This is a genomic window from Cytobacillus sp. FSL K6-0265 (assembly GCF_038003465.1).
Lineage (GTDB): Bacteria > Bacillota > Bacilli > Bacillales > Cytobacillaceae > Cytobacillus > Cytobacillus stercorigallinarum.
In genome coordinates, this window is sequence record NZ_JBBOPE010000001.1 from 922,168 (window position 1) to 979,838 (window position 57,671).

A 57,671-nucleotide genomic window follows, 5' to 3' on the forward strand; every position below is an offset into this window, starting at 1 on the left:
AAGAATCCTTGGGAAAGCCAAAGCGGTTATTTGGCCGATGGATCATATGGAAGTCGTTAAATAAGGGAAAAAAACCTAGTTTATTGATTTGCTAGGTTTTTTCGTGAAAAGATTTTTATTGTTAACGTCTTGTTAATGAAAAATGTTAAATGATTACATATCAAAATGAATAGAGATCGAAAGAACAGTGAAAAGGATAGTTTCGGCGATAGAAGTGGCTAGGTTGGCAAATGTTTCGCCATCACCTGAAGTAATTACTAAAGTTGCTAGATGTTTTGCAACAAAAAAGTCTATTCACTAGTTCACTACAAATAAAATAACAACCTATCTTCGTTTAGAAAGGTTGTTATTAAAGTTATTTAACGAATCAAAATATGTTTAGTTTTCTTTCGTAATGTTACTTGTTATGGAATAAAAACAAGTGTCAGTCAGCTTGCTACCATCTGCGGATAGATCATCATTTCTTAAAGTGCCTTCTAATTCAAACCCAAGTTTTTCTGGGATAGCACGACTCTTAAGGTTTGTTGATTCACATCTTATTTCAATTCTCCTAAATTTGATATGATGTAACCCAAAGTTTGCTAATCTCTTTACTGCTTCCGTCATATATCCATTACCGCTAAATTTTGTATTTATCCAGTACCCAATTTCACATTTAGGAATGTCCCAGTCAACCCCCTGAAGGCTTGTTGTTCCAATAAAGTCATTGTTTTCTTTATCAAAAATAAGAAAACGAAAACTGTCTCTCTTTAAAAAATTTATATGAGCATTTCTTATATTTATTTCTGTTTCTTCGACAGTTGGCAGTTCTTGAGCAAATGGCAACCACTCTTTTAATTCATCAAATGAGTCTCTAATAGCTTGGTTTACAATTTTCCCGTCTCCTGTTTGAAGTGGTGCTCGAAGAATTAGTCTGTCTGTTTCTAATTGTAAAGGAATATCTAACAACAAAGGATTCACTTGATTTCCCCTCTCTGTATGTAAAAACTCTTACCTTTAAGAAATAATTCTTGAGGAGTGATCATATTCCCTTTCTCTTTGTTCTATTTAACCTTATTTTTCTAACAATAAAGCGATAGTTTCACTTCCTCCGTTGCCAGTTTGACCAGAAACATCATCGTAAATTTCCTTTACAGTAAACCCTACAGCAGTTACCTCTTTGATTAATAATTCTTTTGTGAAGTATTGATGCCAGATGTTGTAAGTTTCCATTTTTTCTTTGGTAACCACAGTTGTTTGCTCTAATGTTACTCTATCAGGATATTTAAGATTTCTACCAATAGCGACATAGGAATCCTTTGACCAGAAACCACCATTTTCATTTAAACTCCAATATTGTTCTTCCTTAAACTGATCAAATTTATTTTGTGAGAAAACATCTAATAACAACTGTCCACCATTCTTCAAACTGTTCCAAATGTTGAAAAGTAATTTACTGCGATCAACAGGTGCAAGAGCTCCATAATCACAATATATCAATAGGGCAAGGTCGTAGTTATTTGAATCATTTAATTCCATATAATTCTCATAGCGATAGTCAATATCAAAATTGAGCTTTTTTGCTTGTTCTTTAGCATAACGAATGGAGTTTTCAGAGAAGTCTATCCCTGTTACCGTATAACTTTTTTTGGCTAATCTTTCACAATAAAGACCTGGACCGCAACCTAAATCTAGTACCTTTTGATAAGAATTTTGGGGAGCAATTTGTTGAATGAAATCAATAGACTTATCAATAAACGAAAAACTCCTACTAGCTCCTTCATTATCAGAGTTTAAATGGGCCTTTAATAATTGTTTGGCAATATAAGGATCTTGCCAAAAAGCATTATCTGCTTGTTCAAATCGTGATGGTACGCGCAACTGGTTTAAAAAGTTATTCATATAAACTTCCTCCTAAAAATTTTTAAAACACAAAAAACCGCAGAGTTTTACTCTGCGGTTAAAAAGAGAAAAAGTCCGTAGAGTAAAAAATCAAATGGGCATACCAAATAAACACATAAAATGCTTATTTAAGTTTGCGTCAAATTGATCTTTTTACTCTTTTCCAGTCATAACAAAGTCCTCGTAAATCCAACTTCTGCTATGCCGAACTTCTTCACCTATCCTTTTAGTGTTTTTATAAATATAACAGACAATAACTATGAGGTCTACTATAAGTTTGATCTTTTTACTTTCCATTTCAAACAATGAAAACCATTCTTTATTATGTGGGAAAAACTCAACTTATCGCATCAAATCACTTCAAATTCACTCGATACTATTAAATGTTTACCATAAACAATTTTAGTCTTTTTCAATTAACTTGCCTCTTTTGTCCCATAAAAAAAGAGCTTACTTAGTTTAAGAAAGCCCCGTTAGCTATATAAGAGAACGATTTTAATACGCAATGATATCTAGCCATTGGCCATCAGGCCCTATTGTTATATGAGGAACTTTGTTTGTTTCAAATATTTTATATATATCAATATTTTTCTTGTTAATATTATTTAAATGTTGAGATACATCTAACTCCGAAAAAATTAAAAATTCCATTGTTGTAGACCTTGAATAAAACTCATAAGTATATTGTTTTTTTCTGTCCTTCACAAATCCTAAAAACCCCATAGTTCTTGGAAAACTTCGCATGAGAGGAATTTTAACCTTTTTTATTAGAATGAAATCATCTGACAGTTGATTTAACAAATCTTCTTCCCAATCAGGAATCATTGCATATATATATAACAGTCTTGCTTATAAACGCTATTGATTATATCAATAAATTTCTCTTCATCTATTTCATCGTCAAGCAATATTCTAACTACCTTTGGAAGGACACCCATCCCAATCACCTCTTTGAATATTATACATATAGATTGGTGAGTTTTCTTCCCTATCTTCTACAAACCTGCACCTTTCGTTTTAATAGTTACTTTTAAACTAATATTTTTTTAAAGGACTATTTAACCCCCATTTTACCCATTAGCTAAAAGCGAAGGGATACTCCGTTTTATTTGCCTATACAAATGACTCATATATTTTATTTTCCAGTGCATGCTCGTCTTTTAGAGCTAAAGGAATAATTTAATTGGAAAAAGAATATGCGTATCTTTGTTCTTTTTTGTTTGAAGAGTAGCGAGGAAGTAGACAGCTAAAATGGAGAAAACAACGATGTAAACAACCGATGATATTCCCTGTTCTCACCACTGCCTTTACCGTCCATCCATAAAGTTTAATTCTATTTTACATTGTTATACGAGAATCTAATATTTCCTTCATATTCCAAAAGTATGATGAATATATAACAAGTGGATAGACTTGCCTTCTTTCAAAAAGCCGTATATTCGACGAGTAAAGGGTTTTTACTTCATCGGTATATGGCTTTCTTTAGGGGGCGGTAAAAGGGGTGAGAGAATATGCGTGCTTTGGAGTTAAAACAGATGAGAAAGTCTTACCAAGCGGATATAGAAGTGTTAAAAGGAATTGATATTGTAATTGAGCCTGGGGAATTTTTTGTGCTAGTCGGGCCATCTGGTTGTGGAAAAAGTACGTTGTTAAGGATGATTGCTGGATTAGAGGAAATTAGTAGTGGCGAGCTTTATATTGGCGGGGCTTATGCAAATAAGTTAAAGCCAAGTCAGAGAGAATTATCGATGGTGTTTCAAAATTATGCTTTGTTTCCTCATATGACAGTTGAACAAAACATTGCCTTTGGCCTACATGTGAAAAAACTGACGAAAGTTGAACAATCGCAGAGGTGTCAAGAAGCGGCAGAAATGCTTGGACTCACACCATATTTAAAAAGGAAACCAAGAGAATTATCGGGGGGGCAAAGGCAGCGTGTAGCACTCGCTAGAGCAATCGTCACACAAGATCCTATCTGTTTAATGGATGAACCACTCTCAAATCTTGATGCAAAATTGAGAACAAAAATGCGTTCAGAGATAAGGCAGTTACAAAGAAAATTGGGTATTACGATGATTTATGTCACACATGATCAAACAGAGGCGATGACGATGGCTGATCGCATGATGATTTTAAATCAAGGGGAAGTGCAACAAGTTGGGAAGCCGCTTGATATATATAATCATCCGGCGAATACGTTTGTGGCATCGTTTATTGGCGCACCGCCGATGAATATGGTTAATGGATATATTCAAAATGGAAATGTTCATCTTCCATGCGATACAACGCTCCCGAAAATTCATCAAGATTTAGCTGGTGAATTCACGATTGGAATTAGACCTGAACATCTAGTAAGAGCAACGAATACGGATGAAGCCACATTGCAAGCTACCGTTACGAATGTAGAAATGCTTGGGACAGAAACACTAATTAATTTTCAGTTAACGGATAAATTGCAGTGGACAGCAAGGTGGCAAGGTCAGCATGCGATTCCTTTAGGAGAGAAGGTTTCTTTTGCTATCAAAATAGAGGACTTAGTTTTTTTTGATGATCAAACGAAACAGAATACTTTTCTTGAAGGTGTGGAGGTGATTTAGTTTTATGCCATCACTTAATATGAACGTTGACCCAAAGCGGCCATCTCTAAGAAAAAATCGATTTTCCCTTGCATCTTTAGAGGGCTGGTTATATGTACTACCATCTTTTATTTTATTTATTATTTTTCTATTTTATCCGATGGTTAGGACGGTATATTTGAGCTTTTTCTATACTGATACACAAGGAAAACCGTTGTCTTTTGCGGGTTGGGAAAACTTTACCACATTGCTTTCTTCAACTAGTTTTTTAACAAGTGCTAAGGCCACTTTCTTATTTGTTTTATACACGGTACCAGTTGGCGTGATTCTCGCTCTTGCTTTGGCGTTACTAGCTAATCAGAAATTGAAAGGCATTGGTTTCTTTAGAACCATCTTTTCCTCAACGATGGGCATGAGTGTAGCTGCCTCATCAGTCATATGGATGTTTATTTATAACCCATCGATTGGTATAGCAAACAAAATACTAAACTTTTTTGGTTTTGCTGATATGCATTTCTTATTAGATCCGAATACTGCTTTGCTCTCAGTCGCAATCGCGACGATTTGGATGAATACAGGGTTTACGTTCCTCATTTTGCTAGGGGGGTTACAAAATATCGATTCCCAATTATATGAAAGCGCAAGAATTGCTGGGGTAAGTTCTTCTTATTCCTTTAGAAAAATCACACTCCCAATGCTATCACCAACACTTTTCTTTGTTCTTACAGTGACGATGATTAATTCATTTCAGTCATTTGGGCAAATCGATATTTTGACAAAGGGAGGACCAATCGATTCGACCAATGTGATTGTGTATTCCATTTATAAAGATGCCTTCATTAACTATAATATTGGCTCTGCCAGCGCACAGGCGGTTCTTCTCTTTCTATGTGTCTTCATCTTGACAGTGATCCAGTTCAAGCTCGGTGAGAGGAAGGTGCATTATCAATGACAATCGGGAAGAAGATCTTATTATATTTAGTCCTTATTCTCTCAGGTTTTATCATGTTTTTCCCCATTGTTTACGCTTTTATGATTAGTTTTATGCAAGGGGGAGAAGTTCTGCAAGGAAAGCTCATACCAGAAAACTTCACACTAACCAATTACCTTCATGCTTTCGAAAAGGTTCCATTACTGCGGTATTTGATTAACAGCTTGGTCGTATCCACAGTCATTATGTTGGGTCAATTACTACTCTGCAGTTTAGCGGCCTTCGCTTTTGTTTTTACAAAATTTAAAGGGAAAAACCTTTTGTTTATGCTTTTTATTTCTACGATGATGATTCCTTGGGAAGCGACGATGGTACCAAACTTTCAAACGATACAGTCATTAGGATGGTTAAATAGTTTTCCAGGATTAACGATTCCTTTCTTCGCTATGGCCTTTGGGACTTTTCTGCTTAGACAACAGTTTAAGACGATTCCAATTGAATTATATGAAGCTTCCCAGGTTTCGGGGGTGAGTCGCTTTAAGTTCTTCTTAACGGTTGTCTTGCCGATTTCGAAAACAAGTTTAATTACGCTTGGAATCTATTGCTTCTTGACGGCTTGGAATATGTACTTATGGCCATTGCTTGTCACGAATGATGAAAAGGTAAGGACCGTCCAAATTGGCTTAAAGCAGATGCAGACACAAGAAATTGCGTCTGAATGGGGGGTGGTAATGGCAGGGGTGATGCTCGTCATTTTGCCAACTTTACTATTAATCTTTGTTGGTCAAAAACGTTTACAGGAAGGGTTAACTAGAGGAGCAATAAAGTAGAAGTGGGGAGAGGATGAAAAGAATGAAGAAGCTTTGGGTGGTCAGTATCTTATGTATGCTCATATTCATGACGGCATGTTCAAATGATTCAGCAACTACAGAGGAAGCTAGTGGAGATGGAAAAACAGAAGTGATATTTTGGCATTCGATGAGTGGCGAGCTTGAGCGTGTTGTGCAAGAAGTAGCTGATGGTTTCAATGCGGAACAAGATGAGATTACAGTGACACCAGTTTTTCAAGGGACATATGAAGAAGCGATTACGAAGTTTAATACGGTAGCTGGAACAGAAGATGCACCAGCAATCATGCAAACTTTTGAAGTCGGGACGAAATATATGATTGATTCAGGGAAAATACAACCAGTGCAGAAATTTATTGATGATGAAGGATATGATATGAATCAATGGGAGAAGAATATCACTAATTATTATGCTGTAGATGACACGCAATATTCCATGCCATTTAACTCATCCACTCCGGTACTTATTTATAATAAAGACGCTTTTAAAGAAGCTGGATTAGATCCAGAGAAAGCGCCTGAGACGTATAGTGAATTAAAAGAGGCGGCTAAGAAATTAACGAACGATGACCAGGTGGGCTTTTCAATTTTAAATTACGGCTGGTTTATTGAGGAATTAATCGCGGTCCAAGGTGGATTATTTGTTGATAATGATAACGGACGCACTGGTAATGCGGAAAAGGCAGTATTTAACGGTGAAGAAGGACTAAAAGTCTTTGAATTAATTAGTGAGATGCATAAAGAAGGTACCTTCTATAATACTGGACAAAATTGGGATGATATCCGGGCTGCTTTCCAATCTGGCAAAATTGCTATGTATCTAGATTCATCAGCAGGTATTAGAGCTACAGTTGATAATGCACCGTTTGAGGTTGGCGCAGGATATTTACCTGTACCGGATGGAGTAGACAGACAAGGGGTAATTATTGGCGGCGCTTCTTTATGGATGGCGAAAGATATTGATGAGGAAAAACAGCGTGCTGCATGGGAGTTCATGAAGTATGTGACTACACCTGAAGTACAGGCACAATGGCATTTAAAGTCAGGTTATTTTTCTATTAACCCAGCAGCCTACGACTTACCGCTTGTACAAGAAGAGTGGGAGAAGTATCCACAGCTAAAAGTAACAGTTGATCAGTTGAAAAATACAATTCCATCTGAGGCGACTCAAGGGGCATTAATTTCAGTCTTCCCAGAAGCACGGCAAAAAGTTGTGAGCGCAATGGGAAGCCTCTATCAAGGTGTTGAACCGAAAGAAGCATTGGATCGTGCAGCAGCAGAAATAGATCAGTCATTAGAGGCAGCGAACAGAAAAAATGGGAGTCAGTGAGAGGGTGGAGGAAGTTTCTATTTATGCTCATCGTGGAATGAGTGGTACCTTTCCTGAAAATACAATGACTGCATTCCAAGCAGCCTTAGATGCTGGAGTTGAGGGAATCGAATTAGATGTGCAAATGAGTAAGGACGGCCACCTGGTCATTATTCACGATGAACAAATTAATCGTACTACGAATGGCAAGGGTTATGTTAAAGATTTAACTTTAGACGAACTCCTTGGCTTAGATGCAGGAGGATGGTTTTCTTCTAATTTTATCGGCGAGGGTTTACCATCACTTCAACTAGTATTAGAGTGGCTTTTAGAGGAGGGCAATGACCTTACATTAAATATAGAATTAAAGAACGATATCATTGCTTATGAGGGGATGGAAAGAAAAGTTTTAGATTTGATTGATCGGTACCAATTACAAGACCGAGTAATTATTTCTTCATTTAATGCACCTAGTTTAAAGAAAGTAAAAGCGATAAATCCGAATATCTCGGTTGGTTATTTAATTGCTGGTGTGAAACAGGATGCTATTAAAGTAGCAAGGGATATAGGTGCCGATGCCATTCATTGTCAACCAAGTTTCGCTCTTTCTACTTATGGAAGAGATGCGATAGAAAAAGGATTTCCTCTTCGTGTCTATACGGTAAACGAAAGAGCAGTAAAGGAACAATTAGTTGAAACAGGTGTCGAGGTCATTATGACAGACGTACCGGAACAACTTAAATAAAAAGTAAAGCAGGTGTAGTGTGATTGTATGCTCCCCTTTAGTAGTCAAATTTTTCAAGAAATCTGACTGTTAAAGGGGAATTTTTCGTGTCTAAAAGAACTATTACTCAGGAGTTTAAAATTGAAGTTTTACAAGCATAAATAAGGAAGCTTTAGTTAGTGTGATAATATAGGATTTAGGTGTAAATAGCAAACTGTTATTAAAGAGGAGGGCTGAAATTTGTCTGCGATATGGGATAGCGATGTTGAAGTTACTATAGACGAAGCACAACAAATAATTAGGGAACAGTTTCCGATACTTGAACCTGTCTCTATTAAAGAGAGCGGTGAAGGATGGGATAATAAAGTCTTCGTTGTAAATGAATCGGTCATTTTTAGATTCCCACGAAGAAAAATTGCTGTACCCTTAATAGAAAGAGAAAATAGATGGTTACCACAATTAAAGCAACACTTACACAGTAATATTCAAATTTCTACACCTATATATATTGGTCAACCAAGTAGTAAGTTTCCATACCCATTCACAGGTTATCCGTTGATTAAGGGTGTTTCTACCAATGAACGAGAGATAAGCGTGAAAGATCGTGGCGCTATCGTTGAGGACATTGCCTTATTTTTAAAAGCCCTTCATCAAATACCAAGTAGTCATTTTCTTGGAATCATAGGGGATGAAATTGGCAGGCTAGACGTTCATGCAAAAAAACTAGAAGTTATTCAACGATTAGAATGGATGGAGGCAAATGAAGTTATTGACTCCCGAAAACCTTTTTTAGCCATTATTCAACTAGCAATAAATACGAGTGTAACGGCAAGGAATACATTGGTTCATGGGGATTTTTATTTCCGCAACTTTCTGATTTGTAATAATTTAAGACTTGCAGGTGTAATTGATTTTGGGGATATGCATCTTGGCCATCGAGCGGTTGATTTAGCTGTTGCTTATACGTTCGTTCCATCATATATGAGGGAAAGCTTTTTTTCTATTTATGGTGAAATTGATAAAGAAACGGAATCGTTAGCTATGTTCAGAGGGCTGCATGTGATGTGCTATTTACTTTTTTATGGGATGGATAAACAGGATGAAGGCATTATAAGAGAAGCGAAAGTAGGGTTAGCGAATCTCATTTCCAATCATTAATAGCTAGCTTAAAGGTTGAAAATACGCTAAAATACAAGGGTTATCAATTTAGTTAGAACATTTGAATGCTACCATTAGTAACTCGCCAATGGGTGAGTTTTCTTTTTGTGTCATGAAATAAGAGAGGAAGGAGTTTTTTATAATGAAGAAGTTATTTTCGACCTATCGTACGACTATTTTGTTATTAGCTGCTATTCTTATTGGCGGTATAGCAGGGGTAGTGTTTGGGCCTGCGACATCAGTTGTGAAACCTTTTGGAGATTTATTTTTAAATTTAATGTTTATGATTATTGTTCCACTCGTCTTTTTTAGTATAGCATCGGCTATTGCGAATATTAGTGGGATGAAACGTTTAGGTAAAATTATGGGAAGTACATTCCTCGTTTTCTTTTTAACAGCAGTCGTTTCTGCTGTATTAGGATTCGCAGGTACCTCTCTATTCGATCCATTAAAAGATACGGATACTTCAAGTATTATTGCTATGATGGATGAGGCGGAAGTGGCAGAAGAGGAACCTGAGAATATTTCGTTACTTGCAAAACTAGTTGAGACGGTGACTGTTAATGATTTTCATCTTTTATTCTCTAAGAGCAATATGTTACAGCTTATTGTTTTCGCAATATTATTTGGCTTGGCTACCGCACTAGTAGGTGAGAAAGGCAGACCAATGGCTACCTTCTTACAATCAGGCACAGATATTATGATGAAAATTGTAAAGATTGTTATGTATTATGCGCCGATTGGTCTAGGGTGTTATTTTGCAACGATCATTGGTGAATTAGGACCGCAGATTTTAGGTGGGTATGTTCGTGCTTTTGTTTTATATCTAGGTATAACACTTGTCTATTATTTTGGCTTTTTCACATTGTATGCCTTTATTGCTGGTGGGAAAGAGGGAATCAGTGTATTTTGGAAAAATGCGATTTCACCCTCAGTGACTGCAATTGCAACATGTTCAAGTGCGGCAAGTATTCCAGTTAATCTTGACGCGACGAAGAAAATGGGCGTACCTAAAGATATAGCTGAAACAGTTATCCCATTAGGAGCAAACACCCATAAAGATGGCTCAGTTTTTGGTGGCGTGATTAAGATTGTTTTTATATTTAGCTTGTTTGGGCAAAGTATGACAGATCTGCCAACAATATTAAGTATCATTGCAGTCGCCTTTTTAGTAGGTGCGGTTATGGGAGCGATACCTAGTGGGGGATTAATTGGTGAAATGCTCATCTTGAGTGTATTTGGATTTCCGCCTGAAGTACTGCCGATTATAGCTGTGATCAGTACAATCATTGATGCGCCAGCCACACTTCTGAACTCAACAGGTAATACGGTGTGCGCGATGATGGTTAGTAGATTAGTAGAAGGAAAAGATTGGTTGAAAAAGGCGTTCCATGTAAAAACAGTTTAATTTAAAAAAATTTATAAAAATAGGTTTATAGTTTTAGGTGATTGGGTATAAGAATTCTGGTATCATATTTTGGGGAAAGTGATACTGACAATGTTGATGATTAGGAGAAAATGCGGATGAAATCATTTTACGAGTACTTTAAGGAGAAAACTTGGGATTTAACAGAGAATTGGTATGCGGAATTAGATAAGAGTAAAGATGGTGTCTATAGCACAACAGACGATTCTCAAATTACTATATTAAAGAAACAAAATCATGCATTCCATGAAATCTTTGCAGAGTTATTTAACACAGAATCTGAGGCACCAACAGAAGCATTTGATGAATGGGTTACTTCTATTGCAAAGGACCCTGCCCATTTAAGCACGCCCTTAGATGAAATCATTAGTGAATTTCTTAGTGTGCAAGAGCAATATTTCGATGTAGTTCAATATTATATTGAAGAATCAACGACGATGTTATCACATAAAGAGGTCAACACGCTTAATCGAGTGATTTCGCAATCATTTAGAAAAATTATGAGTGAATTTAGTAAAAGAAATATCGAAGAATCGAATCGTATGTTAAAAGCACAGCAAGAGATGATCGTTGAACTTAGTACACCAGTGATAAAAATTAAACAGGATGTAGCTATTCTCCCTTTAGTTGGAGATATTGATACTCATCGTGCTCAAGTTATTTTTGATAAAACACTCGAACAATGTAATAATATGCAAATTGAAGAGCTGGTTATTGATTTATCTGGCGTAGCAATCATTGATACAATGGTGGCTGCTCAAATTTTTCAGGTCATAGATGGCTTGAAATTAATTGGTACCATCGCTAGCCTTTCAGGTATTCGACCAGAAATTGCGCAAACAGCTGTTCAATTAGGTATTAATTTCCGTAATATTAAAATCTATTCTTCATTGGCACAAGCCATTCAACATACAAAGACATTATAAATAGTTAAATGAGAAATAGAACACGAGGATTTTTCGTGTTCTATTTAAGTGTCGTAGTGAGTGAAACTGGTTTCTGTCCTTTTACAAACTTAGTTACTCTCTATCATTTAGTTATTAATGTGCGATCATCTCGTGAACAATTTCTTCGCCGCTCATTTCTGATGGATAATAAGTTGGCCAATTTGTTAGTTCTTCTAAGAGATCTTCCTGACTTTCATTGCCTAGATAAATATGAAAATGAGCGCTAGGTGTTGGATATATATGATGGTCACTAAATTGCACAAATCTTGGTGCGGCTTGATCTCCATCTACTCGATTGAACAAATACCGAACACCTTGATTACCGGCTTCATAAGTGAGGATCTCTAATCCATCATATTCATATGTGCCAGAAAGTGTAGTGTCTTCATGATGAAATATCATTTTTTCATCGGCGATTTCTATTCTATCAATCTCTGTTTCGTAACCTACCGTATAATACTCTTTGTATTCATCAAAAGTTTTTTCTCCATTCTCTTTAGCTTTGTTCTCTAATACTTCATCCAGTGTTCCATTTGTTAAATAAGGATAAACAGACTGCCAGTCTCCTTCCCAATCAGAAAGGGAGCGGTCTTTTACTTGATCCTCATCGAAATATCCTTCGTAAATTTGCTGGTCACTGTCTTCATGGTGATGACTATGATCATGTCCGTGTTCATGTTCATGATTTTCATCGTGTTCATTGTCATGAGTATCTGTTTCAGCTACAGTCTGATCATTTGCCGATGAATCTGTGACTTCCTTCTCATCACAACCAACTAAAATAAATAGCAGGAAGCTCATAAAGAAAATAGGTTTGATTCTGGTCATTTTTTTTCCCTCTCCTTTTTTCGTAATGATTACGATTTATACTGCAGACTTTATATGTATAAAATGAAATAAAGGTTTATGATAGATAAATCGTAACCATTCTTTTTTGTACTTTTTGACTATACTGTGGGATTCAGTTTTTGTCAATATAAATCGTAATTATTATTATTTACGAGAGGGGAAAAATAAAATATTGCTACCAGATCAGAGAGGATTTACTATATACTGGAATTAAGATTTGGTAGATTAATTCGTTTTTGAATGGAGTGTAGACGAGCTTGAAAAAAATCGGTCTTAGTATGATGTTTATTGGTCTATTATTTATCGGATTTAGTGTTTGGACAATTGTTGCTGGTAATGTGAAGGAATCACAGTCATTACAAGTGGCCAAAGCAAAGGTAGCTGAAGGAGTGCAAAAGACAGAGGCTTATTTGCCGAAAAAGGGAGAAGCAGCAGGGATACTCTCGATACCAAAGCTTGATGCAGAATTACCCATTATTGAGGGAGTTGATGCAGATGATCTGGCTAAAGGAGTTGGTCATTATCTAGGAAGTTTATATCCGGATGAGGGAGGTCAAATTGTACTCTCAGGTCATAGGGACACCGTCTTTAGGGGGATGGGCAAGTTAAATTTAAATGATATTTTCACTATAAAGGTACCATATGGAGAATTTGATTATAAAATTACTAAAACAAAAATTGTAGATAAAGAAGATACAAGTGTGATTACATTGCAACAAACAGAAGAAGAATTAATTGTTACCACTTGCTATCCTTTTAGTTTTGTGGGAGATGCACCTGAGAGATACATTATTTATGCTGAGCGAGTTAAATAAGACGAAAATAGAGCAATAAATAGGTAAGAATTCCTTATTCATATAAAATTATTATACTAACGTTCTCTAGCCCCTTATTTTTTTAGAATTTTGTGATAAAATTTCAATAAAAGTATGAAAGGGTTAGATGAATGGGGATTCAATCAGTTTCTTTTATTGGATTGGGTGCGTTAGGTATTCTTTTTGGTAGCCAAATGAACCTTTCATTACCAAAAGGAGCACTTACATTTGTTGCTGATGAGACAAGAGTTAAAAAATATAAAGAGAAAGGAGTTTATGCAAACGAACAGTTTTGCGATTTTGATTATAGAACACCAGAAAGCATAGAAAAACCAGTTGATTTACTCATCTTTTCAGTTAAAGCAGATGGGTTGGATGCTGCCATTGAATTAGCTAAGCCAATTGTCAGTGAGCATACAATCATTCTTTCTTTATTAAACGGGATTTCAAGTGAACGCATATTAGGTAGTGTATTTGGAGAAGACAAGGTTTTATATAGCGTCGCCCAAGGGATGGATGCTGTTAAAGTAAACAATATACTAAGCTATCATCATATGGGGATGATTTGTTTTGGCGATCAGGGGGCTGGAACGATATCAATAATGACAAAGGAAGTAGCTGAATTTTTCGATCGCACAGGCATCCCTTATGAAGTAGATACTAATATGCTAAAGAGACAGTGGGGCAAATTCATGTTGAATGTGGGTGTGAATCAGACAGTTGCAGTCTATCGGGGGAATTATGGAACAATTCAAGTAGAGGGAGAACCGAGAGAAACAATGATTGCAGCAATGCGAGAAGTGATTCGTATTGCGCCATATGAAGGGATTACTTTAACAGAAGATGACTTATCTTATTGGTTAAATGTTCTCAATCAATTAAATGCAGAGGGAAAGCCATCTATGGCACAAGATGTCGAGGCTGGAAGGAAAAGTGAAGTGGAGCTTTTTGCAGGAACGGTATTAGCATTGTATAAAAAGCACAAGCTAGCACAACCAACCACAAATCAGATGTTATATGAAAACATCCAACGTATTGATAGTCATTCAGTTTAAGACCACTGAAAAGGAATAAAATTGTAGAATAAACTGGGTTAGAGGAAGTTTGGAGGTTTCTATGTCAAAGAATGATGCGCTTTTTCAAAATCATAGTAGCCTAAAGGTGGTTTACCCAAGAGAGGTTACTCACTTATTAATGAACCATACATCTGCAGCTATCGTTTTGACAAGCATAAATCATCGGATAAATAAAATTAATCAATCGTATACGGACCTATTGGGCTACCGTGAACAAGATGCACTTGGTACGAATTTATATACTCATTTGCGGTTGAAGAAAGACAATATATTAAAGCCTTTTCAAGATAAAGCGGAAGCAAAGGGTATTCATAAAGATGGTCATCTTATTAATTTGGAATTATCGCATTATCCCATTTATGATTCATTAGAGCAAATTGTCGGTGGTATTACATTTATTAAAGAATTGCCAGATACTGAATGTATAGAGGATATCGTCTCAAATAATTTAGGGATCAGTCGATTAATTACAGAGCACACGTCAGATTTAATTTTACTGTACGGTCTAGATAAGAAGGTCATTTATGTATCCCCATCCTTTGAGGAATTATTAGGGTTGGAAAAAGGCACCTATCTAGGCAAAGGTGTAATGGATCATATGAATAAAGAAGAAAGAGAATACAGTGAATTATTGTATAAAAAAATTAATGATACCGGAGAATCCCAAATCCTACAATCACGCATGAAAACGAGTAATGGGAATATCATATATATTGAGTCAAATATTTCTCCGATTTTTAATGAGTTTAATGAAATTCAATTGTATGTTTGTGTCGGTAGGGATGTCACCGATCGAGTAAAAAATGATGATGCTCTAAGAAATTTAGATCGTCTATCCATTATTGGCCAACTAGCAGCAAGTGTGGCACATGAAATCAGAAATCCACTGACATCGTTAAAGGGTTTTTCAAAACTATTACATTATATGGAGGAGAAAGATAAACAGAAAGAGTATTTGTCAATTATTTCTCATGAACTAGAACGTATAGATGGAATTGTCAATGAATTCATGTCTTTAGCTAAGCCACAAGTAGTTGATTATGATTATTTTGACCTTTATGAGATTTTAGAAGCTACATTTAAATTTCTTCACCCACAAGCTATGATGTGTAATGTCCAAATTCGTTTCATTAAGCCCAATCAATCAATTGAATTACTGTGCAATCAAAATCAATTAAAGCAAGTGTTTATTAATTTCTTAAAAAACTCTATAGAGTCAATGCCAAACGGTGGGGAAGTCATTATAGCTATAGAAGTATTAAGAAATAAAAGAGTAAGAATTAATTTTAAAGACGAGGGTATAGGTATAAGCTCAGATCGTTTGCATTATTTAGGGACTCCTTTTTATACAACAAAGGATAAAGGAATCGGTTTAGGGCTGACTGTGAGCAATAAAATTATTCAAGAGCATAACGGAACGATGAAGATAGATAGTAAACCAGGTGGCGGTACAGTAGTAACCGTTGAACTAGGTTATTCATAAAGGGAATCATCGTTTATGAATGATACATAAATGAATGCATTTATAATGGAAAATGCATTTTTTATATTTAATGATCATTTCAGCCTTTCTCGCTATTTAAGCGAGTTTTTTTGTAAACATCAGCTTTAAGACTTAAGGCTTAGTTGGAATTACAATCTTAGTCCATGGAAAAAGCTCCTTCAAATGTTGTATTCTTATACTGTAAGGGTAAATAAAAATAAGTTTACTTATTTTGAAACTTAAATAAGACGAATTACGTAAATAGTATAAGCGTAAAGTCAGGAGTCGATAATTTTGAACCCGTTCTATGTGTTTTTTTTACGGATACTGATCACTGTACCTGTGTCTGTGTTGACATGGTTAATTAGCTACTTTTTTATGAATAACGGTTTTTGGATGAGTGGATTAATTGGTGCCGGGGTGGGTGCTTTTACGTATTGGATAAGTGGAATAATTATTGTCCATCGTTGGATGAAAAGTAAGGGGCTCAAACGGAAAGAGTTTCGATTTATACAAGATAATTTAGAAGATGCCCGAATCAAGATGACTCGCTTACATCGTGCTTTAATGGCCATTCGCCATTGGCCATCTGGTCGTCAACGTAAAGATTTTATTAAAGTGACCAAAAGGATTTACCAACTTGTGCAAAAGGAGCCGAGACGTTTTTATCAAGCAGAATCATTCTTCTATTCGCATTTGGATTCAGCGGTAGAACTCGCTGAAAAATATGTTTTTCTTTCCTCTCAACCGAAGAAGGATTGGGAACTTGAGCGATCATTAACAGAGACCAGAAAAACGTTGCAAGAGCTAATGGTTCATGTAGATAAAGATTTACGTTCGGTACTAGCGAATGATATTGATGACCTTCATTATGAGATAGATGTAGCCAAACATAATATTAAGAAATTAAAGGATGAGAAAACGATTGATGAAAGTAGGCGATTAAAATGACAAAAGAAAAAAATACGTCAAATCAACCTACCCTTGGTGCAGATTTATTGGATGATCTTTTAGAGGACCCGTTTGGTAGTAAAGAGGCAGAGACAAAGGTTAAAAGTGAGGACTCATCGAATCGAGTAAAATTGATTGATGTCATTCCAGAGGAAAACCGACAAAAAGCTTACCAATTAGCTGACCAGATCGACCCGAGTAATCATCAAGCTATGATTTCATATGGTACACCTGCTCAATCAAAATTACTCAATTTTTCACATGCGATGCTTGATCATGTGCAAAGAAAAGATGTCGGTGAAGTAGGTTCAATATTAGGGGAACTGATGCAAAAATTTAATGAAGTGAACCCGGATGATTTAAAACAGGAAAAACCAGGCTTTTTCTCAAAAATATTCGGCAAGCTTTCAGGTTCTGTCCATGAAGTATTGTCGCAATATCAAAAGGTAGGCGCACAAATAGATCGCATTAGTGTGAAGTTAGAACGTAGTAAAAACTTGCTTCTTTCAGATATTGTGATGCTAGATAAGCTATATGAAAGCAATAAAGAATATTTTCATGCTTTAAATATTTATATCGCTGCTGGGGAACTGAAGCTGGAGGAAATGAGAGAACGATCTATTCCGGATTTAAAAAAGAAAGCTGAATCATCACAGGATCAAATGAAAGTACAGGAAGTGAATGACTTAGTCCAGTTTGCTGAGAGATTGGATAAACGATTATACGATCTAAAACTAAGTCGAGAGATTACTATCCAAAGTGCGCCTCAAATTCGATTGATTCAAAATACAAACCAAGCGCTAGTTGAAAAGATACAATCATCCATTATGACTGCCATTCCATTATGGAAGAATCAAGTCTCTATTGCTTTAACGTTGATTCGCCAACGCCATGCAGTCGAAGCACAAAAACAGGTGTCAAAGGCAACCAATGATTTACTATTGAAGAATGCAGAAATGCTGAAAATGAACACAATCGAAACAGCGAAAGAGAATGAACGTGGTTTAGTAGATATAGAAACATTAAAGAAAACTCAGCAAAACCTTGTCGAAACGATTGAAGAAACATTACGCATCCAAGAAGAAGGCAGACATAAAAGAAAACAAGCCGAAAGTGATCTAGCCCATATGGAAAACGACTTGAGGTTGAAATTATTAGAAGTAAAAGATAAATAAAGAGAGGTTTATATCATTAGGCACAAACAAATGCTCATTTAGTATTTGTTTGTGCCTTTTTAGGTGAAAGAATAATTAAACTGAAAGGGCATGTCTAGAAAGTTGAATAAGTAGGCGGAACAGAAAACTGAGAAAAACCAGACTTAGCAGAAGTGAGGGGGTAATAGAAAGATTTCGGCAAAAGTTCCGCATACAAAAATGCATATAAAAGAGAAACTGTATGAATAGAAGGAATGCAGCTTTCATTAGCCGAATTAAAGGTCTCTCAAGAATGGTAAAGGGTAGATTAAGAAGGAATCACAAAAATGAACATGGAAAATTCGCACACAAGTGGAGTGAAAGATCCGAGTTGTGTGGGCATATGGGAAAGAGAAGAAATCTAGCCCAAAAAGAGGCTCCATAGAACTAAGAACACAAAAGCAAGAAAAACTGGCTAGATGTGTTATCGAAACTTATGTTAAAGATTAGAGGAATAGCCAAGCCAAAATGCCAATGTTCGCCGAGAAATGGCATTTTGGCTTTTCCATTACCCAACTGGTACACGGGAAGCGATTTGTATCGGTAGCTTGACAGTTACTGTTGTTCCCTCATGTAAAACACTTGAGAAATCAATGGAACCATTGTGGCTTTGGACTATTTTATTGCTGACTGTTAAGCCAAGACCAGTACCTTTTTCTTTGGATGAATAAAAAGGTTCGCCGAGTTTTGTTAATAATTCCGGAGACATCCCATCCCCATTATCAGATATTTTAATGATGGCCTTATCCTCTTCTTTTTCTAATGAAATGATGATTTGACCGTCTCCGTCAGTTGAGGCTTCAATAGCATTCTTAATTAAATTGATAAATAATTGTTTAAGTTGATTAGGCTCACACAGTATAGAAATTTGCGTGCGTAAATATGTCTTTAATTGTATTTGGATATTATGGAGTGATGCTTCTGTTTTTAATAGTGAAATGACATTATGGAGTAATTCAAAGATGTCTGCTTGAATGAATTTAATCTCTTGTGGTTTGGCTAGTAGTAATAGTTCGCTAACAATATGATTGATGCGATCCAATTCTTCTTCCATAATGCGATAATAAAATTCATGTTTACTGTCTTCTGTCGTTAATACTTGGACAAATCCTTTTAATGAAGTGAGTGGGTTTCTTATTTCATGAGCCACACTCGCAGAAAGTTCACCAACTACAGATAACTTTTCCGTTTTTCTTAATTGTTCTTCAGCTAATCGTAGTTTTGTGACGTCTTTCCCATAAAAAATAATACCAGCTTGTTTATTATTGATAATCATAGGCACAGCTGTACATTCTAAGATGATCTGGGGACCATCTTTATGGTTCATAACCATCTCACATTGTATATGTTGATTTGTTTGTCGTATGTGTTCAAGACTATTAAATACTTCATCATGTAAGTCTTTAGGAAATAGGTGGGTGATAGGTTGTTGGAGTACTTCTTCTGGGTGATAACCGGTTATCTCCTTAAATTGAGGGTTTGCTTGAGTAATTCGTCCGGATAGATCCATCATTACGATCATATCCTGGCTATACAAAAACAGCGATTTATATTGCTGCTGACTTTCTTGCAATAATTCATCCAATTTCTTTCTTTCGGAAATATCTCTACCGATAATGACAAGTCCTTTTCTACTTCGGTCTTCATGAAAAAGAGGCACTTTAATCGTGTCAAATGTCCTCTTTGTTCCATCGGGCTGTAAAATATTTTCCTCGATTCTCGTAATTTTTCCACTATCCCATGTTTCCTCATCTGAAATCATACAATGAGCGAAGGAATTTTTGTAAAAACTTCTTGCCTGATCGCCGAGTTCAATATCTGTTTTTCCCCGATATTGGTCTTCTTCAAGGTTAAATAGTTCAAGGGCGACTTTATTCGCTTCGATCCATCTTCCTTTTTCATCTTTAAAATTTACGAAATCGACCATTGCATTTATAAGTGTGGATAATCTCTCTTTATCTTCTTTGGATGTATTTAATTCTTCAATTCTTTTTATAAAATAGTAGAAGAGACAAGTAGTAAAGGAGATATATATAATGTCTTTTATATGTATCATGGGGAATAGGTTAGATGGTGTATGAAATACACTAATGAGTAGGTTTGTTGAAATGACCCAAATGATACTACCTAGAAAAAAGAAGATTAAGAATTTTGTTTTCATATCTATGCTCCTGTTCTGTAAAACAAATAATCACTATTATATAGTAATCGATTCTGAATAATTTCGCCATTAAAGATTGAGTATTTTAATAATTAAGTATGATAGTAGGATAAATAAGCTTTTAAAAAAATAAGTTATAATAGTAGAAACTAGTTGGAGGAGATGAAGGAATCATGTATTTAACAATAGAAGAAACAGCTCAATATTTATCGGTGTCAGTCACTTATGTGGAAGAGTTGATCCTCCAAGGTAAAATCCGTGTCATTCATGATAGCGAGGGAGCAGTACTTATTTATAAAGACCAATTTAAGACCCATTTTCAACAATTAGAAAAATATAAGAAATTGGTGGAAGAATTATCGAAAGAACCAATTCCAGAAGATAGGGATATAAAGGATGAAGATTGATTAGTAAGGATGTGACATGTTGAAGTTAAAGCTAGTGAATAAAGATAAGAAAAGATATTTGGATCTGCTACTGCTTGCAGATGAACAAGAGAATATGATTGATCAGTATCTAGAACGGGGAGATCTTTATATTTTCGAGGATAAACAAAAGTTGATCGGTGTTTGTGTGGTAACAGAGGAGAAAGAAGATATATATGAAATAAAGAATCTAGCGGTGGTCCCGCATTTAAAACGAAAAGGATATGGCAAAAAGATGATTCAGCTTTTGGAAGATATCTATAAAGGGAGAGCCCGCATGCTTCAAGTAGGAACGGGAGATAGTCCCCTTACGATTCCTTTTTACCAAGCGTGTGGATTTCATATTTCACATCAGATTGATGATTTCTTTGTTAAATATTATGACCAACCTATTTATGAGGGTGGTAAACAACTCATTCACATGGTGATTCTACAAAAGCAGCTTTGAGTAGAATGTTTTACATTTCTAATTATTTTGTCTATTCTAGAAAAGTGAGAGTATTTCTAGAGGAGGAATGGAACATGTATGATATTCTAATCGTTGGAGCAGGACCTTCTGGTGCTAGTGCAGCTTTATTTGCTGCTAAAGCGGGGAAAAAAGTAATTGTTATTGATAATGACAAAGGTGTAACCAAAAGGGCGTGGGTTGAAAACCATTATGGTGTATTAGAGGTATCAGGTCCGGATTTGGTTAGCACAGGTAAAAAACAAGCAGAGAAATTTGGGGCAGAAATAGTAGAGGCAACAGTAGAATCTATTGAGAAAAAAGAAGAAGGTTTTGTTGTTACTGCTTCTGAAGGTAGTTATGAAGCGAAACATGTGATTTTAGCAACAGGGTTCTTAGCAGATTTAGCCGAAAGAGCAGGTGTACAAACGAAACCTGGAACAGAGCCAAGAGTAAAAACCATTATTGATGTCGATGCATCAGGTCAAACCAATATTCCTGGTATCTGGGCTGCAGGAACGACAGCAGGTGTAAGTGTACATACAATTATTACTGCTGGCGATGGCGCGAAGGTAGCTATTAATGTAATTAGCGAGATAAATGGTGAGCGTTATGTGGACCACGATGTATTGAAATAAATAGTAGTTGTTTAAGAAAGCTGACTGTTATGGTCAGCTTTTTTGGTTTTGTGTCAATAGTTGGGGGAACATGCCATTTCACTGAGAATGGGAGGCTGATTTTGCAGTCTCACTGTTTTGTATTGCCTAAATAGCTCGCCAGAAAATTTGTCTTCCCGTAAGACTCCTTTCACTTTATATGTAATTTTTAATAATCAACCTCTTCTATCCATCATTTATCATCCATCATTTGTAGTTAGAAGGTTCGTATATGAAAAACTAGCATTTTCTCCCTATTAAAAGATAGTGAATACTACACTTAATAACTTGGAGTTAATAGTCTAAACTTTTAGAAAATAAATTAACAGGAGGAAAAAATGAAGAAATCTATCTTAAAATGGAGTTTAGCTACTACTCTCGTATTTGGTGCATTAGGTGTTCAAGGTTATGTTGTGAAACCTGTTGAGGCAGCTGAAACACAGAATCATTCTAATCATTTCTATGACTATTTAATTACAAAATTAGTAAATGAGCACAAAATCTATCGCAATATTGCTCATCTTGCCAGAGAGCCGAGAGTTGCTGGGACAGAACAGGAAGATGAGGCTGTCGAATATATCAAAAGAGAGTTTAGGAATTACGGCTATCGTGCAGATATTCAACCGTTTACCTATGTTGGATATACTCCACCACATACGACTGAACTACAAGTAGATGGATATAATGAGCAATTAAACCCTGACTATTTTACATATTCTATTAGTGGGAATGTGAGTGGTGAGATCGTCTATGGCGGTCTTGGAAAACCAGAAGAATTAGGTGATGTTACGGGGAAAATTGTTTTAATCAAGCGCGGAGAGTTAAGTTTCAGTGAGAAAGTGTTGAATGCAGGAGAGGCAGGGGCAGCGGGAGTCATTATTTTTAATAATAGTGAGGGCTCTTTAAATGGAACATTGGGAGAACATAATAATCAATTTGTTCCAGCCATTTCTTTGTCAAAAGCGGAGGGAGATGCGTTGCTTGCTAGCCTAGAAGCCGGGGAAGTGACTGAGGCGACTATCAATATAGAAGGGGCAAGTACGGGAGAGAAAACGTCTCATAATGTCATAGCGACAAAAAAGCCGACCTCAAAATTAAGAGGTACGAATGATATTATTGTTATTGGTGCTCACCATGATTCCGTTGCTGGTGCGCCAGGTGCCAATGATGATGCTTCAGGAACAGCGATGACACTTGAATTGGCAAGGATACTTAAGTTATTCCCAACTGATACAGAAATTCGTTTTATTACATTTGGTGCTGAAGAAGTAGGATTACTTGGATCTACACATTATGTAAATAGTTTACCTGAAGATGAACGAGATAGAATTGTGGCGAATTTTAACTTAGATATGGTCGGGAGTAGAGATGCAGGTGATCTCGTTTTGGCCACACTTGATGGTGAGCCAAACCTTGTCACCGAGTTAGCTCAAGCGACTAGCACGAGGTTAAATGGAGAAGCAACACCGATTAGAAGTGGTGGCAGCAGTGATCATGTGCCATTTGCAGAGGTAGGTATTCCAGCAGCTTTATTTATTCACAGCCCATCAGAGCCTTGGTACCATACACCAGATGATACGATAGATAAAATTAGTAAGGAAAAACTAAAGGATGTAGCCAGTATTGTTGGAACGGCGGTATATCAACAAGCGCAAATCGATCGTATGTTCAAACCTAGAAAACAGCAAGCGAAAAAGGTCGAGCCACAGATGTTTCTTGAAGAGGATTTAAAATAGATAAGGGTTCAGTTTCTGTAAAGGTGGGGGCGTATGCTCCCATCTTTTCTTGCTCATTTCCGTATTTGGTTATCAATTGCACACTTTTTCTCCATATAAAGAAGATATATGATAAAATTTACTTCATTACAAAGACGGAAAGAAGGATGGGAATGAACAAGCTCGGTCTATTTATATTTATGACAATATTAATGATGATATGGGGATTTAATGTATCCGCGATTAAAATCCTTGTCTCTTCTTTCCCACCGATTACGATTACTGCAATCAGGATTCTAGTTGCGGGATTTTTTGTTTTTCTTATGCTTGGAGTTATAGGGAAAGTAAGAAGACCAAATCGGAAGGAATTACAATATATCATATATGGTGGCCTCTTTAATATTACAGCTCATCACTTTTTTCTTGCACATGGGTTATTGGAAACCTCGGGTGCAAACGGAGGATTAATATTAGGATCAGGGCCAGTCTTAACAGCTATTCTCTCAGCAATTATCATTAAAACCATACCTTCACGAATGCAGATGATAGGTTTTATCTTTGGCATTATTGGTGTTTCTTTTATCGTCGTAATCGGTAATGGAGGGTTATCTGGTTTTTCTTTTGGCGATATTTATATTTTCTTATCGATTCTATCTCAAGCGTTCAGCTTTATTCTTATTAGTAAGGCAGCGAAGACCATTGATAGTAGACTACTCACTGGCTATATGCTGATATTTGGGGGGATCATCCTCGCCGGCATAGGTTTGATGTCAGAGCCTATGGCATTTTCAAATTTATTAGATGCACCAAGTTCTTTATGGATTTTATTCTTAGCATCTGCCATATTAGCAACGGCTATTGGACAAATGGGCTACAATTATGCGATTAGTAAAATTGGTCCGGCTGAAGCGGCCATCTTTTTAAATTTAAATACATTCTTTGCTCTTGTCGGATCGGCACTATTTTTAGGGGAGCAAATCACGATTTATCATTGGATTGGTCTTGTCTTTATCATTCCTGGTGTTCTCCTTGGATCAGGTGCAATTGAAACATTATTAAGAAAAAGAAGAACAGAGAAGATGAAGCCAATAAAAGAAAGAAACGTAGCAAACAAATAGATTTGTAAATGAAGTTGAAAAATCCGAACAATTATTCGAAGCAATAGCAGCGTTTAAATAATTGTTCGGATTTTGTTTCTCTTAATATCCTTTTTTATAATCCACTACATTCGTATCAAGGGCATCGCCATTCAAATATTTTTTTAGGTTAGGAATGAAGATGTTTTTAATGACTCTTTCGTTATAATGTTCGGTTGATCCCGATGTATGTGGGGTGATGATTAAGTTATTTAATCCCCATAATGGACTATCTTCAGGTAGCGGCTCTTTTTCGAAAACATCAATACCAGCACCTTTAATTTCTCCTTCTGAAAGTGCATGATAAAGTGCGTTTTCATCAACGATTTCCCCGCGTCCAATATTAATAAAAAATGCCGTTTGTTTCATGCGTTTGAATTGTTCTTTACTGAACATATGGTATGTATCCTTCGTTAAAGGCAGGGTGACGACAATATAATCACATTTAGGTAGGATGTCGTCAAGTTCCAGTGAAGTATACATTTCATCAACGTAATCGACAGGTTTGCCTGAATGCCTTACACCAATGACATGCATATTAAACGCTTTGGCAATTCGAGCAGTCTCTTGTCCAATCATTCCCACACCAATAATACCGATGGTTTTTCCATGCATTTCGAGTTTATTACCAGTTCCATCCCATACTTTCTCTTGTTGTTGTTTAACATAACGGTCGATACTTCTCGTTAAACCTAACATCAATGCAAAAATCGTTTCCGAAATTGGATAAGCATGCACCCCGTTTGCACTTGTAAGAAGGATGTTTTTCTTGTCAAAGTCTTCGAGCGGTAAATAATTCACACCAGCACTCCATGTTTGAATCCAACGAAGGTTAGCGTTATTCCTATAGGTATCATGCATACGATGTTTCCATGCAACAATCACTTCTGCATCCTTCATATGACTCTCCCATACGTCGTGATCCTTGCCTATGATGTGCTCCCAATCAGGAGTAATTTCTGTAATGGCTGATTTAAGTTCTTCGCTTAAGTTTTGTGTGATAATCATTTTTCTTTTAGACATAAGGTATCCTCCATCAGTAGAAAATTTGCAAGTCTACTCTTTATAATAGCAAAATCTTCAGGATACCGAAATAAAAGATATTGAATATTACTATTATTCGTCGTCTTTAATATATCTACCAGTCTCAGGCATTGCGATGTCATCAAACTCCCTTACTAAAGTGATAAGGCTTTGTTGGAGAGTTTGTTCAGCCATAGGAATACCATGTCCTGTGATGGCGATATGAGGATTAAGGTCAGAGAGTTTTCTGACAGATTCTCTTGCTAGTTGCCAATCAGTGGTTAAATACCTTGGTGGGCCACTAATTTCTTGCTCCTGTGTCATTACTTTAAAAAGGGACTCTTGTTTAACCGTACAAAAGGCATCACCAGCAATTAAGACACCATCGCTTTTGCGGAAAAGTGAAATATGGCCCTCTGTATGTCCAGGGGTATGAAGCCACTGCCAACCGGGCATTTCATCAATATGACCATCTCTTGGTAACGGTTTTACATGCTGTGAAATATTAATCCCTTCATTAGGGAATAAATTGGAGAACTTAGCTAATAATCCACCATCAACTGTATTATCAGGTTCTGGATAATCTTTCCGACCAGTTAAATAAGGTAATTCCATTGAATGAGCATAAACAGGGACATCCCATTCTTCTAATAGCTCATGAATCGCTCCTACGTGATCAAAATGTCCATGGGTTAATATGATCGCAACAGGCTTCGCACCACTTCCATATAATTCTTCAGCAGCTTCAATAATTTTATGGGCTGATTTTGGCATACCAGCATCAACAAGGACCCATGCATCCTCTGCTGTTTTAACAAAACAAACATTAACGATTTGAATGTTTATATAATCAACACCTTCTGCAGAATGAACAATCATACCGCTCGTTGTTGAGGTGATAGGCATATAATGTTGCTCAGAACCATACTCTCTCATAAGATTTTATCTCCTTTACATGTCTTTATATGAGAGTATACCCTGCTTACATTCGATTAATCTTTAACATTAATAAAAAGGAATTTTTTACAAACGATTCATACTGTGTTTAAATAATTTTTATACAATTGTAGAAAAGGGAGAGGGTGGTTGAGCAATGATATTTGCCCACCGTGGATTAAGTGGTCGCTTTCCGGAAAATACGATGCTTGCTTTTGAAGCAGCAAGAAAAACTGGTGTTCATGGAATCGAATTAGATGTCCAATTATCTAAAGATGGTGAACTTGTCATCATTCATGATGAGAAAATCAATCGGACAACAGATGGTACAGGGTTTATCAGGGATTTTAAATATAAAGATATTGTGCAATTTGATGCAGGGAGTTGGTTTGACACCGAATTTAACCATGCGAGAATCCCACATTTAGAAGAGGTTTTTCAATGGGCGAAAGAGGATCATAATGAATTGGTTATAAATGTTGAATTGAAAAATGATGTGTTTCGCTACGATGGCATGGAGGAGAAGGTGTTAACTTTAATTGAGCAATATGGTTTAAGAGAGCGCATCATTCTCTCATCTTTTAATCCTGAGAGTGTAAAGAGAATTCGAACATTAGATAGTGAAATAAATACAGGGTATTTAATTCTAGGTATACACGCTAATGCGATTAAGGTAGCTCAGAATATTGGTGCTGATGCTATTCATTGTCAAAAAGAATTTGCGCAATCCATATATGGTATACAGGCAATAGAAAACAAAATCCCATTACGAACTTATACAATTAATCGATGGTCCGATGCTCAATCATTACTTAATCAAGGCGTTGAAGTGGTTATGACCGATTTTTGTGATGAATTTGTTTCCAACTATCAATGAATGTAGTATACAAAAAAGTGGCTGATTAGGCCACTTTTTTCATTAGCGTCGAATGGGACGCTCTAAGGTTAATACCTCATCTTCAATACTAGCAAACTGTTCTTTTAGCATGGATTGAGTGTCTTGGATAGCTGCATTGTAAAAGTGAGGGGCAAGTGATTCTTTGAAAAAATCTAACACACGCTCAGCGGCGAATTCGGAAAGATCCTCATCTTTTTCCTGAAGAAAAAACTGTTGGATTTCTTCAATCATTTGTTGCTGCTGTTCTTTTGTCAGTCGATAAAACATGTAATGACCTCCATTTCTATACGACCATCATACACCATGAATGATTCTGATGCATGTGTTGAATAGTGAAAAACAGTAAAGAGATGAGTAGCTTTAAAAAAATTATCGCAGCTGTTGGCAAGATGGAAAAGTGCTTAGTAAAGTTGTTCCCATATTGATGCAATCTAATTTCAATCACCCTTATAGCATTCCATTCTAAAGAGTGAACGATAAAAAGATTACACCACAAAAAAACACGAATGATTCATGAAATAGAACCATTCGTGTAAGATATCTTACTTATTTAGCTTAAAAGAGCTTTTTAACGATACAATGCGATTGAACACTGGTTTTTCAGGTGAACTATATTTAGAATCGACATTGAAGTAACCGTGACGGAAAAACTGGAATTTATCTTGTGGTTGAACATCTTTTAAGTTCGGTTCAATAAATCCTTGCACCACTTCAAGTGAATTTGGATTAATATAGTCTAAGAAATCTTTGTCTTCTGATGCTTCTTCTTTCATTTGCTCGTCTAATACTAAAGGTTCATATAGACGGAATTCAGCAGGGACGGCACTTTTGGCATCAACCCAGTGTAATGTACCTTTGACTTTACGACCTGTAAAACCTGTCCCACTCTTCGTTTCTACATCATAAGTGCAGTGTAATTCAACAACATTGCCATCTTCATCTTTAATGACATCATTACACTTAATGAAGTAAGCATGCTTTAAGCGCACTTCATTTCCAGGGAAAAGACGGAAATATTTTTTCGGAGGATTTTCCATAAAGTCCTCTTGTTCTATATATATTTCACGAGAGAATGGAATTTGTCTTGTGCCCATTTCCTCGTTTTCAGGATTGTTTTCCGCTTCTAACCACTCAGATTCACCTTCCGGATAATTGGTGATGACTACTTTTAACGGTTTCAAGATTCCCATTGTTCGTGGGGCACTGAGTTTTAAGTCTTCGCGGACATAGTGCTCAAGCATCATTTCATCCACTGCACCACTACCTTTAGAGACACCAGTTTCTTGAACAAACTCACGAATAGCACTAGCAGTATACCCTTTGCGACGCAGACCCGATATCGTTGGCATTCTTGGGTCATCCCAGCCATCAACAATTCCTTCATCTACTAATTGTTTTAGTTTTCGCTTACTCATTACTGTATTTGTAATATTTAAGCGCCCGAATTCAATTTGTTGTGGTTGGTTTTCCATTTCACATTCCGCTACAACCCAATTATAAAGAGGACGTTGGTCTTCGAATTCTGTCGTACATAATGAATGTGTGACACCTTCGATTGCATCTTCAAGCGGATGGGCAAAAGCGTACATAGGATAAATACACCATGTGTCCCCAGTATTATGATGAGTCGCATGAGAGATACGGTAAATAACAGGGTCACGTAAGTTTAAATTTGGTGATGACATATCTATCTTTGCGCGCAAAACTTTTTGACCGTTTTCATATTCCCCGTTTTTCATTTTTTCGAATAGGTCTAGGTTTTCTTCAATTGAACGGTTACGATAAGGACTTTCTTTACCAGGCTCAGTTAAAGTCCCACGGTACTCACGAATTTCATCTTGGTTTAAGTCATCGACATATGCTTTGCCTTTTTTAATTAAAAGGACGGCACGGTTATACATTTCATCAAAGTAATTGGATGCATAATGTAGCTCTTCCCAATCATATCCGAGCCATTTTACGTCTTCTTTAATGGCATCGACATATTCTTGGTCTTCTTTCAATGGGTTTGTATCGTCAAAGCGTAAGTTTGTTTGCCCGTTAAAATCGTCTGCTAAACCAAAGTTAATAATGATGGATTTGGCATGTCCAATATGGAGATAGCCATTTGGTTCTGGTGGGAAACGGGTTACTACAGTGTCGCGCTTTCCATTTTCTAGATCTTCTTTAATAATTGTACGAATAAAGTTTGATTGTTCCAATCCGATATCAGCCTTTCTACCTTGTTCTTTACCTTATTTTAATCTTAATAAGCCTATAAATAAAGTGCCTGTTGATTCTATCTATTATATACAAAAAAAGCGCGCTTAAAAAGTTTTTCTCCATATAAATAAGGAGGGAATCATCTTTCCGTCATGAATATATAAAAGGTTGGATAATGAAGGGGGAAGTTGTATGGTTAAAGACTGGCGAATCATAGCCTATGAAAAGAAGTATGCCCTCTCGACAGTTAGCTTTTGGAGGGAGAGTAAAGAAGTTGCTATTGGTCAAAAGGAAATACATAATATGACAGAGCATATCTATTTTCTCAATCATATGTTAACAAAACAATTCCGTGTAGATTTAGTGGTGCTAGATGAAACGCCGATTGGCATGATTGCTTATAATGAAAGCGAGATTAATCAACTGTATGTACATATAGCTTATCAAGGGTTGGGGATTGGTGGGGCATTATTAGAGCATGCGAAAACTCATTCATGCGGGCGTTTAAGATTATATACATTCGAAGTAAACAAAAAAGCACAGCAGTTTTACGAAGGCAAAGGATTTAAAAAGATTGCCTTTAATAGTGATAACGAAGAAGGGCTACCTGCTATTGAATATGAGTGGGTCCGCTGTTTAAGTAGATTGTTCAGCTAAGTAAGGAGAAAATCGCAAAGAAGGCCGAGCAAATCGTAATTGCGCAGCTAAGTAAGGTACTTGTGTGCCCCTACCCTAAAATTTTAAAACGAAAAGAACCAACTCTACACTTGGAGTTGGTTCAAATGAATTAGGAGAAAATGCCTTTAATAGAATCGATTAGATTCTTAAAGAAGTCAGATACTGCTTGAAGAAAGCCTTTATCTCCGACTGCTTCTGAAATTTTTTCCTGCACACTGTTGGCCAAATCCTCTAATTGGGATTTGACATTATCAAAGTTAATATTAAGTTCTCGCATTTTTTCAAAAAGGTCATAAAGGAGCTGCCGATCTTCTTCACTAAGCTGGATTTCTAGCTTTTGCATTTGTTCATTAACAATTTGTTGTATATCTTCTTTTGTTGCAGGGTTTTGCTCAGCGATTTCTTTTTTGATTTCAGTTAGTAGTTCGGTTACCTTCTCTTGGTCCATACCTTCTTTTTTCGCTAAATTTGTCGCGATACTTAGTTCTTCATTTGCTACTTCAGTTCTTTCCTCATCTAACTTCTCGCCCTCACCTTGGTCATAGGCTTTGTATATTCCAACTAGAGCTGAGTGGCCACTAACCTTTACAGGAGAAGCGATATCAACTATGGCTTCTTCGATACCGGCTGTAAGTAAGGCGTTGGCGTACATTTCATCAGTTACTTCCGTAATGTTTTCAGGAGTCATTTGGTTGATAATTACACCCTTACCTGTATCCGTGCGCGTAATCTTCGCAGAGGAATACATATTAGAGCGGGGGTCCCCTTTAATATAATGAACAATATCATCAGCAGTGATAATAATTTCTTCTACTTTACTGTTTTCTTTTACACCTAATAACTTCTTTGTTTCTTCTTTCTGGCTAGAACTTAATGCCTCACCATAGGCAACAATGGGTAATCCATATTTCTCATTAATACTTTCCTCAGAATTGGCTGATCCTGTTGAAGCAAAAACAGTGGTTTGTAATGAGAATAATAGGGTAATAGTTGTAATAATAGATAAAACCCTCGATCTTTTCTTCATCTTATGACGCTCCTTTCACTAAGATTATAGACGTTTCAGGATAAAAAAGGTTTCATTTTAAAGAAATAGATGGGAGATATGTAAAGGATAAACGCGACTTTTTCTAAAAATATGATCCCGTCAATAACTAAATCCTAATTAACGTGCAAAAAAGATAACAATGCAACGAATAGTATAAATGTAAGTTAAAAATATTACATTCTTCAACATTTATGTATCAAAAATGATAGCTAAATGAAATTATTTGCAGTGATTATTTTGTTAGAATAACAGGATAGAAGCAGATAGGATAATGGTTCTATCCTAAATTGCAAAGAGAGGGAACAATCATGAATATAGAAAATCAATTAATTAATAAACAATTCCATGACACATTTACAATGAATCATGAACATACACATCCCGTTCAAGTATTAGGGGATGCTTATTTGCAAGAGAATATGAAAGAATCGCCAGACCTGACAATGATTCGTTTTGCACAAGGTGAAGTATATTTTCAACATAAAGATTATGAAGCGGCTATCTTTAAATGGGAAAATATAGATAATGAGTTTCAGCCATGGGCACGAAAAAATGTTGCAGATGCCTATTTTGAATTAGATCTTTTAGGTACTGCGGAGGAAATCTATTTATCAATTGATACAGATTCAGATGTATTGAAAATAGAAGTACTCCTGCAATTATTTTCTCTATACATACAGCAGGGGAAATTAGAGAAGGCAGTAGATGCTATTAAAAAAGCAGTCTTCTTAAATCCGGATTATCCAGATGTAACGAGAATCGCACGTGTCTTTTTTGAAGACCATCAAGATTGGCAAAATGCAGTTGAATTAGCTGTAAATGAAGCCATGAGAACGCAAGAAATTACCTGGTTCCACACATTAAAGGGATATGTTGTAGAGGGAAAAACGAAAAAAACTGCTCCTAAGTACTTTATTGAGGCGTTAACAATCCTTTATCAAAATGATGTTCGCCAGTTTGAAGCGATATCTGTCGCATTTTGGCAAAGCTATAAAGGGGAAGAAAACTATTTTAATTGGTTAGAAGAATTTAACCAACTCATGCAAAAGTTAGATACACAGAGCGGATATCATTGGAACGAATTATCTGTTATTTATCATGATACTTATTTCGAATTAATTAATGGCGATAAGCAAATAAAAGAGATTGCCAAAATCGTTCCACCGCATTTACAAAACTGGCTAAGGATTTCTTCAGATACTTACCGTCTTATTGCATCATCTGCAGTGCTTGCATGGAGTGATTTATTTACTAAGAGTTTTGATGCTGAAGTGATAAATGATGCGGAAAGAATGATAGAAGAAGCAATGCCGGTGGGCCATTCGCTTGAAGAGAATTATCAATTATTCCAATCGATCATGGAATGGGCAAGAAGACATGATGTATTAATGGGTGCAAGATTTGAATGGATGGTAAAAGAATTACTTGATTTAGAAACAAATCATGTCATTATTGCGGGGATGTCTGGGAGTGGTAAGACTGAGTTTGTCCAAGAATTACTCGGAGATCATGTGAAAGCAGAGAATACAACGGCAACAGTGATGTATAAACATGCTGACTATAAAGAACTCACTTCCATTTCTGATACAGCAATTATTCCGCTTGACTCTATGGATGATTTAAGAACGGGAGAAAAACGATCGGATCAAGTATTGGTCGATTATAAAAATTCTCTACCTTTCCTATCGCAACAAAGAATGGCGGTCATGGACACACCTGGTCTCTCTAGCAGTAACAAGTTTAGAAATGATGTATTCCAATATTTACATTTTGCCGATAGCTTGTTATTCATCTTAAATGCGGAGTACCCGTTAACAGATAGAGAATTAGATATTGCTGTGAAAATTCGCGAGCAATCACCTAGTCTGCCGGTACATTTTATTTTAAATCATATGGATGCAGCTAGTAGTGAAGAAGAAGCCATGCAGTGGATGGACGAAACGGCTGATAGAGTTTCTACCTATTTCCCTAAAGCGACAATCTTTGCCTACTCACCGCAATATGATCCTACAGAGCAGCTGAAAGATTTTGCAGTATTTTTAGCTGGGTTGAATGAAGGACGTCATTTAATGCAAGAGCGGACAGAGAAGATGTTGCATTATATCCAAAAATCGATTAAGTTTCTTCTCGATAAACGAATAGAAAAAGAAAATGCGCTAATTGATGATATGAACTGGCATGAAGAAATGTTAACAAAGTTGAATGGTGCAATTCATCAATTAGAGGATATGGAAGAAGAAAAAGTGAAAAATATCAGTCATTCTTATCGTGATATTAAAAAGACGATGGAAGATAAGTTAGCTGCAGCTATTCCGGATATTTTACGTGAGTGTAGTCAATTGATTCGGGAAGATAGTGACTTCAGTAAGCTTCATATTCAGTTGAATGATGAAATGAATGAACGAGTCCAACAATATATATCTGAAAAGGTATTACCGGAATATAGGGAATCCATACAAGCATGGATTATGGAAAGCGAGCAAGAATTTTTGACAGGTCAGGCTTTCTTAGTAGAGATGGGGGATAGCTTCAATGAATTATACGGCTTTGAAAAATTACAATTGAACTGTGATTTCCGTATTCTTGAAGATTGGAAGCGCGATGCAGATCGCCTGACTCACGGTACGGTAAGGTTAGATAAAGCAAATATTATGCTACGTCATACACCAACACAAATGCTATTGAAAAGCGCAGGAAAGATTTTTGGGCTCATCCCACAAAATAAAACAATGCTTTACAATAAGTATAAACAATTTGTTGACAATGAGGATTATCGTGAAGTAGCAAGTCAAATGACAGACAACTTCATCCAGCAATTTGAACTATTCGAGAAAGCGTTAGATCGTGATATTCAAATGTTTTTCCAATCACCATTTGCGGTATTAGAAGAAACAGTAAAAGAATCTCATATGACAATTGCAAATGATAACCAAGAACTTGAAAAAATGAGAAGTAATCCAGAAGTCTACCATGATCCATTAAAATTATTCGAGTTAAAATGGAAGCAATATGAATGGATGACGAAGAAGGCTCAAACACCAAAGCAATATATTTAATCTATATAGCTGATAAAATACGCATATGAATTAACTGAAGAGGTTGGGACATAAGTATTCTAGCTAATGATTTATCCGAATGATTAGGAGTATCCATCTAATCATTCGGTTTTTTTGTGTTTGGAACCCTTATATGAAAAGAATAGTGAAATGGAGCGGAAGACACTCGACTCCTGCGGGAAATAGAGGGAAAGCTGAGACCTCATAGGCAATGCCTTAGGAGGCTCAGACCCTCCCCGCGGAAAGCGAGTGTACGTGAGCGCATTGGAACGGACTTTTTTTGCAAATGAAGTTTTAAGATCATCATTTGTTATTGTTCTTTTTTTGAGGTTAGCTCATTTAGTAATCCTCCAGCCTCTTTTAAATAAGGTTCCTAAGATCAGTAAAAGACAAAAGTGCTGAAGTAAGGAATTGAGTAATAGTTGCGATAGGAAAATAACGATTAAAGGTCGTTGAGAAGGAGTGCTTAAATTATTTTCACCTAGCTGTTGGTAAGAAAAGCACAACATTTGTATTATTTCACTGGACTTCTTAACAAAAACAAGAATTTTTCGCATTGAATTTTACTAACAAAATTGTTCATATCATCACATTTATGTCCTTTCTAAAAATACATTTGTTCTCACTGGATAGAAAAAGTTCTTGATTATTTTTCATTCAGTAGTAGAATGAAGATATAAAATAGAGAATAAATTGGGAGATGTCTTGATGAAAGTTGTTAAATTTGGTGGTTCATCGCTAGCCGATGCGAAGCATATAAAGCGTGTGTTTGATATTGTGCATTCTGACAATGAAAGAAGAATAATTGTGGTATCGGCTCCGGGTAAAAGACATGAGAATGATACAAAGGTGACTGATTTACTTATTTCTTGTGGTTTGCATGCAATCAATAATGAAGATCCGAGTCCTTATATTGAGCAAGTGGTCGCTCGGTATAAAGAAATTGCTGACGACCTTATACTACCGCCAACGATCATTGAGGCGATTCAAAATGATTTATTACAGAGATTGGCTGGAGATAAAAATAACCCTGAACAATACCTGGATTGCATAAAAGCGAGTGGAGAAGATAACCATGCTAAATTGATTGCATGCTATTTCCAAGAACAAGGCGTGAAAGCTAAGTATATGAATCCGAAAGAAGCAGGGTTAATTGTTTCAAATGAGCATGGCAATGCCCAAGTGTTACCTAAATCTTATGAAAAGCTTAGTCGTCTACGTGAGTCTTGTGAACTGATTATTTTTCCAGGATTTTTTGGTTATGGCCAAAACGGAAAGATATTTACTTTTTCTCGTAGTGGTTCTGATGTCACTGGGTCGATTTTAGCATTTGCGGTAAAGGCAGATGTTTATGAAAATTTCACGGATGTGGATGCCGTCTTTTCAGTAAATCCAACTTTTGTTGAACAGCCAAAAGAAATTAAAGAATTAACTTATCGAGAAATGCGCGAATTATCGTATGCAGGTTTTACTGTTTTACATGAAGAAGCGCTTATACCTGCCATTCAAGCAGGAATCCCTGTGCAAATTAAAAATACGAATAATCCAAGTGCAAGAGGCACGACGATTTTACGGACAAGAGAAAATCAAAATGGTCCAGTTGTCGGTATTGCGAGTGCGACTGGTTTTTGCAGTATTTATGTCAGTAAATATTTATTAAATCGTGAAATCGGATTTGGTCGCAAATTATATGCCATTTTAGAAGAGTTTGGGATTAGTTATGAACATACACCATCTGGCATAGATGATGTGACTGTCATTATTAAAGAGAATCAACTACAAGAAGAGGAAGAGGTAGTTTTACTTAAACGTTTAGAAAGTGAATTAGTAGCTGATGAAGTACATATTCAACATAGCTTGGCGTTGATTATGGTTGTTGGTGAGGGTATGCGCCATAACATTGGCACGATGGCTCGGGCCGCGAATGCTTTAGCCAAAGCGGATGTTAATATAGAAATGATTAACCAAGGATCTTCAGAGGTGAGTATGATGTTTGCGGTTAAAGAGGTAGATGAGAAAAAAGCTGTTCAGGCATTGTATGAAGAATTTTTTGCAGAGATTGCATTACCAATTGGATAAAGCGATGTTAAGGGTTTGAGGGAAACCTGCCTATACACTGGGTAGAAAAGTGTATAGGCAGGTTCTTTATATTTAGTGATGCCTAAGTGACTAAATGTTAATGAATACTGCGCGTGGCTTCTGTTAGATCCGCAAGTTTCTCCATTTGTTTAAAAATATATCTCATACTTTCTAATCTTCAAAAAATATATTTACTTAACTGGTGCAAAAGACTAATATATTCTTTAAACAGGCGTAAGAAACACGTATCATTATGTTTATTCATAAGCATATAGTATCTCAGGGCAACTACCTAGGTGATGAAATAATAAGGGAGGCAAGTGAAATGTTTATTCAATCTAAAAGTCAGATGTTGGCCACTTTATTAGAGCTTGTGTCCATTGATAGTGTGAGTCTTTCACCAGGAGAGAAATACTTTCCTTTGAGAGTGGAACAAGTATTAAAATCTCTACCTTATTATCAAAAATATCCCGGGTATGTGGTGAATCATCCGACTTCAGATGGTCGTTCCATATTGACGGCTCTATATAAAAATAACTTAGCAGAAAAAACGGTAGTGATGATAAGTCATTTTGATGTAGTAGATATTGAAGACTATGGTGACCTGCAACATCTCGCTTTTAATCCTGTTGAATTGACAAGAGAGCTGCATAATCGTCTTGATACCTTACCAGAAGATGCAAAAGAAGATTTAATTAGTGGAGATTGGTTGTTTGGTAGAGGCATGATGGATATGAAATGCGGATTGGTTCAACATATGTCTTTATTAGAAAAAGCGGCGAATGAAGACTGGAACATCAATTTATTATTAGTAGCGGTTCCAGATGAGGAAGTGAATTCAGTTGGTATGAGAGAAGTGATTCCAAGGTTAGTTTCTCTTGGAGAAGAACATAATCTCCATTATACATTATATTTAAATTCAGAGCCGATGTTTTCTCAAGTTCCGCAAGATAATAATCATTATTTTTATACAGGAACGATCGGCAAAATTATGCCAGGAGCATTGTGTTTTGGGAAAGAATCTCATGTCGGTGAGCCGTTTTCTGGGATGAATGCTTGTTGGATGTCATCTATTCTAACAAATGAAGTTGAGTGGAATGAAGAGCTTTCAGAGCAGGTGAATGGTGTGATGTCTCCGCCGCCGACATTGCTTTGGCAAAGAGATTTGAAAAAAGGCTATACCACACAAATTCCTCATCGCTCAGCAAGTCTTTATAATGTGCTATTAATGAAAAGAAATCCTGTTGATGTCATGCATGAAATGAAGAAAGTGGCGATAAAGGCCGCTGATAAAATGGAAGCATTTATAAGAGATAAATATCGTGTAAATGGTTTGGATGAGTCACAGTTATCACATATTCATGTTTATTTGTATGAAGAAATCAGGGCTTATGCAGTCAAGAAAACGAGTGCAGAATATATAGATATATTAGAGCAATCCATTGCCAAAGAGACCGAGGGGGATATTCGCGATCAAACGATACAAATCGTCGATCAATTAGCGATGCTATGTCAAGAATTAGGTCCGATGATTATTTTATTTTATGCCCCACCGTATTATCCTGCGGTTAATTCCAGTGAAAACGAGTGTATTGCTGAATTATCCTCATCTTTAATTCAGTTTGCTGAAACAAAATATCAAGAGCGTATTCATCCAGTCGCTTATTTCAATGGTATATCTGATTTAAGTTATGCAGGCTTACATGCTGATTTGAAGGATATGGATATTTATAACGACAATTTGCCAGGAGGAGAGAAATTATATTCCATCCCATTTAAGGAAATGGCAAAGATAACTGCTCCTGTAATTAATGTGGGACCGATGGGAAGGGATGCACATCAAAAAACAGAGCGTCTGCAAATTCCTTTTGCTTTCGAAACATTACCAAAACTACTCGCACATTTGATAAAAAAACATGAAAAGCAAAAAATGATTGACAGTTGAAGTGTGATTGCATATGATAGAGGTATCAAATGAATAGCATCTCCAAAGGGGAGTAGCTTTTACAGCAAAGTCGTCAATTCGGAGTATCATGCTCTCGGCTTTGTTGGCAACAATTCTGATCGTTGTTAGCAAGACCTTTACCAAATTCGGTGAAGGTCTTTTATGTTTTCTAAACCTTTACCTGAAAACGGTAAAGGTTTTTTGTTTTTAAGTGAAATAAACAGGGAATGTTAAGTAAAAGCTAATACTGTTTTTCTTACTTGAAAATGATATTTCGCAGGGGATGTTACATAAATGAAGGAGGAAAATTCATTTGGAAGCAGCATTATTATTAGAGTATGGTTGGGTGCTTTTAGTTCTTATCGTATTAGAAGGATTATTAGCAGCAGATAACGCACTTGTTCTTGCCATTATGGTAAAACACTTACCTGAAAAGGAAAGAAAGAAAGCATTATTTTATGGTTTAGCTGGAGCGTTTGTATTTAGGTTTGCCTCATTATTCGCTATTTCATTTCTTGTTGATGTATGGCAAATTCAAGCATTAGGTGCAATTTATTTAATCTTTATCGCGGCGAATCATATATTCCGGAAGCTTCTGGTCAAAAAGCATGACGTACCTGATGCATCCGCCAAGCCGAAAAAGAAATCAGGTTTTTGGATGACAGTTTTTAAAGTTGAGTTAGCTGATATTGCCTTTGCAATTGATTCAATCTTAGCAGCAATTGCTTTAGCAATGGCATTACCACCAACTGGTATTGGTACAATTGGAAGTATGGATACAGGGCAATTCCTCGTTGTATTTGCAGGTGGAATGATTGGATTAATTATTATGAGATTTGCAGCTAATATCTTTGTTGATTTACTTAATAAACGTCCTGGTTTAGAAATCGCTGCCTTTCTCATCGTCGGTTGGGTAGGTGTAAAGTTAGCGGTCACAACTTTAGCACACCCTGCACTGGCTGTATTACCAGAAGGCTTCTCTCATTCAACTGCTTGGAAAGCAACATTCTATATCGTTCTTATTCTTATCGCAGTTGGCGGTTGGTTTTTATCGAAAGAAAAAACAGATGAAGATGGAACTGGAGATAACGACAAGTTGGATCAGACATTAAAGGAAGAAAAAGAACAATTGTAATATTTGAGTGGAATATCCAAAAAAGCGTTCACCTCTTTAGAAGGTTGAACGCTTTTTCATATCATTAGATAAATCTAAATTACTTTTATATAACTGCTTATATAAAAAGTAAATAATAGGCATCCCAATAATTAAAACAGCAAATTCGCCAATAGCAGTTGTGACCCATGTGATGAAGAAAGGAAGGCCAATAGCCAGTTTTAATTGTAAGGCGATAATCCACATCATTACAGTAAAGACGATGGTGTTTACTAACATACGTAACCAAATATTTTTAACAAATTTAAATAGAAACAAGCTAATTAGTAAACATATGATGGAATGGGCGACCCCAAATGTTAAATCAAATGGCTTCATTGGTGAAAATAATAGGTTCGTTAAAAAAACACCAAGGACAATGCCATAAATAAATTTTCGGTTTAAAACAATGAGATGATTAAATATCTCAGCAAAACGAAACTGGATAGCTGAAAAAGCAATTGGCTGTAATACCATTGATATGGCAATATACATAGCAGCCAAAAGACCATTAGCTACAATCATTCTAATATTCATTTGATTACACTCCTAGTTTTTTATCGTGGGATGGTTTCGAACCACGTCAACAATAGGTTATAATATCAGGTTTTAGGCGTGTTTGTAAATGGTATTATTTATATAAGAAAAAAATTCACAGTATGATCTTATAAATATTTCTATCCATCTTAATTATTTAGTTTGAGTTTTTAGTCTTAGTTAATCTAAATTTAATGGGTTGAATCCCAAAAAATTTATTTCAGTTAATAGTATCTTGTTTGAAGCTACGATCACTTCTTGTTAGTGCAGATAAACACATGCTATATTTTAGAACTAATAAGATAATGTGGTAGCGTCACTTATGCAAAAACATCAAGAACATACTACAGGTGTATCCTTACTAGTAGATCTCCTCTAAGTAGGAGTTTTTCTTTTTTATAAATATTTTTCTTATAAAAGGGGAAAATATTTAAGACTTAAGAGTCAATCATTTGAAAGGAGTTGAAAGTTATGGCAAAAAGGTTTTTATTCATTCTTTCCAGCATCTTATTGTCTTTCTCATTAGCAGCATGTGGAGCGAATGATGATCAAGATCAGAGTCCACCTCCAGAAACCAACAATGGTATAGAAAATGATAATAATGGTGATGAGAATGTACCTGGAGTAGATGAAGATGATACGATGTTTAAAGATGATGAGAAAGATGGTGATCCTGACCCAGAAGATGTGGTTGAGGACCCGGAAGATATGAATGATGGTAATAATCGAGATGAGTAAAACTAAAGCCCTTCTCAATCGAGATGGGCTCTTTAGCTAAAACCCTAGTTAGTATATGTACGTATTTAATTCTAGCACATGTCTCTTCTCGATAACTATAGTTTGATGTTCTTATGCAAGAAAATGATTCTTTCTATTTCTTCAAAACCATTTTTCTTATAAAATTCTTCGGCAGGTATACCTCTATCTGTGAGAAGTGTAATGTTACTTATGTTACTGCTATGAAGCTCCTTTATTAAATGATTTAACATCGCTCTTCCAATACCCTTATTTTGACTTTGTGTTTTTACACACATTTCATTAATAAAAAACTCATCTCCGCTCCACCATGCTCTATTTACACCAAAAATAAAGCCAATTATTTCATCGTTTTCTACCGCTAAAACGCCTAGAAATCCAGGTGTCTGATAAAAACTCAGTAAATATTTTTTTGCCTTTGTAAATGTCCATTCATCATTCCAAGGCTCATCATTAAATACTTCAATAAATGTTTGCACACATTTATTTAAATCATTCTTTTCTAATCGTTTAAATTCCAAGGTGAATTCTCCTTATCGCGAAATATATTTTTAGAACCACTTCTTTATGGATTATTCTACCACGAAAAATTTCCTTATTTAGTTAACTTGCCTCTTTAGCTAAAATCCCTGACATAAAAAATGAACCATGAAACATAAATAAATAAGAAAATGAAATACAAAAGGGTATTTATGTCAATATGTTTTTAATATATCAGATATTTAATGGAGCTATGAAAATTCTCCTATATGAATACAGGTGAATATTGTTTGGATATGTTATAAAACAGTATTTAATAAGGTTTGTATAATTGTTAAAATTTTGTGAAGATTTTATGACGTAATTATATAAAGATAATATTTTGGTTCAAAAGTCTTGACATTTCTTCTGTTTCATATTAATCTGAATTTAAAGAAAACTCAAAAGGATTTTGTATGGACAATTAAACTTGTCAGAAAATCTTACAAAACTGTTTTCTTCTAAAAAAGATATGAACTTTATTTTCAGAAAATAAAGTCATTTGAATAAGGAGAGAAATATTTATGAGAAAGAAAAAGTTATCATACATCGAGTTAGTTCGTCGTAATAAAGAAGAGTTATTAAAAAATCCAGATCAACTTGAAGTCATCGAAAAACGTTTAGAAAAAAGGCATGAAAAAGCGAAATAGGCCTTTTATATAGAAAGGGACCAGGATAATCATTCTGGTCTTTTTATTTGGAGTAAATAGGGGACGCGTTATAGTGTATAACTTTAGGTATAAACTCCTTAAGTTACAATTGAAGCAGGTAAATATTCTAGAGTGTTTTTAACAATTGGTTTCATTTTTATAATGCAGAGGATTGTAACTAGTGATCCTGCTAATTGGTTGTCAGTAAAAAGGGAAAAGAAAGGGTATTAATAAAAGCCGCTCAAGTAGAATGAGCGGCTATATGAATGCTTTTTATTTATTTTTATAATAGTCAAAGAAAGCTTGGAAAATCTCTAATCCTTGGAAAAATAAAAGTGTAGTTGCAGTTAATGAAAACATACTAATCATAATCATACGAACAATCATTATTATTTCCTCCTTTAATTTTGTGTACTATTCATACAAAAATTAAAGGAATAATTATAGATAATTAGATTGGAAGAAAATCGGCTGCTTATGTCTACTGTTTTGAATAGAAACATAAGTGAGTTGGCAGATGCCAAGTAAGAGTAAGCTGAAGAGCATTAGTGATACATGCTCAAAAACAAGCGGATGTTTTTTGAGCTCTTCTTTTAATGGAGAGGTATCACTTAAATGGGAGTCGTTAAAGACTGCATGTTGATGGTCTCCCCAAGTGCTCAAACTTGAATGTTCGCTAGGATATTGGACAACTAAAAATGCACAGAACATGATAAGTAATCCAAAAGAGAAACTCTTTTTGCCCGTCATCCGTACCCCACCTTTCCTTCAAGTTATTATCCATTATACCCACTTTAGCTGATTTGTAAAATAAAAGATTAAGAGAAATCATTCATTTGATTCTTCCACTTTCTTTATACTTTATTAATAAAAGTGGAAAAGATGACTAAAGTAAATAGGTAAACGTATCATTTTTTATTCCTAGTATGTTCTTCTAATGGCTCTAAAACAGGGGGCATGGATTTTTATGTCTGCTTTTCGCGTTTTCCTCTAGAAAACCCAGCATGACCTGAGCTATATGTAAATGCCATTCTCTAATGGTCAAATTTAACTGTTTGGATTGTTTCTGCTCCCTCTGTTTCACCCACCTGTTATCCATGTAATCTGTTGGTTTTCCTTTTAGCAATCATTCGAACATAATGGGGATGGCGCATGTTGTTGAATTCGTTCTTAAAGAAAAAGGGGGTCTGGGATGTTGCTTAAAACAAACCACCAATGATCAACCTTTTATCCATGCCGAATAGAGAATTTTAGCACGTGCAGACATTCGTTTTTTTAAAAAAATTTAACCATTGGGCATCGGATGACGTGTCCTTTTGTTTTGAAGAGTTGATTTTTAACTAAAAATAAAACTTCTGTACTCACAAACAAGTATATACCAAGAAAGGTAATTACAATTGATACTTAGATGTCTTTGATAAGTGAAACATCGCCTTATTTGTTGTTTAATGGTAAAGGAAATGCTGGTTGAACATAGAATATAGTAAATAAGATCGATTTGTTAGAGGAGGGATACAAAATGATTGTTGGATTAGTATCAGTCATCATGATTTTTGGAATACCAATCGTTGCGATTATTACTAGCCATTTAAGTTCTCAAACCGAATTAAAGGCGAAAATAATTGAAGATCAAATAAAATTAGAAGAACTCAAACATCAAAATTATTTATTAGAAACGGATAAAATGAGGAGAGAATTAGAAGCACAGCTCAAACTCGATGAAAAAAAGTTAGTATAAGGCAAAACAAAGAGCCGTTCATTAATCAATAAGCGGCTCCTTGTGTTTGTTATGATAGGTCATCCATTTTTTTAACCTCTAGATAATGTATTTGGTGACCATCGATTTCGGTCACAGTAAATAAGTATCCATCTAACTCTAATTGGCTACCAAGTTTAGCATCAAAGTTTAATGTGAGGAACCATCCTCCGATCGTATCGATTTCATCATCTGGTAAATCAAGGTCTAACAAATGGTTAACATCTTCAATTAATACTTTAGAATCAAGAATATAATGGCCTTCTTTTATCTTACGAATTTCCGGAATTTCATCTTCGTCAAATTCATCACGAATTTCACCAACAATTTCTTCTACAATATCTTCAACGGTGACTAATCCCGACGTTCCACCATACTCATCCATTAAGATTGCAAGGTGTATCCGATCTTTTTGCATCTTTATTAATAAGTCGTTGATTGGAATGGTTTCAATAACACGTAACACGGGATTAATAAAATCATGTATAGTAAGCTTCTTTGTTTCTTCAGGCTGAAGGTTTGCGGTAAGAAATTCTTTAACATTAACAAAACCAACAATATTATCTTTATCACCATCGACAACTGGATAGCGAGTGTAACGTTCTTGTTTAATGGTATTTCTAAGATTTTCAAAGGAATCATCGATTGAAAAAGTAATAATCTCTGTTCGTGGAACCATGATTTCTTTTGCTACTCTTTCATCGAATTCAAATATATTATTCATGTACTTCAATTCGTTTTTGTTGATTTCGCCACTCTTATAACTTTCAGACATTAAAATACGTAATTCTTCTTCCGAGTGTGCAGCCTCACTCTCAGATGCGGGTTTAAAACCGAAAAGCGCAACAATGAGACGGGCTGACCCATTTAACACCCAAATAAAAGGGTAGGTAATGCGATAAAACCAAATAATAGGTTTTGCAAAAATAAGAGTAATGGCTTCTGCCTTATGAATAGCGATTGTTTTTGGTGCCAATTCACCAAGGACCACATGTAAATAAGTCACAATCGCAAATGATACACCAAATGAAATCACATGTGTAAGAGAGGCATTAAGATTTAAATTATTAAATAATGGCTGTAGCAACTTGAGTACGGTTGGTTCACCTAACCACCCCAATCCAAGTGCTGTTACAGTAATTCCCAGCTGGCAAGCGGATAGATATTCATCTAAATGGGTAACTACTTTTTTTGCTGAAAGGGCTTTACTATTCCCTTCCGCTATTAACTGATCAATTTTAGACATTCGAACCTTAACTATCGCAAATTCCGTCGACACGAAAAAAGCAGTTAAAGCAATAAGTATAACAAGTAATATTAAATTTAACGTAACCGTCAAAATGTAATCGTCTTACTTTTGGTAAGACTTTCACCTCCTATATTTTCTTCATGAATGTAAGTCTCAGGAAGTGACGAGAATTCATGTCTTACCATTACATTGTCCAAATTTCCTATAAGCAATGCCTTTTTATTCGTTTATTTTAAGAGTAAAAGCAATGTTTGAATAAGGGACATGCTTTCGGAAGAGACATTCTTCTTAATATATTCCTGACTTGTTACATCAGTTTTATTTAAATGCGCAAGCACTTCTGAAACCTCATCCTTTAATCCATTAATCTTAATTCTTAATTCACGTACATCAATTTCTTCTGCTTCGTGAACATCTTTTTCGTCTAACTTTCTCTTAATATCCAGCAATGACATACCGTCAGATTTCCACTTTTCAATCAAATGTAATCTTTCGATGGCTGATGCGTCATAATAGCGATAATTTGCAGGAGAACGTTCTGCTTCAAGCAAACCAAGATTTGTATAATGATCAATGGTCCTTTTAGTTAAATTTACTCTTTCTGCCAACTCACCGATTTTTAGTTTCTCGTTCCCAACGTGATACCTCCAAACTATAACGTTATGGTTAAATTATACTCCTGTCCAGTTTAGTTGACAATAGTTTCGACTTACAAAATAAAATCAACTTAGTTTAGATTGACATATGACACGTTGTCATTTAAGATGGGAAGTAATTATGACACATTGTCATTCTTGGGAGGGAAAATATTGAACACGCCATTAAACCAAATTGTTGAGAATCTTCGTTTTCAAGGTATAAAGGCTTCTATATGTAAAAGACCACAAGGTTTAAGGAATATGCACAGCTGATTTTTGGTAACATCGGTATGTATTTACCGGCAGTATTCCCATTAGGTAAGGGAAACCTATAGACAGGGGAAAACGCCCCTTTGTCTTTAAAAATAAATAAATTAGGAAGGATGGCATTCACATGAATATGAATCCTTTTACTGATATGCCTATATTTGTTAAGAAAGAAATCGAATTATTGAATGAACGTTTGGCGCCAGCAATGAGAGTGGCTTCTCGTTATTCCTTATTTTCATTCCCGCTAGTTGTTTTCTCAATCATGAATATCATCATCGTTCTTTTCACCATGCCTACGGATGAAAACACTTGGATTACTTTGCTTATCTACTCTATTTTAGGTGCAGTAGGTATGGCTTTATCTAAAGAATCGAAAATCCGCAGAAAAGCAATTGAGAAAAAAAGCGTTGATTATATGATTCAACGTATTAATGAAAGCAAAACAGCAACTGAACAAATGAAAAAAAGATATATCATTATGATTAATGAGAAGCCAGTTATGGCGCTAGCGCAATTTATGGAATTCTTGCACGAAGAGCAGCGCCGTTCTTCATTTTAGCTTATTCTCTTAGGGAGGGGAGTATAATGCCAAAAATTACTTTTTATAATTTACCAATTGAAAAGCGAGAAAAGCTCATCAATGCTGTGAAGCAAGAATTTTCTCGCGTGCCACTAACGCAAGCATCCATTAGTAATATTGTTAAATCTGCCCGTATTCCAAGGGGAAGTTTTTATCAATATTTTGAAGATAAGGAAGATGCCTTTTTTTACTTGCTAGAAGAAAGAGTAAAAAGAAATCAAAGTGAAGTTTATTTTTTATTAAATAAGTACAATGGGGATATTTTTGAAATGATGATTGCCTTTTTTGAAAAGGTGATTACTGAACAAGATGAGAATCGTAACTTTCTCAAAAATTTATTTTTAAATATGACATATGAAGTGGAACATGAATTTGGTCGAAGTTTTAATGGATATGAAGCCAATCAGCAGTTCATCCAATTCGAATCAAAGGTAAACACAGAATTATTGCATATCTCAAATCAGGAAGAGTTTAAGTATTTAATGAAAATACTTACATCAGTATTACTGCGCAGTATTATCGAGGCATTTTCCAAAGAGCTATCAAAGGAAGAAGCAGTAAGAAATTTTAAGTTAGAAATAACGCTCTTAAAGCGTGGGCTAAAAAAATAATCAAAAACGTAAGGGCTGTTGGGGAGGATTTATTCTTTTCAGCTCTTTTTTTATATTCAATCATGTGATTTTTTCACAAAATTCCAAAAATAAATACAGTGGTGCTATAATAAGAATAGCAATAGTCAATAAAGCCATTATTCCCCGTAGAAGGGGGGTGTTGCTTTGTCAGTTTTTGAGGCATTGGTATTTGCTTGTACATTTACAAGTTTAATAATGGCTGTGCTACAATTCAAAAACGATGATAAAAAATAATCCACCTGCTGTAGGTGGACGGTGTCAATTATTAAATGGCTAATACTATTGCGAGATCGGACGGTGTTGCCGCACCACCGATCTTTTTTAATATATGCCTTTATCTAGTCCTATTATACAATAGAATGATTTTTTTGAACAAGCTTTACGTAAAAACTTAGGTGTGTTTACTTTATATGCCATACCACACTTGTCTTTGCCTTTTTCTTAACTTCATTTCCTGTTACAATCATAAATATGATAACAATTTGATTATCATAATCATTATTTTAAGGGAAGGTTTCCTACCTTTTAGAAGGTATCAAATATGAAAATTAGATTATTTACAAGAAAAGATAGTACACAAATCCAATCTGTTGCTAGGGAGAGTTGGCGTTACGCATATGAAGGCTTGATTCCCCAGCAGACACAGGTTGATTTTTTATTATCTGTATATAATGAAGACGCTTTAATGAAAGGTTTGTCTACTTCTGTTTTATTCGTTGCTGAAGAAAAAGGAGAAGTGATTGGATTTGTTCATTTTTCTTTAATAAATATAAAAAAAGAAATAGAATTAGGCGCTTTATATATATTGCCGCGTTTTCACCGTCAAGGTATTGGCACAGCCTTACTAAAAGCAATGTTTGATTATTTTAAAGGTATTCGTAAAATTACGGTTTCTGTCGTTATGCAAAATGATGCTGCTATCGATTTTTATCATTCAAAAGGATTTAAACAAGTAGGAGAAATGAATGATTCTATTTACGGATTTAGTATTCCGACCATTGTTATGGAATGGGGAAGTAACACACGTCCAAATGTGTAGGGGGAAGTTATGTATACTGTATTCTCAACCTTTGATGTAAATGAAAGCAAAGCAAATGAAGTGATTGAAATATATAAGAATCGTTCACGTCTAGTTGATCAAGCAGATGGGTTTGTCGACTTTATGTTGCTGCAAAACGATAAACGTAAAGGAGAACTTACAGTACAATTAATTTTCGAAACAAAGGAAGATTATTTGCGATGGGTAAGAAGTAAAGATTTTAAACGAATTCATGATCTTGAAAAGAAGTATCCAGATAAAGAATTAGCAGCAGTGATTCCAAAAGTGTCGCAATATAAGGTTGTGGTAAAGTGAGTAAATATGAAATGATCGCTGAAGCAGTAACAAAAAGGATATTTCGAGAGGATCCTACATTAATTGAAACATACGGTGACCGTGGGAGAAATCAAACATTTATTGATAATATGCATCACCTAGATTATTTAAAGACAGCAATGGAATTAAATACATCAAAGATTTTCACTGACTATACCCTTTGGTTAAGAGGTATCTTAATTAAATATGGTATGACTACACAAACCTTGATTGATAATTTTCTTTTTTTAGAAGAGGAATTAAAAAAATGTACGATGGTAGAAAATGAAATTAGTTCTGCCTATATAGGTTTGTTAAGAGAGGCAGTGTCTATTTTAAGAGATGTCCAAGGAGGAGAGGCACAGTGACGAGGGGGGAAGAACTAGCAGAAATCCTTTTAACTGGAGCTTTTGTTGATGCTTGGGAATATATTGAGCAATTCGATTATTTGTCTAATGTAGAAATATATCAAGATATTATTACACCGGCAATGGTTATAATTGGTCTGAAATGGGAAAATTTTGAGATAACCGTTGCAGATGAACATTTGGCATCGGGGGTTTGCGATCTCATTCTTTCAAGATTAGCTGCAACTCATCAGTTCGAAACTAATGAGTTTGCACCGACTGCCATGTTTCTTTGTTTATCAGGGGAGCAGCATTATTTAGGATTGAAGATGGTAGCAAGTATATTCGCAGAGAATGGATGGAAGATCAAGTTTCTAGGAGCCAATTTACCTGTACAATATGCTTTGCAGGCTGCGAAAGATTGGAAACCAGATGTGATTGGCTTATCGGTTTCAATTGCTCCTCATTTAACGGCACTTACTGAATATATGGAAGCTTTTTCGTATTTACCAAAGAAACCTAGGGTTTTATTAGGTGGAAGGTTGACGAATTTATATGACTTAGCTTCCTTTACGGCGATTAAGCCAGAAATTATTCCCAACATATTTGCTGTAGATAAATGGATAACCGCTTTTCATACGGAGGCGAGGAAAAAGAAAATTGAAGGTTGAGTTCGTTAATAAAAGCCTCCAAGTTACACAACCTAGCCGATAGGAACATAAACTTATACATGTTCCTATCGGCTAGGTTTGTGGCTACTATATTTTTTCTACCTCTTATATTAAAATAATTTGAGTTGACCAATTCTTTCTACTGCTTCAATTAATCGTTCTTCATCGACAAGTAATCCAACTCGAACATAACCTTCACCAAAAGTGCCAAATCCTTTTCCAGCGGCAACAGCTACATCGGCTTTTTCCAGTAAGTAATCAGCAAAATCTTCACTATTATACCCTTCAGGTACAGGCATCCAAGCAAAAAATGACCCTGAAGGTGACTTGCCGTACCAGCCAATTTTTTCACAAGCGTTCATGAATGCATTTCTACGCCCCTCATATCGTGCAACAAGCTCGTCTACACTCGTTTGATCCCCATTTAATGCATCGGCTGCGGCTTTTTGTATGGCAGGGAATAAGCTCACATACATATGGTCTTGAAGAAGATTGATGGCATCAATGATTTTTTCATTTCCAACTGCAAATCCAACTCTCCACCCAGCCATATTATATGTTTTAGATAATGTATACATTTCAATGCCGACATCTTTCGCTCCGGCTGTCGCCAAGAAACTTTCAGGTTTCTTTCCATCAAAGCCGATGGCGCCATAAGCGAAATCATGTAAGATGGTGATATTGTTTTCTTTAGCAAAAGCAACAGTCTCTTCAAAAAATGTCGAATCAGCTGTCGCACCTGTTGGGTTATTAGGGTAATTCAAAAATAATAGGCGAGCATCCTTTTTTTGTTTTTCCGTAAACTGTAAGTAATCAGGTAAAAAATGGTTTTCTTCTTTTAAAGGAAAGGTTTCGTATTTTACATTGGCCAAAACCGCACCAGATTCATAATCAGGGTAACCAGGATCTGGTAAGAGCATTAAATCTCCCTCATTAAGAAGGCATAATGGAATTTCTACTAAACCTGCTTTTGCGCCAAAGAGGATAGCGACTTCTTTTTCAGGGTTAATGTCTACCCCATATTCACGTTTATAAAAGGAAGCAGCGGCTTTCTTTAATTCATTAATTCCTCGAAAAGGAGAATATTTATGTGTCATTGGGTCTTCGGCAGCCTGCTGAAGTGATTGTACAATATGTGCAGGTGTAGGCTGGTCGGGATTGCCTTGTCCTAGGTTAATAACGTCTCTGCCTTCAAGTTTTGCAGCAGCTACTTTTTGAACAAGGGAAGCAAAAAATTGTTGAGGTAATTGCTTCAAACGATGCGATAATTCCATTTTTTAATCCACCTTCATTTATTTAATCTATATACGAACGCATTTTATAACCAAAAAGACAAAATGTCCAGTTAATTTTATAAAAAGGGAAATATTCAATCTCCTTTTTTATTTTAAAAGGATAAAGAAGGAGAAGTTTTGTCGATAGGCACTTTTTCTAAGAAGATTGGATGTAATAACATTATTTCGAACATTGACAAAAATAATGGAGAGTAGTAATATCATATCATAAAAATTAAATAAAAAGCTTATCCAGAGAGACTGAGGGACTAGGCCCTATGACGTCCGGCAACCCCCAATATTGGGAAGGTGCCAATTCCTGCAGAATGATATCCATTCATTCTGAAAGATAAGGCGGAATATAAATCAATGCCTCTTTCAGATGATGAATAGTGGCTTTTTTTATTGGTTAAAATTCTGGTTACAGCTATGGGGAGGAAACATAATGAGAAAGTGGCTAATTGTTTTATTCATTGCAACTGTTAGTTTACTAACAGCATGTGGCGGAGGTTCAGACACGAGTGGAGAAAAAGTAGATGAAACGAAAGAACTTAAAATTGGCGCTACTGCCGGTCCTTATAGTGATATGTTGAAGAAAGCCATTGTACCTGGTCTAGAGGAAAAAGGATATAAAGTAACTGTTGTAGAGTTTAGTGATTATATCCAACCTAACAAAGCTTTAAATGAAGATGATATCCAAGCTAACCTTTTCCAACATACTATTTATTTAGAGAACTTCGAGAAAGAAAATAATATGAACTTAACACCATTAATTATTGTCCCAACAGCCCCTATGGGAATTTACTCGAATGTGTTTAATTCAATTGATGAGATAAAAGACGGTGCAACCATTGCTATTCCAAATGACCCAACGAATGCAGCGCGCGCCTTAAATACGTTAAGTGACGAAGGTCTTATTACGATTGATGAAAATGCCGATCCACTAACAGTATCTGAAAAAGATGTGAAGGAAAATAAAAAGAACTTAGTCTTTCAACCGATTGAAGCAGGACAATTACCAAGATCTCTTGAAGGTGTTGATCTAGCTGCAGTTCCAGGTAACTTTGCATTGGCAGCCGATATGGACTTATTAAGTGCACTAGCATTGGAAAATATGCTTGATGATTATCGCAATGTGGTTGCAGTTAGAGCAGACTATGAAGATAAACAATATGCGAAAGACTTAAAAGAAGTGGTTGAGTCTGCAGAATTTGAAAAAATCATCGACGAATCGTTTCAAGGGTTTGGAAAGCCAGCGTGGATGGAATAATTATAAACGAAGTAAGTCTAAACAAAAAACCGAACAAATTCATATGGATTTGTTCGGTTTCTAATGATAATAGTGGAGAATAACTGTTAACTTATCTTTCGAATCGTTTGTATTTTGGTCATTCCTTTATTTATCGATTGTCGAACAATTTTCTCATCCTGCTCATTAACGATTTTTAACCATTCGTGAAAAATTGGTTGTAAGCCATAAAAGGAAGTGACTCTTCTATACATTTCTTCTTTATTAAATTGTGTTTCATAAGCTGCGAGAGCTTCTTTAGTAAATTGATCTCCGAAATCCCAATATAGCCCTGCAAAGTCAAACGCCGGGTCCCCTATTTGCGTATCTGTAAAGTCTATAATTCCTGATATCTCCTTTTTGATTGGATGATAAAGGATATTGGCACTTGTCAGATCGCCATGAATCACCACTTTTGCTTCTTTAAATTTTGACACCGCTAAAAATAGTTTATTAATTTCTTCCTTTTCGCCTTCATTTAAGAACGGAAATATTTTTGTTTTCAGCGTTTGCTGTAATTGCGCCCAATAATCTTTATTATGTCGTTCTTCTATACCGCCTTTCTTTGCTTCATATATATCCAAGCGATGTAATTCTGTAAGAAATATACCTAGCCGCTTGGCTTCATATAAAGGAGGAATAATCAATGAATGAGATAATGCTTGTCCTTTAATAAAAGGGTAAAAAACACCAATCACTTGTCCGTCTTTATTATAAAATGGATGATAATTTGGTATTTCAATTATCGATGAAAGATATGATAACTGGTGCAGTAGTTTGATTTCCTTGTTCATTTTCGCTAATACTTGTTTTGTTTTTGGTATTCGAATGACATATGTTTGATTGACAATATAAATATGATGATCCCAACCAGAATGATTGCTTTCAATCTGTATTTCCTGAAGATGCGGAAGGTGTTTTTTAATTAATTCCTTCATGGAACAGTCTCCTTTTATTATTTTGTATAAATCGTTTTTTAGCGGGAAAAATAGGCGAGACATCTTATAAAGGGGAGTGAAAAGCAATGGAAAAAAAGTATGATAATCAAGTGGATGAAAAAATTATTGCTGCTCAGAATGAGGCTCAACAATACAATCAAATGGATACAGAATTAGAACAGTCAGAAGAAGTACAAGCAGGAATGGAAAAAAGTTATGAGTATGAAGTGACTAACCAACAGCCGACATATGAACCGAATAAACCATTTTAATTAGAGAGAAGAGACTTCAATCACATGAAGTCTCTTCTCTAATGATAACATACTTTATTTTACATTGATGCTGTTTGGTGTGCCTGTTTACTTTCTTTGTGTTCGATTCGTCCATAAACTAAGAAGTAAAGGATAATTGAAGCAATTGCCACAACCCCCATATAAATATATAACATACTGTAGCCTGTTATAGGAATCAGTAAACCTAATAAATACGGTCCAAAACCTAAACCACCATCGAGAAAGATAAAGAAGGTGGAAGTAGCTAGCCCCATGCGATGGGGGGGTGTTAATTTGATGGCAATCGCTTGTGTACAAGACTGCATATTACCAAAGCCCAAGCCAATTAAAGCCCCCGCCACTAATAGCATAACACCATTTGAAGAATTACTAAGTAAGAATAGACCTGCACCAAATAATATGAACGCTGGATACATCACATAATTTGCTCCTTTGCTGTCCATCAATCTACCAGTGAAAGGGCGGGAAAGTAAGACGGCAATGGCATAGACAAAGAAGAAAAAGCTAGCGGCATTGACTAAGTCCTTTTCAATTGCATAAAAATTAATAAATGACAAGACGCTAGAATAACAAAATGCGACGGTTAATGTGACGAGTGCAATTGGAAGTGCCTTTGGTTCAATAAAGCTAGCCAATTGAAAGCCAGATGATTGAAATTGAGCTTTCTCATCTTCAGTTAATTCCTTCACATTCACAGTAAACCCGATAAGTAGGCCAATAATACCAAGAACCAAACAAAAAATGAAAATCGTATGAAAAGTTGTGTATTGACTCATTAACATACCGATAAAAGGTCCAATTGCTGTTGCTAAAGTGTTACTCATACTAAAATAGCCGATTCCTTCACCTTTCCTTGTTTGCGGAATAACTGAAGCGACAATTGTACCACTTGCTGTACTTGCCATCCCTAATGTTAAACCGTGGATAAAGCGGGTAATAAGTAAGAAATTAACATCAATTTCAATAAAATAAAGACTTGTTGATAAACTAAATAATAGTAAGCCGATGATTAAAGTCTTCTTCCGGCCAATACGATCAATATATTTACCGATAAACAACCTTCCCACCAATGTTCCTATAATAAATATGCCTGTAACTAAGCCAGCTTGGCTGGCAGTCGCATGATGTGCTTCGACGGCATACACCGCAATGGTAACCATTAATAAATAAAACACTAATGTTAGAAAAAAGTTTACGGAAGAAATGGTGATAAAGTCCTTAGTCCATAATTTTTCTTTTGTTGAACGCATATTTTTTTTCTTCCTCCTTACAAATTGCTTTTAATACTATCAAAAATCCGAATACATTCTTCTTGTTCTTCAGTTGTGATTCCCTCTAATATTTCCATTTCGAACTGATCAATCGGAATGCGGATTTGTTTGTATATGCGCTCACCTTCGTTCGTTATCTTCATTTTCTTTTCACGTTTATCCATGCTTGGGATTTTTTCTACATATCCATATTCCTCAAGCTGGTTTATTGTCCTCGTGACTGTTGGCTTTTCAACACCTTGATACGCAGCAATTTCTACTAAAGTCGTTGGACCGAAATGGTAGAGATAATAAAGGATTGTCCACTGTGCTCGTTGTAATTGGTGTTTCGTTAATAAGCTATTCAGTCTATTTTCAAAAGGGCGATAAAGCATCATAAAATGATGGAAGAATCTTTGGCTAGCTATTATAATATCCACCTCATTTAAAATAGTTATCAATGGTAACTAATATACTATAACAAAAAGCCATCTTGTCTGTCTATGGGGCGATTTATTTTTTCTACAAAATGGGAAATGTTATAAGCTATGGTTGTAGGTGACATGACATTAATAAAAAGTGAAAAGCAGTGTGAATAAGAAAAAGGATTGTAAATTTTCTAAAATATTGATATATTTAAGTGGAACAACTTAATATTTTCTAAAATAGGTGTAAATAGAATGCTTGATTGTCTATTTACTTAAAAGGGAAGTACGGTTAGATTCCGTCGCTGTCCCGCAACTGTATTTGCGAGTGATACGAAAGATGCCACTGTTTCCTTCAATAGGAGATGGGAAGGTTTCGTATCATGTTGACCATAAGCCAGGAGACCTGCCTGTTTAGTGTAAACATCAATTCCTACGTGGATATAGGAGGTGTTAAGTACGGGTAATGAATACATGCCAAAGTTGCATGTTTATTTTTAGTATTCGTTTGAACTTAACAACTTCTTTCTAGAAGTTGTTTTTTTAATGGATTGATATGGAAAAAAGGGGAGCAAGAACGGAGGAAAAGCTTTGTTTGGAACCGTTCCTTATTATGTGAACATAATGAAATCTACGATCATGATAAACAGCTATTCTGCTGAGGGTTATAGTTTAAGAAAAGTGTTAGAACAGTGTAAAGAAGACATCCAAACACTCTCTGTAGAAGAAGAGAAGATCCAAATATATTTGAGGAATGCTGAAAGGGCTTACAGCATTGTCAGGCACGATGTAATTGGATGGGAGGAAAATGATTGTGAGCATGGAGGAGAAATATATACCAGGGTTAGAGGGAATCATAGCTTCTGAGACTAACATTTCATTTTTAGATACGGTTCATGGAGAAATTGTCATAAAAGGTTATGATTTAATTCAACTTTCAAAAACGAAAAGATATTTAGATATTATCCATTTACTTCTAGAAGATCAATTACCAACAGACGAGGAAAAACACGCATTAGCTACTAGGTTAAAGTCCTATTATGAAATACCGACGGCCGTTATGGAGGTTTTTACTCATTTACCAAAAGGAACACATCCAATGGATGGGCTCCGCACGGGCATCTCAAGCTTAGCTGGATATGATACGACTTTAGATGATCGGTCGAAGCAAGGAAATAAAGAAAGAGCTTATCGCCTACTTGGAGGAGTTCCAACGATTGTAGCTAACAGTTATCGTATATTACAAGGTCTGGAAAAAATTGAACCGGATAAATCCCTCTCATATAGTGCCAACTTTTTCTATATGTTAACTGGTAGAGTACCATCCGATTTAGAAGAAAGAGTATTTGACCAATCATTACTTTTATATAGTGAACATGAAATGCCAAATTCAACATTTACCGCAAGAGTAATTGCTTCTACACAATCCGATCTCTTTGGAGCTTTAACAGGCGCAGTTGCAAGTTTAAAAGGGAGCTTGCATGGCGGTGCGAATGAAGCGGTTATGTACATGTTGAATGAAGCAGAAAGTGTCGGTGGCTTGGAAAGTCTCTTCTATAAAAAATTATTTAAAAAAGAAAAGATTATGGGCTTTGGTCATAGAGTTTATATGAACAAAATGGACCCAAGAGCATTAATGATGAAAGAAGCTCTACAAGAGTTATCGATACAAAATGGAGATGATTCATTGCTTCGAAAATGTGAAGCAGGAGAAAGAATTATGGAAGTTGAGAAAGGATTATACCCTAATTTAGATTATTATGCCGCACCGGTTTATGGCATGTTAGGAATTCCTATCCCTCTTTACACACCGATTTTCTTTAGTGCAAGAACAGTTGGTTTATGTGCCCATGTCATTGAACAGCATGAAAACAATCGCTTATTTAGACCGCGGGTCATTTATTCAGGAGCACGACATACTTTACCAAATGGAGGAGGATTACGTGTAAATGCTGAAAACGAATGAAAAGGTTGAAACCGATGTTATTTTAACGAAAATTGCTGATTATGTATTGGATTATGAAATAACAAGTGAAGAGGCTTATCGCACAGCACATTATATTTTACTCGATACAATTGGTTGTGGAATATTAGCGCTAGATTATCCTGAATGTACAAAACTACTTGGTCCTGTTGTACCAGGAACCGTTGTACCTAATGGAACAAGAGTCCCTGGTACAACATTTGAATTGGATCCCATTAGAGGCGCATTTAATATCGGCTGTATGATTCGCTGGCTGGATTACAATGATACATGGTTAGCTGCGGAATGGGGGCATCCTTCTGACAACCTTGGTGGCATTTTAGCAGTTGCAGATTTTTTAAGTAGGCAACGTCTTTCAGTTGGTAAAGAGCCAGTTAAAATGATTGAAGTCCTGGAAATGATGATCAAGGCTCATGAAATTCAAGGTATATTAGCGTTGGATAATAGTTTAAATCGTGTGGGCTTAGATCATGTATTGTTTGTTAAAGTGGCAACAACTGCTGTTACGGCAAAGATGCTTGGCGCAACAAAAGAAGA

Annotated in this window: 58 protein-coding genes and 3 riboswitches (2 of these 61 only partly in view); of the genes, 39 read left to right on the forward strand and 19 right to left on the reverse strand. The window is 35.7% G+C overall.

Annotated features, from left to right (window positions below; genetic code table 11):
• A protein-coding gene (gene lepB, locus MHH73_RS04770; protein ID WP_318245493.1) for a signal peptidase I crosses the window boundary here: on the forward strand, window positions 1-64 show its 3' end. Its footprint begins 479 nt before the window's first position; the window shows 64 of its 543 coding nt (coding positions 480-543); its start codon lies beyond the left edge, outside the window; the stop codon is at window positions 62-64.
• A gap of 314 nt (window positions 65-378) precedes the next feature.
• On the opposite strand, the gene MHH73_RS04775 is transcribed toward lepB, so the two are convergent.
• The 3 genes from MHH73_RS04775 to MHH73_RS04785 form a co-directional block, all read right to left on the reverse strand.
• Window positions 379-960 (reverse strand): GNAT family N-acetyltransferase, encoded by a 582-nt coding sequence (locus MHH73_RS04775; RefSeq protein WP_341065130.1) that lies wholly within the window; start codon window positions 958-960, stop codon window positions 379-381.
• A gap of 93 nt (window positions 961-1,053) precedes the next feature.
• A complete protein-coding gene (locus MHH73_RS04780) occupies window positions 1,054-1,881 on the reverse strand; it encodes a class I SAM-dependent methyltransferase (protein ID WP_341065133.1) in 828 nt (275 codons plus the stop codon).
• Between the two features lie 495 nt (window positions 1,882-2,376).
• Window positions 2,377-2,682: a hypothetical protein gene (locus MHH73_RS04785; RefSeq protein ID WP_341065135.1), complete on the reverse strand. Its 306-nt coding sequence runs from the start codon at window positions 2,680-2,682 to the stop codon at window positions 2,377-2,379.
• Window positions 2,683-3,392: 710 nt separating this feature from the next.
• Between MHH73_RS04785 and MHH73_RS04790 the strand changes: the two genes are divergently transcribed.
• From MHH73_RS04790 to MHH73_RS04825, 8 genes are all read left to right on the forward strand, one after another.
• On the forward strand, window positions 3,393-4,478 hold the full coding sequence (locus tag MHH73_RS04790) for an ABC transporter ATP-binding protein (protein WP_341065136.1): 1,086 nt from the start codon (window positions 3,393-3,395) through the stop codon (window positions 4,476-4,478).
• 19 nt (window positions 4,479-4,497) lie between these two features.
• Entirely contained in the window at window positions 4,498-5,409 is a 912-nt protein-coding gene (locus MHH73_RS04795) for a carbohydrate ABC transporter permease (RefSeq protein ID WP_328199651.1), read from the forward strand.
• Complete coding sequence (locus MHH73_RS04800; RefSeq protein WP_095370341.1) at window positions 5,406-6,218, forward strand: carbohydrate ABC transporter permease; 813 nt, start codon at window positions 5,406-5,408, stop codon at window positions 6,216-6,218. The genes MHH73_RS04795 and MHH73_RS04800 overlap by 4 nt, the downstream gene beginning before the upstream one ends.
• Before the next feature lie 22 nt (window positions 6,219-6,240).
• A complete protein-coding gene (locus MHH73_RS04805; protein WP_341065138.1) occupies window positions 6,241-7,566 on the forward strand; it encodes an ABC transporter substrate-binding protein in 1,326 nt (441 codons plus the stop codon).
• A gap of 4 nt (window positions 7,567-7,570) precedes the next feature.
• Window positions 7,571-8,290 (forward strand): glycerophosphodiester phosphodiesterase, encoded by a 720-nt coding sequence (locus MHH73_RS04810; RefSeq protein ID WP_233435305.1) that lies wholly within the window; start codon window positions 7,571-7,573, stop codon window positions 8,288-8,290.
• A gap of 219 nt (window positions 8,291-8,509) precedes the next feature.
• Window positions 8,510-9,427: a phosphotransferase gene (locus MHH73_RS04815; protein WP_095370339.1), complete on the forward strand. Its 918-nt coding sequence runs from the start codon at window positions 8,510-8,512 to the stop codon at window positions 9,425-9,427.
• 142 nt (window positions 9,428-9,569) lie between these two features.
• Window positions 9,570-10,835, forward strand: a complete 1,266-nt coding sequence (locus tag MHH73_RS04820) for a dicarboxylate/amino acid:cation symporter (protein WP_095370338.1) — start codon at window positions 9,570-9,572, stop codon at window positions 10,833-10,835.
• Window positions 10,836-10,951: 116 nt separating this feature from the next.
• The gene (locus MHH73_RS04825) at window positions 10,952-11,779 is read left to right on the forward strand and encodes an STAS domain-containing protein (RefSeq protein WP_341065142.1); all 828 of its coding nucleotides are present in this window, start codon (window positions 10,952-10,954) and stop codon (window positions 11,777-11,779) included.
• A 114-nt stretch (window positions 11,780-11,893) separates the two neighbouring features.
• On the opposite strand, the gene MHH73_RS04830 is transcribed toward MHH73_RS04825, so the two are convergent.
• Entirely contained in the window at window positions 11,894-12,628 is a 735-nt protein-coding gene (locus MHH73_RS04830) for a metal-binding protein ZinT (RefSeq protein WP_341065144.1), read from the reverse strand.
• 299 nt (window positions 12,629-12,927) lie between these two features.
• Between MHH73_RS04830 and MHH73_RS04835 the strand changes: the two genes are divergently transcribed.
• The 5 genes from MHH73_RS04835 (at window position 12,928) to MHH73_RS04855 (ending at window position 18,149) form a co-directional block, all read left to right on the forward strand.
• Window positions 12,928-13,464 (forward strand): class D sortase, encoded by a 537-nt coding sequence (locus MHH73_RS04835; RefSeq protein ID WP_445662539.1) that lies wholly within the window; start codon window positions 12,928-12,930, stop codon window positions 13,462-13,464.
• 131 nt (window positions 13,465-13,595) lie between these two features.
• Window positions 13,596-14,519: a ketopantoate reductase family protein gene (locus tag MHH73_RS04840; protein ID WP_191815281.1), complete on the forward strand. Its 924-nt coding sequence runs from the start codon at window positions 13,596-13,598 to the stop codon at window positions 14,517-14,519.
• Between the two features lie 61 nt (window positions 14,520-14,580).
• Window positions 14,581-16,023, forward strand: a complete 1,443-nt coding sequence (locus MHH73_RS04845) for a PAS domain S-box protein (protein ID WP_191815279.1) — start codon at window positions 14,581-14,583, stop codon at window positions 16,021-16,023.
• 294 nt (window positions 16,024-16,317) lie between these two features.
• Window positions 16,318-16,974: a 5-bromo-4-chloroindolyl phosphate hydrolysis family protein gene (locus MHH73_RS04850; protein WP_191815277.1), complete on the forward strand. Its 657-nt coding sequence runs from the start codon at window positions 16,318-16,320 to the stop codon at window positions 16,972-16,974.
• Complete coding sequence (locus tag MHH73_RS04855) at window positions 16,971-18,149, forward strand: toxic anion resistance protein (protein ID WP_191815274.1); 1,179 nt, start codon at window positions 16,971-16,973, stop codon at window positions 18,147-18,149. Before MHH73_RS04850 ends, MHH73_RS04855 begins: the two co-directional genes overlap by 4 nt.
• A 526-nt stretch (window positions 18,150-18,675) precedes the next feature.
• Here the strand turns inward: MHH73_RS04855 and MHH73_RS04860 are convergent.
• Window positions 18,676-20,328, reverse strand: coding sequence for a PAS domain S-box protein (locus MHH73_RS04860; protein WP_191815272.1), 1,653 nt, complete (start codon window positions 20,326-20,328; stop codon window positions 18,676-18,678).
• 173 nt (window positions 20,329-20,501) lie between these two features.
• On the opposite strand from MHH73_RS04860, the gene MHH73_RS04865 reads away from it, so the two are divergent.
• The 5 genes from MHH73_RS04865 to MHH73_RS04885 all read left to right on the forward strand — a co-directional run bounded on the left by MHH73_RS04865 (window position 20,502) and on the right by MHH73_RS04885 (window position 24,687).
• Window positions 20,502-20,735 (forward strand): excisionase family DNA-binding protein, encoded by a 234-nt coding sequence (locus tag MHH73_RS04865; RefSeq protein ID WP_191815270.1) that lies wholly within the window; start codon window positions 20,502-20,504, stop codon window positions 20,733-20,735.
• A 19-nt stretch (window positions 20,736-20,754) separates the two neighbouring features.
• A complete protein-coding gene (locus MHH73_RS04870; protein ID WP_341065153.1) occupies window positions 20,755-21,201 on the forward strand; it encodes a GNAT family N-acetyltransferase in 447 nt (148 codons plus the stop codon).
• A gap of 74 nt (window positions 21,202-21,275) precedes the next feature.
• Window positions 21,276-21,836, forward strand: coding sequence for an NAD(P)/FAD-dependent oxidoreductase (locus MHH73_RS04875; protein WP_191815265.1), 561 nt, complete (start codon window positions 21,276-21,278; stop codon window positions 21,834-21,836).
• Between the two features lie 356 nt (window positions 21,837-22,192).
• Complete coding sequence (locus MHH73_RS04880; RefSeq protein WP_341065157.1) at window positions 22,193-23,590, forward strand: M20/M25/M40 family metallo-hydrolase; 1,398 nt, start codon at window positions 22,193-22,195, stop codon at window positions 23,588-23,590.
• A 152-nt stretch (window positions 23,591-23,742) separates the two neighbouring features.
• Complete coding sequence (locus MHH73_RS04885; RefSeq protein WP_341065159.1) at window positions 23,743-24,687, forward strand: DMT family transporter; 945 nt, start codon at window positions 23,743-23,745, stop codon at window positions 24,685-24,687.
• A gap of 81 nt (window positions 24,688-24,768) precedes the next feature.
• On the opposite strand, the gene MHH73_RS04890 is transcribed toward MHH73_RS04885, so the two are convergent.
• Complete coding sequence (locus tag MHH73_RS04890; protein ID WP_341065161.1) at window positions 24,769-25,728, reverse strand: D-2-hydroxyacid dehydrogenase; 960 nt, start codon at window positions 25,726-25,728, stop codon at window positions 24,769-24,771.
• Between the two features lie 93 nt (window positions 25,729-25,821).
• Window positions 25,822-26,664, reverse strand: coding sequence for an MBL fold metallo-hydrolase (locus tag MHH73_RS04895; protein ID WP_341065163.1), 843 nt, complete (start codon window positions 26,662-26,664; stop codon window positions 25,822-25,824).
• Between the two features lie 157 nt (window positions 26,665-26,821).
• Between MHH73_RS04895 and MHH73_RS04900 the strand changes: the two genes are divergently transcribed.
• Window positions 26,822-27,541, forward strand: a complete 720-nt coding sequence (locus MHH73_RS04900; protein ID WP_341065165.1) for a glycerophosphodiester phosphodiesterase — start codon at window positions 26,822-26,824, stop codon at window positions 27,539-27,541.
• 42 nt (window positions 27,542-27,583) lie between these two features.
• On the opposite strand, the gene MHH73_RS04905 is transcribed toward MHH73_RS04900, so the two are convergent.
• Together MHH73_RS04905 and MHH73_RS04910 are read right to left on the reverse strand one after the other, a co-directional pair.
• Window positions 27,584-27,829, reverse strand: coding sequence for a DUF2164 domain-containing protein (locus MHH73_RS04905; RefSeq protein ID WP_191815252.1), 246 nt, complete (start codon window positions 27,827-27,829; stop codon window positions 27,584-27,586).
• A 275-nt stretch (window positions 27,830-28,104) separates the two neighbouring features.
• A complete protein-coding gene (locus tag MHH73_RS04910) occupies window positions 28,105-29,763 on the reverse strand; it encodes a glutamine--tRNA ligase/YqeY domain fusion protein (RefSeq protein ID WP_341065167.1) in 1,659 nt (552 codons plus the stop codon).
• Between the two features lie 193 nt (window positions 29,764-29,956).
• Between MHH73_RS04910 and MHH73_RS04915 the strand changes: the two genes are divergently transcribed.
• A complete protein-coding gene (locus MHH73_RS04915) occupies window positions 29,957-30,421 on the forward strand; it encodes a GNAT family N-acetyltransferase (protein WP_191815248.1) in 465 nt (154 codons plus the stop codon).
• Between the two features lie 130 nt (window positions 30,422-30,551).
• On the opposite strand, the gene MHH73_RS04920 is transcribed toward MHH73_RS04915, so the two are convergent.
• The gene (locus MHH73_RS04920; protein ID WP_191815246.1) at window positions 30,552-31,469 is read right to left on the reverse strand and encodes a DUF1002 domain-containing protein; all 918 of its coding nucleotides are present in this window, start codon (window positions 31,467-31,469) and stop codon (window positions 30,552-30,554) included.
• A gap of 329 nt (window positions 31,470-31,798) precedes the next feature.
• On the opposite strand from MHH73_RS04920, the gene MHH73_RS04925 reads away from it, so the two are divergent.
• The 4 genes from MHH73_RS04925 (at window position 31,799) to MHH73_RS04940 (ending at window position 39,705) form a co-directional block, all read left to right on the forward strand.
• A complete protein-coding gene (locus tag MHH73_RS04925; protein WP_191815244.1) occupies window positions 31,799-34,546 on the forward strand; it encodes a GTP-binding protein in 2,748 nt (915 codons plus the stop codon).
• Between the two features lie 708 nt (window positions 34,547-35,254).
• Window positions 35,255-36,625, forward strand: coding sequence for an aspartate kinase (locus MHH73_RS04930; protein ID WP_341065175.1), 1,371 nt, complete (start codon window positions 35,255-35,257; stop codon window positions 36,623-36,625).
• A 325-nt stretch (window positions 36,626-36,950) separates the two neighbouring features.
• Window positions 36,951-38,570 carry a M20/M25/M40 family metallo-hydrolase gene (locus MHH73_RS04935; RefSeq protein WP_341065178.1) on the forward strand — a complete coding sequence of 540 codons (1,620 nt, stop codon included), beginning with the start codon at window positions 36,951-36,953 and terminating at the stop codon, window positions 38,568-38,570.
• A 313-nt stretch (window positions 38,571-38,883) separates the two neighbouring features.
• The gene (locus MHH73_RS04940; RefSeq protein ID WP_191815238.1) at window positions 38,884-39,705 is read left to right on the forward strand and encodes a TerC family protein; all 822 of its coding nucleotides are present in this window, start codon (window positions 38,884-38,886) and stop codon (window positions 39,703-39,705) included.
• A gap of 36 nt (window positions 39,706-39,741) precedes the next feature.
• Here the strand turns inward: MHH73_RS04940 and MHH73_RS04945 are convergent, their stop codons facing one another.
• Window positions 39,742-40,260: a QueT transporter family protein gene (locus MHH73_RS04945; RefSeq protein WP_341065182.1), complete on the reverse strand. Its 519-nt coding sequence runs from the start codon at window positions 40,258-40,260 to the stop codon at window positions 39,742-39,744.
• Window positions 40,261-40,266: 6 nt separating this feature from the next.
• Window positions 40,267-40,311, reverse strand: a riboswitch (PreQ1 riboswitch).
• A gap of 420 nt (window positions 40,312-40,731) precedes the next feature.
• Here MHH73_RS04945 and MHH73_RS04950 point away from each other — a divergent pair.
• Window positions 40,732-40,998, forward strand: coding sequence for a hypothetical protein (locus MHH73_RS04950; protein WP_341065184.1), 267 nt, complete (start codon window positions 40,732-40,734; stop codon window positions 40,996-40,998).
• A 95-nt stretch (window positions 40,999-41,093) separates the two neighbouring features.
• Here MHH73_RS04950 and MHH73_RS04955 read toward each other — a convergent pair whose 3' ends face one another.
• The gene (locus MHH73_RS04955) at window positions 41,094-41,537 is read right to left on the reverse strand and encodes a GNAT family N-acetyltransferase (protein WP_191815232.1); all 444 of its coding nucleotides are present in this window, start codon (window positions 41,535-41,537) and stop codon (window positions 41,094-41,096) included.
• A 522-nt stretch (window positions 41,538-42,059) separates the two neighbouring features.
• Between MHH73_RS04955 and MHH73_RS04960 the strand changes: the two genes are divergently transcribed.
• Window positions 42,060-42,185: an FbpB family small basic protein gene (locus tag MHH73_RS04960; protein WP_095370308.1), complete on the forward strand. Its 126-nt coding sequence runs from the start codon at window positions 42,060-42,062 to the stop codon at window positions 42,183-42,185.
• Between the two features lie 441 nt (window positions 42,186-42,626).
• Here MHH73_RS04960 and MHH73_RS04965 read toward each other — a convergent pair whose 3' ends face one another.
• Window positions 42,627-42,935 (reverse strand): hypothetical protein, encoded by a 309-nt coding sequence (locus MHH73_RS04965; RefSeq protein ID WP_341065187.1) that lies wholly within the window; start codon window positions 42,933-42,935, stop codon window positions 42,627-42,629.
• Window positions 42,936-43,704: 769 nt separating this feature from the next.
• Here MHH73_RS04965 and MHH73_RS04970 point away from each other — a divergent pair.
• On the forward strand, window positions 43,705-43,923 hold the full coding sequence (locus MHH73_RS04970; RefSeq protein WP_225230657.1) for a hypothetical protein: 219 nt from the start codon (window positions 43,705-43,707) through the stop codon (window positions 43,921-43,923).
• A gap of 49 nt (window positions 43,924-43,972) precedes the next feature.
• Here MHH73_RS04970 and MHH73_RS04975 read toward each other — a convergent pair whose 3' ends face one another.
• Complete coding sequence (locus MHH73_RS04975; protein ID WP_225230656.1) at window positions 43,973-45,280, reverse strand: hemolysin family protein; 1,308 nt, start codon at window positions 45,278-45,280, stop codon at window positions 43,973-43,975.
• A gap of 137 nt (window positions 45,281-45,417) precedes the next feature.
• Window positions 45,418-45,798, reverse strand: a complete 381-nt coding sequence (locus tag MHH73_RS04980) for a MerR family transcriptional regulator (protein WP_191815228.1) — start codon at window positions 45,796-45,798, stop codon at window positions 45,418-45,420.
• A gap of 424 nt (window positions 45,799-46,222) precedes the next feature.
• Here MHH73_RS04980 and MHH73_RS04985 point away from each other — a divergent pair, with 424 nt between their 5' ends.
• The 6 genes from MHH73_RS04985 (at window position 46,223) to MHH73_RS05010 (ending at window position 49,682) form a co-directional block, all read left to right on the forward strand.
• Window positions 46,223-46,657: a DUF5392 family protein gene (locus tag MHH73_RS04985; RefSeq protein ID WP_191815226.1), complete on the forward strand. Its 435-nt coding sequence runs from the start codon at window positions 46,223-46,225 to the stop codon at window positions 46,655-46,657.
• 26 nt (window positions 46,658-46,683) lie between these two features.
• Window positions 46,684-47,289, forward strand: a complete 606-nt coding sequence (locus tag MHH73_RS04990; RefSeq protein ID WP_191815224.1) for a TetR/AcrR family transcriptional regulator — start codon at window positions 46,684-46,686, stop codon at window positions 47,287-47,289.
• Between the two features lie 562 nt (window positions 47,290-47,851).
• A complete protein-coding gene (locus tag MHH73_RS04995; RefSeq protein WP_341065193.1) occupies window positions 47,852-48,349 on the forward strand; it encodes a GNAT family N-acetyltransferase in 498 nt (165 codons plus the stop codon).
• A 9-nt stretch (window positions 48,350-48,358) separates the two neighbouring features.
• Window positions 48,359-48,664 carry an antibiotic biosynthesis monooxygenase family protein gene (locus MHH73_RS05000; protein WP_191815219.1) on the forward strand — a complete coding sequence of 102 codons (306 nt, stop codon included), beginning with the start codon at window positions 48,359-48,361 and terminating at the stop codon, window positions 48,662-48,664.
• Entirely contained in the window at window positions 48,661-49,032 is a 372-nt protein-coding gene (locus MHH73_RS05005) for a hypothetical protein (protein ID WP_341065195.1), read from the forward strand. Before MHH73_RS05000 ends, MHH73_RS05005 begins: the two co-directional genes overlap by 4 nt.
• Complete coding sequence (locus tag MHH73_RS05010) at window positions 49,029-49,682, forward strand: cobalamin B12-binding domain-containing protein (protein ID WP_341065198.1); 654 nt, start codon at window positions 49,029-49,031, stop codon at window positions 49,680-49,682. The genes MHH73_RS05005 and MHH73_RS05010 overlap by 4 nt, the downstream gene beginning before the upstream one ends.
• A gap of 110 nt (window positions 49,683-49,792) precedes the next feature.
• On the opposite strand, the gene MHH73_RS05015 is transcribed toward MHH73_RS05010, so the two are convergent.
• The gene (locus MHH73_RS05015; RefSeq protein ID WP_341065200.1) at window positions 49,793-50,956 is read right to left on the reverse strand and encodes a pyridoxal phosphate-dependent aminotransferase; all 1,164 of its coding nucleotides are present in this window, start codon (window positions 50,954-50,956) and stop codon (window positions 49,793-49,795) included.
• A gap of 245 nt (window positions 50,957-51,201) precedes the next feature.
• Window positions 51,202-51,312: riboswitch (SAM riboswitch) on the forward strand.
• Between the two features lie 89 nt (window positions 51,313-51,401).
• On the opposite strand from MHH73_RS05015, the gene MHH73_RS05020 reads away from it, so the two are divergent.
• Entirely contained in the window at window positions 51,402-52,226 is an 825-nt protein-coding gene (locus tag MHH73_RS05020; RefSeq protein WP_341065202.1) for a MetQ/NlpA family ABC transporter substrate-binding protein, read from the forward strand.
• 86 nt (window positions 52,227-52,312) lie between these two features.
• On the opposite strand, the gene MHH73_RS05025 is transcribed toward MHH73_RS05020, so the two are convergent.
• Window positions 52,313-53,182: an aminoglycoside phosphotransferase family protein gene (locus tag MHH73_RS05025; protein ID WP_341065204.1), complete on the reverse strand. Its 870-nt coding sequence runs from the start codon at window positions 53,180-53,182 to the stop codon at window positions 52,313-52,315.
• 86 nt (window positions 53,183-53,268) lie between these two features.
• On the opposite strand from MHH73_RS05025, the gene MHH73_RS05030 reads away from it, so the two are divergent.
• The gene (locus MHH73_RS05030; protein WP_191815207.1) at window positions 53,269-53,454 is read left to right on the forward strand and encodes a hypothetical protein; all 186 of its coding nucleotides are present in this window, start codon (window positions 53,269-53,271) and stop codon (window positions 53,452-53,454) included.
• Window positions 53,455-53,513: 59 nt separating this feature from the next.
• On the opposite strand, the gene MHH73_RS05035 is transcribed toward MHH73_RS05030, so the two are convergent.
• Both MHH73_RS05035 and MHH73_RS05040 read right to left on the reverse strand, forming a co-directional pair.
• On the reverse strand, window positions 53,514-54,725 hold the full coding sequence (locus MHH73_RS05035) for an MFS transporter (RefSeq protein ID WP_341065207.1): 1,212 nt from the start codon (window positions 54,723-54,725) through the stop codon (window positions 53,514-53,516).
• A gap of 17 nt (window positions 54,726-54,742) precedes the next feature.
• Window positions 54,743-55,186: a MarR family winged helix-turn-helix transcriptional regulator gene (locus tag MHH73_RS05040; protein ID WP_341065209.1), complete on the reverse strand. Its 444-nt coding sequence runs from the start codon at window positions 55,184-55,186 to the stop codon at window positions 54,743-54,745.
• 189 nt (window positions 55,187-55,375) lie between these two features.
• Window positions 55,376-55,578, forward strand: a riboswitch (cobalamin riboswitch).
• A 163-nt stretch (window positions 55,579-55,741) separates the two neighbouring features.
• On the opposite strand from MHH73_RS05040, the gene MHH73_RS05045 reads away from it, so the two are divergent.
• The 3 genes in view from MHH73_RS05045 to prpD are tightly spaced (each overlapping or abutting the next) and all read left to right on the forward strand, a layout consistent with a single transcriptional unit that may run on beyond the window.
• Window positions 55,742-56,017, forward strand: coding sequence for a hypothetical protein (locus MHH73_RS05045; RefSeq protein ID WP_191815201.1), 276 nt, complete (start codon window positions 55,742-55,744; stop codon window positions 56,015-56,017).
• Entirely contained in the window at window positions 55,962-57,116 is a 1,155-nt protein-coding gene (mmgD, locus tag MHH73_RS05050) for a citrate synthase (protein WP_191815547.1), read from the forward strand. The genes MHH73_RS05045 and mmgD overlap by 56 nt, the downstream gene beginning before the upstream one ends.
• Window positions 57,100-57,671 carry the start of a 2-methylcitrate dehydratase gene (gene prpD / locus MHH73_RS05055; protein WP_191815199.1) on the forward strand. Its footprint extends 868 nt past the window's final position, so 572 of the gene's 1,440 nt are visible here — the first part of the coding sequence; its start codon is at window positions 57,100-57,102; the stop codon falls past the right edge of the window. Before mmgD ends, prpD begins: the two co-directional genes overlap by 17 nt.

Excerpts from the sequence above, each read along its gene's own strand:
- MHH73_RS04780 (WP_341065133.1), bottom strand. The coding sequence starts at position 1,881 with ATGAATAACTTTTTAAACCAGTTGCGCGTACCATCACGATTTGAACAA.
- MHH73_RS04790 (WP_341065136.1), top strand. The coding sequence starts at position 3,393 with ATGCGTGCTTTGGAGTTAAAACAGATGAGAAAGTCTTACCAAGCGGAT.
- MHH73_RS04795 (WP_328199651.1), top strand. The coding sequence starts at position 4,498 with ATGAACGTTGACCCAAAGCGGCCATCTCTAAGAAAAAATCGATTTTCC.
- MHH73_RS04800 (WP_095370341.1), top strand. The coding sequence starts at position 5,406 with ATGACAATCGGGAAGAAGATCTTATTATATTTAGTCCTTATTCTCTCA.
- MHH73_RS04805 (WP_341065138.1), top strand. The coding sequence starts at position 6,241 with ATGAAGAAGCTTTGGGTGGTCAGTATCTTATGTATGCTCATATTCATG.
- MHH73_RS04820 (WP_095370338.1), top strand. The coding sequence starts at position 9,570 with ATGAAGAAGTTATTTTCGACCTATCGTACGACTATTTTGTTATTAGCT.
- MHH73_RS04825 (WP_341065142.1), top strand. The coding sequence starts at position 10,952 with ATGAAATCATTTTACGAGTACTTTAAGGAGAAAACTTGGGATTTAACA.
- MHH73_RS04830 (WP_341065144.1), bottom strand. The coding sequence starts at position 12,628 with ATGACCAGAATCAAACCTATTTTCTTTATGAGCTTCCTGCTATTTATT.
- MHH73_RS04835 (WP_445662539.1), top strand. The coding sequence starts at position 12,928 with ATGATGTTTATTGGTCTATTATTTATCGGATTTAGTGTTTGGACAATT.
- MHH73_RS04840 (WP_191815281.1), top strand. The coding sequence starts at position 13,596 with ATGGGGATTCAATCAGTTTCTTTTATTGGATTGGGTGCGTTAGGTATT.
- MHH73_RS04845 (WP_191815279.1), top strand. The coding sequence starts at position 14,581 with ATGTCAAAGAATGATGCGCTTTTTCAAAATCATAGTAGCCTAAAGGTG.
- MHH73_RS04855 (WP_191815274.1), top strand. The coding sequence starts at position 16,971 with ATGACAAAAGAAAAAAATACGTCAAATCAACCTACCCTTGGTGCAGAT.
- MHH73_RS04860 (WP_191815272.1), bottom strand. The coding sequence starts at position 20,328 with ATGAAAACAAAATTCTTAATCTTCTTTTTTCTAGGTAGTATCATTTGG.
- MHH73_RS04865 (WP_191815270.1), top strand. The coding sequence starts at position 20,502 with ATGTATTTAACAATAGAAGAAACAGCTCAATATTTATCGGTGTCAGTC.
- MHH73_RS04875 (WP_191815265.1), top strand. The coding sequence starts at position 21,276 with ATGTATGATATTCTAATCGTTGGAGCAGGACCTTCTGGTGCTAGTGCA.
- MHH73_RS04880 (WP_341065157.1), top strand. The coding sequence starts at position 22,193 with ATGAAGAAATCTATCTTAAAATGGAGTTTAGCTACTACTCTCGTATTT.
- MHH73_RS04885 (WP_341065159.1), top strand. The coding sequence starts at position 23,743 with ATGAACAAGCTCGGTCTATTTATATTTATGACAATATTAATGATGATA.
- MHH73_RS04890 (WP_341065161.1), bottom strand. The coding sequence starts at position 25,728 with ATGTCTAAAAGAAAAATGATTATCACACAAAACTTAAGCGAAGAACTT.
- MHH73_RS04895 (WP_341065163.1), bottom strand. The coding sequence starts at position 26,664 with ATGAGAGAGTATGGTTCTGAGCAACATTATATGCCTATCACCTCAACA.
- MHH73_RS04900 (WP_341065165.1), top strand. The coding sequence starts at position 26,822 with ATGATATTTGCCCACCGTGGATTAAGTGGTCGCTTTCCGGAAAATACG.
- MHH73_RS04905 (WP_191815252.1), bottom strand. The coding sequence starts at position 27,829 with ATGTTTTATCGACTGACAAAAGAACAGCAGCAACAAATGATTGAAGAA.
- MHH73_RS04915 (WP_191815248.1), top strand. The coding sequence starts at position 29,957 with ATGGTTAAAGACTGGCGAATCATAGCCTATGAAAAGAAGTATGCCCTC.
- MHH73_RS04920 (WP_191815246.1), bottom strand. The coding sequence starts at position 31,469 with ATGAAGAAAAGATCGAGGGTTTTATCTATTATTACAACTATTACCCTA.
- MHH73_RS04925 (WP_191815244.1), top strand. The coding sequence starts at position 31,799 with ATGAATATAGAAAATCAATTAATTAATAAACAATTCCATGACACATTT.
- MHH73_RS04930 (WP_341065175.1), top strand. The coding sequence starts at position 35,255 with ATGAAAGTTGTTAAATTTGGTGGTTCATCGCTAGCCGATGCGAAGCAT.
- MHH73_RS04935 (WP_341065178.1), top strand. The coding sequence starts at position 36,951 with ATGTTTATTCAATCTAAAAGTCAGATGTTGGCCACTTTATTAGAGCTT.
- MHH73_RS04945 (WP_341065182.1), bottom strand. The coding sequence starts at position 40,260 with ATGAATATTAGAATGATTGTAGCTAATGGTCTTTTGGCTGCTATGTAT.
- MHH73_RS04950 (WP_341065184.1), top strand. The coding sequence starts at position 40,732 with ATGGCAAAAAGGTTTTTATTCATTCTTTCCAGCATCTTATTGTCTTTC.
- MHH73_RS04960 (WP_095370308.1), top strand. The coding sequence starts at position 42,060 with ATGAGAAAGAAAAAGTTATCATACATCGAGTTAGTTCGTCGTAATAAA.
- MHH73_RS04965 (WP_341065187.1), bottom strand. The coding sequence starts at position 42,935 with ATGACGGGCAAAAAGAGTTTCTCTTTTGGATTACTTATCATGTTCTGT.
- MHH73_RS04970 (WP_225230657.1), top strand. The coding sequence starts at position 43,705 with ATGATTGTTGGATTAGTATCAGTCATCATGATTTTTGGAATACCAATC.
- MHH73_RS04985 (WP_191815226.1), top strand. The coding sequence starts at position 46,223 with ATGAATATGAATCCTTTTACTGATATGCCTATATTTGTTAAGAAAGAA.
- MHH73_RS04990 (WP_191815224.1), top strand. The coding sequence starts at position 46,684 with ATGCCAAAAATTACTTTTTATAATTTACCAATTGAAAAGCGAGAAAAG.
- MHH73_RS04995 (WP_341065193.1), top strand. The coding sequence starts at position 47,852 with ATGAAAATTAGATTATTTACAAGAAAAGATAGTACACAAATCCAATCT.
- MHH73_RS05000 (WP_191815219.1), top strand. The coding sequence starts at position 48,359 with ATGTATACTGTATTCTCAACCTTTGATGTAAATGAAAGCAAAGCAAAT.
- MHH73_RS05015 (WP_341065200.1), bottom strand. The coding sequence starts at position 50,956 with ATGGAATTATCGCATCGTTTGAAGCAATTACCTCAACAATTTTTTGCT.
- MHH73_RS05020 (WP_341065202.1), top strand. The coding sequence starts at position 51,402 with ATGAGAAAGTGGCTAATTGTTTTATTCATTGCAACTGTTAGTTTACTA.
- MHH73_RS05025 (WP_341065204.1), bottom strand. The coding sequence starts at position 53,182 with ATGAAGGAATTAATTAAAAAACACCTTCCGCATCTTCAGGAAATACAG.
- MHH73_RS05030 (WP_191815207.1), top strand. The coding sequence starts at position 53,269 with ATGGAAAAAAAGTATGATAATCAAGTGGATGAAAAAATTATTGCTGCT.
- MHH73_RS05035 (WP_341065207.1), bottom strand. The coding sequence starts at position 54,725 with ATGCGTTCAACAAAAGAAAAATTATGGACTAAGGACTTTATCACCATT.